Raw genomic sequence first — 56458 nt, 5'->3', positions numbered from 1 at the left:
AGGCACATGTACTGAACGCCGGGCTCCATGAGCTCCATGCGCATGTAAACGGTGAAGGCGACCGAGATGAAACCCGCCAGACCGCCGACAAGCAGGTACAGAATACCGATGTCTTTGTGGTTGGTGGACATGAACCAGCGGGTGAAAAAGCCCCTCTGATCCTCATGCTCGTGCCCGTGGACGGCTGCGTCGGCCATATAGGCTCTCCCTCGTTGCATTGCGGACGGCGCACGCGAGTCGCACTGCGCCTAAAACATTGCTGCCGTTCTAAGAAAGTGTACCGATGTGCGCAACGCGGCGATGCGCCCCACAGGTGGGACGTCTTGGCGCAGGTATTCACGTTTTTGAATGCGTGTGAGCTGGGTCAGCCCTCGGAACAGACAGTGCTGAGTAGGCTCGCCCGAGGCACCGTTTGCCGAACAATATCAAACCTGCTCGCGCACCGGATCAGACGAATGGCATGGGAAATTCGCTGGTAACAAAATCGAGCATACCGAGTTCGAAATCACCAATGTCGAAATCCTCAAGCGTGATCGTCAGGTCGAAATCCGCACGGTGGGTCTGGCTATAGCCGTTTAGTCCGGATGTGATGTGCAAGATGGTGTCGTCGCCCATCTCCGAGACCGCGACTTCGACCAGTTGACGCGCCGCTGTCATGCGGCCTTCGAACCCGAAAAACAGCGTGTCGGCCTTGCCGGTGTCTACTGTCATGCGACCAACAAAATCCTCGGTGACAAGACCGCGGATTTCGATGGTTTCAAGCGTGCTGAAGTCGGTTATTTTGGTCGATCCACTTTCGACGTTGAAGACAAAGGTATCGCCACCGCCCAAACCGCTCAGAGTGTTTGTGCCGGTCCCGCCGCTAAGTCGGTCGGCGGATTGTGAGCCGGTGATCGTGTCATCGCCTGCGTTCCCATCAACGTCGAAGCCAACATTGGAGAAGCTACCTGCAAAGCTGTCGTCGCCGTCGCCCAAAAAGATGGGGCCATCTACGATGATGCTCCCTGCGCCAAAGCCGGTGGTCCCGACAGAGTCGTTGCCATCGTTCAGATTGATCCCGCCGCCGATGTTGCTGCCATGGGTGAGTACGAGAATGTCCACATCGTCGCCGCCGGTGACGTCCCCCGTGATCTGCCCCCGGTTAGTCAACGCGTTACCGCCGCCACCGAGGGCAACGGACCCATTGACGACCGCGCCGCTTTCGTTGGTGACTGTATCGTTGCCGGCGGACAGAAAGACGAGGCCGGTGATCGTGCCGGAGTTGTTCACGACGACGGAGTCGGTGCCGATGCTATTCGCGTCGATGACGAAAAAGCTGATGTTGTCTACAGGGTCGGCCGTCAACTCTCCTCCGCTGTCCACGATGATGCGTGTCGTGCCGGATCCCGCATCCGTGGTGACGAGGCCGGTCATGTCGCCCTCGATCCGTACGGCGGCATTATTGCCTTTGAGTGCCACGTCGATATCGGCTGATTGGCCGATGATCATCGCACCAAAAAGATCAACGCGGCCCGAATTTTGGAAATTTCCAAGAACCTCAAGCGTCGACAGCGCCGAAACCGTAAAGCTGCCCGTGACACCAAAGCCGATATCCTGAGCAACCTCGAACGTTGTGCCGGAACCGGAAAGCCCAGTGAATGCACCGTCCATGTAAAAAAGGGTGCCGCTGAAATCGACGCGTGAGACGCTAGGACCGACGATGAAATCGTTCACGTTGGGCAAGAAAACGATCGGTGAGAAGTTAAAGACAAATTGGATATTTGTCGGAGCGCTCAGAAAGAAACTGTCCCCATTCGAGAACTGCTGACCCAGTAGGTTTTCGTCAAGCCAAAGCAGGGTGTCTGCGTCGTACAATTCGTAACTGGCTGCTTCGGCAACCGGGCTGAGAATGGCCATGAGCGTCTTTCGAAAAAATTGGCGGGTATCCGTAATACTGAGCGGGATATTAGCCTGCGTGAGCGAAAAAGACAGAAGTTTGATGCACCTCGAACTGCTGCAAGTGTCGCTGATCGGAGGGCTTTAGAGGGTGGGAGGGGGCGAGCCGGATCAAGTGTTCGAGCCGCTGGCATCCTTAGGCTTTGACCGGTCCCAGACACTACCCTGTTTGCAGAGTATTTCTCAGATTGGTGTGTCGGTCCGCCCGGCGTCTGCCAATGGAAGACGCAGGTTTGCATGTCCAGCCTTAGGGTTTCTGTGCCAAACCGCGCCTCGCCAAGGTGTTTTTGGATCGGGTGGATGCGCACGTAAGGCCAAAGGGCAATTGCAGCGATGGCCAGCAGGACAACGAGGTCAGCCATCGCTACCGCTTAGTCTGCAGGTGGAAAAAACTGATCAAATGTGGTGCGCAGTGCGACGTCCAGATCGTCCATGGAAACAGGAAGTCCCAGATCAACAAGGCTTGTCACCCCGTGTTCGGAAATCCCGCAGGGCACGATGCCGTCAAAATGCTCTAGGTCAGGTTCAACGTTGATGCTGATCCCGTGAAAGCTGATCCATTTGCGCAGACGGATGCCGATTGCTGCGATCTTGTCTTCTGCGAGTGATCCGTCCGGCATCAAAGGCTTATCGGGACGTTCAATCCAGACACCCACGCGGCCATCGCGGATGTGTCCGGTCAAGGAAAACTCTGCCAAGGTGGAGATCACCCACGCTTCGAGGTCTTGCACAAATTTGCGCACGTCATGGCCGCGCTTGCCGACATTGAGCAGCACATAGACCACACGTTGCCCGGGGCCGTGATAGGTGTACTGACCACCACGCCGGGCCTCATAAACCGGAAAACGCTCCGGATGGGTCAAGTCCTGTGGATTTGCAGAGGTTCCTGCCGTGTACACAGGCGGGTGTTCGAGCAACCAAACAAGCTCGGACGCTGTGCCGGCATGGATCGCTTCGACTCGCGCTTCCATCGCTGCGAGAGCGTCCTCATAGTCCGTCAGACCGGGGGATATCTTCCATTCGACCATGGGGTCTAGGTGATCGCAGCCGCCCGCGGATGCAAGGTCTTTGACCGCAGCATTGGGTCAGCCCAATGTCAGGCCTACAAAACTGAAGGCTTCCAGGTCTAGCGCGTCCATGTCGCCTTCAATTGTGAGGCGTGTTGTAGTGACGTCGGGGCCAAGGCTAAACCCACTCAAGCTGGTCCGAAATGTCACTTCAGCACTTTCCGAGTACAGCCTGACATCCATGTCAACGCTGGCGCGGTTGCCGTTCCCGGCGCGCGTGTCCCCGCCATAGACCGTGTCCACGAGGAAACCGTTCAGATAGACGTTTATCATGGCGCCACGTCCGAAGAGGTTGGCAACGACAATGCTTTCACCTTCCTCCCAATCGTTGATCGTCATGTCGCCGCCGGTGCCATCAAAGATGAACGTATCGACACCTGTACCGCCGGTCACATTGCCGCCGGATTGGTCACCGATCAGGGCAAAATCGTTACCGGCCCCGAGGTCGAAGGTTCCCGTAGAGTTGTTGATATCGGCGATGTCGTTTTGATCTCCAAAGTCGAAGACCGCCCCCGTGGAGTTCGCCATGAGCAGAAAGTCGTTACCATCCCCGAGATTGATGGTGCTGAATCCGTTCGAGTCGCGCACCGTGACCGTGTCGCTTCCGCCGCCGGTGTTGATGCCTCCGTTTAGGTAACTGTTGGTGACATTCACGATGTCGTTGCCACTGCCGAGCGTCATGGTGCCACCAGCGAACTGCGTTGAGTTCACCATGTTGACCGTCATACTTACGAAGCTTCCGATCAGGTTGCCGCTCAGATTGCCGGTGTAGGTCGCGTTGGTCAGGTTGAATTCGCCGTTCCCGTCGAAAGAGATATCCGCGTAGACATCGACATTGGTGGCACTGAACACATCCCTGGTCGTGCTGTGCGAGCCGAAGCTTACGATCGCCGTCGTTGTCGCGTTGCCAAGTGAACCTTCGACCGTGACGACATCGTCATCCGTTCCCATTCCAAGGAAGCCCAGAAACTCGGACCCCGCAGCAATAAGTGCGGTGTCGTCGCCCGAATCCATAAAGAGAGTGTGGCTGCTGTCCCAGGCCCCGGAGTAAATCTCGAACACGTCGTCGCCGCCTGCCATGGTGACGAAGTGGCCTGTGCCGAATATGGCAAGTCCAGAGGACAGAACCAGCTTGTCGTCGTTTGATCCCATCGTGAAACTGCCAATGATCGAGCCATTGACGGTCAGGTCGATGCCACCCGTGCCTCCAAACTGCACGGGCAACAGGCCGCCGCCCACGAGGCCCGTCGTGCCCACAAAGACGTTCAGAGCAGTTGAGCCATTGTTGTAGATGTTGCCGGTGAACTGACTGTTGAACTGGACGTAATCGGTCGCCAGGGTCGTGGAATAGGTGATGTCGGATGACATGAAGCCGTTAAAGATCAGACGACCGTCCGACGCCTGTATGCCAGTACCGCTTGTGAATATTGATCTATTGAATTGGTGAAATCCCGTCAGGACAACGCCAGTACCAAAATTCACGTCGGTGTCGTAAGTCGCGCTTGTTGCTGTCACGGTGGACCCGGCGAGGAATGTCAACGACCCGACAGCAGAGTAGGGCGACGGCTGAACGATGCCGGGGCTCTCAACGGGGTCGGTCAATTCAGGGGCTGTGAAAGTGACCGTGCTGGCCGACAGGTCACTGACTTCGACGTTATCCTGAAGCAGGACCTGCGACACGCTACCGCCAATGCTGATGTCCATGCCGTTGAAAAAAGCGACCGCTATGTTGGTGAACAGGTCGATGAAGTTCTCGCCCGCTTCGTCCAAGCGGTTCCCATCAAGGTCCCACCGCATGACGCCATTGGCATCAGCACTTCCGATATATCGCATGAAAATGTACCCCCGTCCCCCGGGCACTCTAGGGTAAGGTGCCGTTCATGTTCAAGGATTTGATATGGCGGTGTTTTTTGCGGCAGTCGATGCCCGCCAAGGTTGTGCGGCGATGGTCCTGTCGAGCGGTGAAAACTGCCGTTTCCAGCGATTTTGGCCTTTTCAAGTTTTGTTAGACCTTGTATCGCACAGCACCAGTCAGGATCGCGGTCGTGGCGGAATTGGTAGACGCGCAGCGTTGAGGTCGCTGTGAGGTAACACTCGTGGGGGTTCGAGTCCCCCCGACCGCACCATGAAACCCCAAACAATACGACGCAAAGGGTGGCTTAGACGCTGCTTGGTTCGGTACCTTACAGCCTAGCTCGCGCAGGGCGCTGGGCGCTTAAAGCGTGTGCTGTTCGGTGGCGGAAAGCGGATCAAGCGGCTTTGTGGCCAAGCGCGCTGCCGATAACGGCACCAATTTCGGCCTTGGTCGCGGGCTTCTGAATAAGCGGCGCGTCGACCATCTCAGGCTCATCAAAGGTCAGTCCAATATAGGCCGAGATGTAGACTACCGGTTTGTTCGGATCGATCGAGCGCAAAATGTTGGCCAAGTGAAAGCCGTCGATCGCTCCGGGCATCATGATGTCGGTCAAGAGCAGGTCGAAGTGTATGCCCTTCTTGATTATCTCAAAGGCTTCTTCGCCATCTTTTGCGGTGATGACTTTGTAACCGATTGACTCCAGACCCTGCTGCAGAAGCGATAGCAGCATTTCCTCGTCGTCGACGACAAGGATGGTCTCACCTTTTCCCATAGGCGCAGTGACCATCGGTCGTCACTCCTCTTGTTCTCGGCTGGCGGAGGACGCCTTAACAAACTCTCGTCTCGTTTCCAACCGCTTACGTACTACTTTCACCATGTCAGGATACACCATGTTTAAGAGTTTTGCTAAGTATTTCGGCAATTTCGGTCCTTGTGGCGGGTTTTTGTATCATCGGCGCCGTCACAGTCCCCATTTCGTCCTTTGTGAACCCCGAGTAGCCAGACATGTAGATCACCGGTTTGTCAGGCAACAATTCGCGAGTCCGTTTGGCCAATTCAAACCCATCAAGTGCGCCCGGCATGATCACATCCGTCAAGAGCAGGTCAAAGCTTTGGCCCGATTGTATGCGCTCGTATGCCTCGTCACCGCTTTTAGCGGTGACGACGTTGTAGGAGAGTTCCTCCAATGCCGTCTTGACCAACTCCAACAGTATTCCCTCGTCGTCCACAGCAAGGATGGTCTCGCCATTGCCCAGCGGCAAACGCCCAATCTCAACGGGTTGTTCCTTGCCGCCATTATCGGTGCCACGTGGGACAAGGATCTGAACCGTGGTGCCGACGCCTACTTCTGAGTAGATTCTCAGGCTGCCTCCGCTTTGCCGCGCGAAACCAAACACCATCGCCAGCCCCAAACCGGTCCCAGAGTTTGTGCTTTTGGTGGTAAAAAACGGATCTGTGCAACGGGCCAACGTTTCGGCATTCATGCCCGGCCCATCATCGGTGATTGCGAATTCGACACACCGAGCGGTTTTCCCGTTGCTTTGATCGTCCTGCCAAGAGCCTGTAGCGGCACAATCCACCGAGCGGGCAGATATCGTGATTTTTGACCCTTGGCCCCCGCGCAGAATCGCGTCTCTGCTGTTCAGAACGCAATTCATCAGCGCTGTTTCAAGCTGCGCGGGGTCGCAAAACTGAAAGAGGTCCTCGTCGATTTTGGTGAACGCGAGTGAGACCTTCTTCTCCAAAAGAGGGCGAACCAAGGTTTCAAAATCCTTTAGGATTTTTGCGGTGTTTTGTGACGATGCGGTGCCCGGTTGCTTGCGTGCAAAGGACAATAGCCGTGTCGTCAAAGTGCGTCCGCGGATGATCGAATCCATGGATAGTTTCAGCATCGCGGCTCGAGTTGCATCGTCTTTTGTTTCTGATGCGGCCTCGAGGGCCATGAGCTGTGACGCTAGCAGATTGTTGAAATCATGGGCGATGCCACCGGTAAGCTGGCCCAAAGCGTCTAGGCGGCCTTTTCTTTCAACAACCTGACGGTTGCGCTCTTCGTTGGACACATCATCCAAGACAATAACGGTTTTGATGCTGTCTATCGAACGGGTATCATTCGTTGTTTTCCCGCTTGAGACACGGACATAGCTCCGGTTGTCTGCACCTGTGCCATGATCAAGCAATACGATCTCTGACTCTAAGTCTTCGCCATCAATGGCACGGCCGATTGGATCACCGCTGGCATCTAAGAAAGACAGTTTTTCAACATCAAGGAATTTGAGGGGCCTTGGGTATTTGAATGGCACCGAAGCTGACAGGCCAAGCATTTTGCGCGCCTGAGCATTGATCCGTATGACCGAGCCTTTTTCATCCAGCCCAATGATGCCGCTGGTCGCAGCGTCAAAGATTGTTCTGATTTCATTTCGCGCGGACTTGAGCGCACGACCGCGCAACCAGAGACCTCCGATTGCCCCAAGCCCTAGCAGCAGCGAACCAAGACCGAGGTAAAGGAAACGGTTTATTCGTTCCTCCGTCCAGAAAACCGGCTCACCAAAATACTTATCGCGTATCCCATCAAATTCCTCTGAAAACAGAAAACCGGGAATGACGACGTCCAACTGATCGCGGATGACACCAAGGCCCGGGCGCAGCCCAACGGCGGCATCGAAGGTGAGGATAGGCTGGTCAGAAACCTGAAACTCTTCGTCTAATCCGCGCGCTTTCAGCTTTGTTTTGAGGGTCGCAGTGGGGGCAAACAAGCCGTCCACTTCACCTGCTTCCAAGGCATCAAAAATGTCCTTCAAACCATCATAGACAACTGGATCTTTGATGCCTGCAACTCTCGCAAATTCTCTCGTGATGCTGGTGTCAACCAGTCCGATCCTCAGATCTACCAAGTCTTCAGCGCTGATAGAGGTGCGATCATCATCAGCAGAAAAAGCGATGCTTATCGTCTCGCGGTGGATAAGCGTCGAGAAATCCATTGTGTCCACCGCGGTTTCGCTGGTCGGTGACGCTGGGATGATATCGACGCCCGCCGCATTTGGACCGCGCAGATAATCCTGCAGAGGGATCTCTTTATACTGGTAGGTTAGACCAGCGCGTTCTGCGATCCCTTCAAATACTTCGACAAAATAACCAGACACCTCATCGACATTCTTGGTCATTATATAAGGCGGCAAGTGTGCCACGCCGACTGTCAACACATCCGGCGGTGGCGGCGGAACTGTGATGCCGTACTGCTGTCGCAGAGCCTCTAGCCGACCGTCTGCCTCTATCCGCGCGATGGCATCATTGATGGCAGGCATCAAATCTGCTCGGCTTTCGTGAAGCGCGACCACACGTTCAAAACTGCGGATGGGATCGCCTACGAAACGGATGCGACCATCTGTACCGGACTTGCGCGCGATGTCGTAAACGGCTGCATTAGGCACCAACAGCCCATCGACCTGCCCAAGCAAAAGGCCCATTTCCGCCGCTGGCGTGGTAACGAACTCGACCGGTTCAACTTGTTCAAGATCGGTGACTTCCGCAGAACCTGACACGGCTCTGACAATCCCAATGCGCATGTTCGCGTAAGTGCCTTCGGAGAATTCGTCGGCGCGTTCCGCTAACACCGCCAAACGCATTTCTTCGCGCGCGACCGGCTCCGAGAATACCGTAGACCTGCGCAACACTCCGCGCCGCGTAGTGCCCGCCAGCATATGTGCTTCACCCGCAACCATGGCAGCCACGACATCGGCCGGTGACGGGTAATCCCGAAACTCGATATCAACGCCGATCTCTTTTGCAATCTCCTGCGAAAGCTCAATGAAAAAGCCGGATCTCTGTCCGTCCGGCCAATATTCCATCATCGGCGGTCCCGGAGTGAACGGGATAATGAGCGGGTCTTGGGTTGTCTCTTGTGCTGCAGCTGAAAAGCAAGACATCCATAAAAATAGGACAGATATCAGGTGCTTAGACGGTCTAATATTCAGTTTCTCAATCATATCTTTCCGAGGGTAAGAGATACGATTAGTAGTTCCAGTTGTTTTCCAAGCGACAATGCCCGCTTTGGTTTTTACCTGTTCAGATTGTCAAATAATTACAAGAGATTACGCCGTAGTTTGCACGATTGCGAACCCGTTTTTGCGCAAATGCAGTTCGACCGCTCTCTCTTAGCGCGCCTTTGCCGCTGCGAACGCATCGGTCAGGGTTGCACGGTCGCCAATGTGGTTGGCGAGGATCAGGATCAGCCGGGATTTCAAGGCCTCTGCGTCCTCATCCGACAAGCCTTCGAATTGTGCGAGCAGTTCATCATAGAACCCGTCCGGGTCAGGGATGTTCGGGGCGAGGTTCAGCGGCATTGTTTACCCTTGGAGGAAGCGAGGGCCGCAGTGATCGCAGCGCCATCCCACGTGGGCCAGCGTCCAATAATGTGTTGATCGGGGCGGAGCAGATAAACGGCTGTGGGTGCGTCGCCAAGAAATCGCGCGCGCAGGCTGGGTGAGACATCTGTGATACTCAAAACCGCGCAAGGCGCATCCGGACCGACAGACACGTCTCCGATTGTGATAATCTGGAACCCACCGGTGATCTGATCCAACAGGTATCGATTGCCCATTTGCGCATCAGGACAGGCCGCGCCGGGCCGGGTTGCTGCCGGACCATCTAGGGCATCGGGGCCAAAGCCGGGAAGGCCGTCATAGACGCAAGGGGCAGATAGGCGCCCGGAGTTTACCAGTGGTCTTGCAAAAGCATGGCGGCCCGCAAGCTCCAGAACGGCATCGCGGAACGATGTGCTTGCCTTGGACTTCGGGGTCATAAAGTCGGTGGCGCGCGACGAATTCAGGATGTTTTCATCCGCTGCGTACTCCCGTTCCCTGCAATAGGTGTCCAGCAGTGCGTCCGGGGCATCTCCCTTGAGCACGAGGTCGAGTTTCCACGCGAGGTTCTCGGCATCCTGCACACCAGAGTTTGCCCCGCGCGCCCCGAAGGGCGAAACCTGATGAGCGCTGTCGCCTGCAAAGAATGTCCGACCTTGGCGGAAGGATTTCATCCGGCGACATTGAAAAGTGTAGATCGACGTCCAGACCAGTTCGTAGTCTGGAACCGTGCCTGTCTGAGACGACAGCATCGCATCGACACGGGTGCGGATGCGGTCGGGGTCCAACTCGAGATCGCGGTCAATGTCCCAGCCCAGCTGAAAGTCGATCCGCCAGACGTCATCGGGCTGTTTGTGCAGCAGCGCTGATTGGCCGGCATGTTCGAATGGTGGCTGGAACCAGAACCAACGTTCGGTCGGAAAGTCAGCCGTCATGCGCACGTCTGCGATCAGGAAGTTATCCTCGAACACACGACCATCAAAGGACAGGCCAAGGTGGTTGCGGATCGGCGAGCGCGCGCCATCACAGGCAATCAGATAGTCGGCCTCGACAGTATACGCGCCGTCGGGGGTGTCCACGTCAAGCGAGACATGATTGTCATGGTCGGTCAGGCCCGTGACGCGGTTACGCCCTCGGATTTCGATGGGCGCGCCCGCCTTCTGAGCACAGGTGATCGCGGCGTGCAGGTATTCTTCAAAACAGGGTTGTTGCAGGTTGATGAAGGCCGGGTGGCGGTGACCGTCCTCTGGCAGCAGATCGAACTCAAAGACCTGACCGTCGCCATGGAACACGCGGCCCACGTTCCACACGACGCCTTTTTTGAGCATCGGTCCGGCGGCTCCAAGACGGTGTGCGATGTCGAGCGTGCGTTTGGCAAAACAGATGGCTTTGGACCCAAGTCCCGGCCCCTCGTGGTCGTCCAGCAGCAGAACAGGCGTGCCGCGCTGCCCGAGGTCAAGCGCAAGCGCGAGGCCTACCGGTCCGCCTCCGACAACGACCACCGGATGGCGTTGCGCAGGCGCGGTTTGCGCCGCGACCGCAGCGTAGGGATAAAGCGTTTTGACCGTCTCGTAACGCGGGGCGACCATGGGGCCTCCTTAACCTTGCAGCGCTTCCCACATCTCTAGATCGCGCTGTGCGGTCCAGATGCGGGGGTGCGCGATGCCGCGCGCCTCGTCATAGGCGCGGGCGACGTTAAAGGGTAGGCAGTGTTCGTAGATCGCGAAGTCGCTGAACTTAGGATCACATTCGGCGCGGACGGCGTCCCATGCTTCCTTCAGCGTGCCACCGCGTGCGGCTACACGGGCGGCCGGGCGATAGGTGCTTTCGACGAAATCACGGGTGCTTTCGATGGCGGCATCCACCATGTCACGCCCAACCAGCGCGTCTCCACGTCCGGGCGCGATGGCGTCGACCTCATGCGCCTTGATCGCATCCAGCGTGCCGCCCCAGTCGCCAAAGTATCCGTCGCCGCAATAGCAGGCGGAGTGGTATTCGACGATATCGCCTGTGAACATGACATTTTCGTCCGGCACATGCACGACCGCGTCGCCCGCTGTATGCGCGCGACCCACATGTTTGATGTCCACGCGGCGGGAGCCGAGATAGACGGTCATGCTGTCTGAGAAGGTTGTGGTCGGCCATGTCAGGCCGGGGATGCTTTCATGGCCTTCGAACAGGCGGGGGAAGCGTTGGAATTCGCTATCCCAATCCTCTTGCCCCCGTTCGGCAACCATCGCGCGGGCCGCGTCGGACATGATGATCTGCGACGCGCCATAGGCAGATGCGCCCAACACGCGGACCGCGTGGTAATGGGTCAGGACCAAATGGCTGATCGGCTTGTCGGTGACAGAGCGCACCTTTTCGATGACTTTTTCGGCCAGACGCGGGGTCGCCTGCGCCTCGACCACCATGACGCTGTCATCGCCGATGATGATGCCCGAGTTTGGGTCCCCTTCGGCCGTAAAGGCCCAGAGGTCGCGGCCCACCTCGTCAAAGGTGATGGTTTTTTCAGTCATGTCGCCCTGAGAGGCGAAGGCTTTGCTCATGTTGTTTCTACCTTTTGCGAAATTGTGCCGAAGGCATTGTTACCATCTGCGTCCTCGAACCAGATTTCGACATGGTCGCCTTGGGTCAGGAATGGAGTCTTGGGGCTACCGGTGGTCAAGGTTTCGACCATGCGTTGCTCCGCGATGCAGCTATAGCCGCGCCCACCTTCTGCCACAGGCGCGCCCGGTCCGTGCGATGCGTCCCGATTTGAAATCGTGCCAGAGCCAATGACAGTTCCGGCGGGCAAGGGGCGCGTCTTGGCCGCGTGCGCGATCAACTGGCCGAAGTCGAATGTCATATCCTCGCCGGTTTGGGTCCGGCCAAAGGGGCTTCCATTCAGATCGACACACATTGTTCCATTCAATTTCCGGCCGTCCCAGCCGGGCAAGTCATCGGGCGTCACGGCGATGGGAGCCAAGGCAGACGGCGGTTTGGATTGCACAAACCCAAACCCTTTGGACAGCTCATCCGGAATCAGCCCACGGAGCGAAACGTCATTCAGGATCGTGATCAGCCGGACGGCACTTGCCGCATCATCCGGTGAAGCACCTGCCGGCACGTCGCCTGTAATGACGGCAACCTCCGCCTCAAAATCTATGCCCCATGCGGCATCACCGGTGATCGGTGTCGTCGGTCCGTCGAAAACCGCACATCCCTGATACATCAAAGGGTCGGTCCAGAACCGTTTTGGCATTTCGGCCCCGCGTGCGCGCCTGACCAGATCGACATGGTTCACATATGCCGAGCCATCTAGGAAGGTGTGACTGCGCAGGAGCGGGGCGGCGCAAGCAGCCGGATCAAATTCATGTCTGCCGCTGCTCGTTGCGCGAAAATCATCGACGACCAACGCCGACTGCAGACAGGTCTGGCGGGCTGGAACGCAGGTTTCATGTCCCGCGTCGACGATCATCAGGCCGCCCAATTCTGGTACGGTTGCAACTCTCATTTCTTCCCCGGGGTGCCGTCGAATTTCTTCTCAAGACTGTCCCAGCAATCGATGTAGTCGTCCTGAAGCGGCGCGTCTTTGCCTGCAAATTCCGTCAGGTGTTGGGGAAACCGTGTCTCGAACATGAAGGACATCGTGTTGTCGAGCTTGTGCGGTTGCAGATCAGCGTTTGAGGCCCCTTCAAATGCGTTTTTGTCGGGGCCGTGTGGCAGCATCATGTTGTGCAGCGATAGGCCTCCGGGGATGAAGCCTTTCGGCTTGGCATCATACTGGCCGTAGATGTTGCCCATCAGTTCGGACATGACATTCTTGTGGTACCACGGTGGGCGGAAGGTATCTTCGGCCACCATCCAGCGTTCGCGGAACAGGACGAAATCGATGTTGGCCGTGCCTTCGACGCCTGAGGGGGCAGTCAGGACGGTAAAAATCGACGGGTCCGGGTGGTCGAACAGGACCGCACCGACCGGGCAATAGGTCTTCAGGTCATATTTGCAGGGCGCGTAGTTGCCGTGCCATGCCACCACATCCAACGGGCTGTGGCCAATGTGCGTTTCGTGAAATTGCCCGCACCATTTCACCGTGACGGTTGACGGCGTTTCGCGATCCTCGAACGCTGCGACGGGCGTCTTGAAGTCGCGCCGGTTGGCCATGCAGTTCGCGCCAATCGGGCCGCGCCCGGGCAGGGCGAATTTCTGACCATAGTTTTCGCAGACAAAGCCCCGGCAGGGGCCTTGAAGGACCTCGACCCGGTAAACCAATCCGCGCGGCAGGATGGCGATGTCCTGCGGCGCGACGTCGATGACACCAAGCTCGGTGCAAAACCGTAGCTGCCCTTCTTGGGGGACTACCAATAGTTCGGAGTCCGCTGAGTAGAAGTAGGCGTCCTCCATGCTTTGCGTCACTAGGTAGATATGGCTGGCCATCCCGACCTGGGTGTTCACGTCTCCGGCAGTCGTCATTGTGCGCATGCCCGTCAGCCACGTGAGCGGTTCCTGCGAATGGGGTACTGGATCCCAACGATATTGACCCAGAGATGTCACATCAGCCGGAATGTGCGGCGCAGATTTCCAGTAGGGCAGGTCGATCCGTTCAAAGCGTCCGGTGTGTTTGACCGACGGACGAATGCGATAACACCAAGTGCGTTCGTTCTGGTGGCTGGGCGCGGTAAACGCCGTGCCAGAAAGCTGTTCGCCATATAGACCGTAATTGCACTTTTGCGGGCTGTTCATGCCTTGGGGCAGGGCGCCGGGCAGCGCCTCGGTTTCAAAATCGTTCCCGAAGCCGGGCATGTAACCGGGATTCGTGCCTGCTGGTGTGGCGGCACTGATCAGTCCGTGCGGTTTTGAGGCGTCGTTCATGGGGCCATCCTTGCTCAACGCGCAAGGCGTATTAGTTGGTTTTGTAACTAACAACATTTAATCCGTTGATATGCCCGACACTGAGACCTTCGATCTTCAGGATTTTTTGCCCTACCTGCTGAACGAGGCGGCGGATGCAACGAGCCTTGAATTTCAACGCTATTACAAAGACCGCTACGGCATGCTGCGCACGGAATGGAGGGTTCTCTTCCATTTGGGTCACTACGGCATGATGACGGCCAAACAGATTTCGGACAGCGCGCGCATCCATAAAACCAAAATCAGCCGCGCTGTTGCGGCGCTAGAAGAGAAACGGTTTGTGCAACGCGAACGCGATGAAGTGGATCGCCGGATCGAAAACCTGTGGCTGAGCAAAACAGGGCAGGCGGCATTTCGGGACCTCAGCGCACAGGCGGCACAATACGATCAGATATTCATGGCCAAAGTGCCAGAAGCAGATCGCGAAGCCCTGCGCCGATGCCTTCGTGTGATCGCGGATATTCAGACGCCTGTTAGTCGTCCCACTCCACGTTGAATTTCGTGACCAGAGCCTGAACCTGATCATCCGTCAGCCCGCGCGCGTTCACCCCGCGCAGCATCATGGCAAGCCGCGCCGTGTCTTCCAGCTCTTCGATGGCGTTGCAGGCGGCTTCGACATCTTTGCTTGCCACCACCGGGCCATGGTTCGCGAGCATGACTGCCGAGCGTTTACCTGCCAATCCGCGCACAGCATCGCCCATGGCCGGATCGCCCGGTAAGAAGAATGGCAGCAGCTTGACCTTGCCCAGCTTCATGACCGCATAAGGCGTCAAAGCAGGTAGAAAGTTGTCAGGATCAACGTCTGGCATCATTGACAACGCAACAGAGTGGCAGGAATGCAGGTGGACTACGGCGCCTGCCGATGACCGTGTGTCGTAAAATGCTGTGTGCAGCGGCATCTCTTTGGTCGGTGGATCACCGTCGATGAGCGTCCCTGATGCATCAAACCGAGACAGACGCCCTGGATCAAGTCGTCCAAAGCTTGTCCCCGTTGGCGACACGAGCAACCCGCCATCATCGGTTCTGGCCGATATATTGCCCGTCGAGCCGCCCGTCAGCCCCCGGTCGAACATGGACTTGGCAAGTACGCAAATCTGTTCGCGAAGGCGGCTTTCTGCGCTCATGCGGTGTCCAGTCTTTCAAAGGCGTCGGTGAAAAAGGTCTCGGTGCCAAAATTGCCGGATTTGAGCGTCAAGGCAACGCGCTTGCCGTCCGTCGTGCAATAGGTCCACGGGACACCGGGGGCGATCTCGGGACCGATGTCCAACTGGCTGACGCCAAGGGCCTGCGTGACGGCGCCGGATGTTTCGCCACCAGCGACAACGATGCGGCCGGCGCCCGCGTCGCGAGCCGCAGTGGCGCAGGCGGCCAACGCCTGTTCTACAATTTCACCGGCGCGGGTCGTTCCAAGCTTCTCTTGGGCGGCGCGGACCTGATCGGGTTCTGCCGTTGCATAGATTAGTGGGCGACGGCTCAAATCCTGTTCCCCAAGCCACGTCAGTGCCGCATCTGCGCCTTGATCGGCGAGCGTGAGAGGTTCAAGTCTGAACGCCGGCGCGCCGGTCGCGACATAATCCTGTACCTGTGCTCGGGTCATTGCAGAGCAACTGCCGGACAGGACGATCCCGCTTTCCGCGAGATTATCCGGTTTCGCGGCTTTCGGTGCATCTGCTGGCAAAGTGCCGTCGCGCAGATAAAGTTGGGGCAGGGGCATGGCGACGGCGCTACCGCCTGTCATCAACGGCATGTCACGACAGGCCTCGGCAATGATCGGCAGGTCCGCATCTGACACAGCGTCGACGATCACATGCGCGACCCCGTTGTCCTTCAGGTCCTGCAAACGATCGCGCAGAGCCAAGACGCCACGATCAACGACCAGTCTATTGGCAAGTCCCACAGGGCGTGTCACCTGCGGTTCAAGCAGGCGCATCAAATTGCTGTCGCGCATCGGCGTCAGCGGATGATCCTTCATCGGGCTTTCGTGCAGCGGCTGTTCCCCGACAAAGAGGTTACCCATTAAGATCGCGCGCCCGTTCTCTGGGAAAGCCGGACAGTAGATTGTTTGATCCGTGTCCAGCGCGTTCATCAATGCCTCGGCCACCGGACCAATATTGCCGTCGGGCGTGCTGTCGAAGGTTGAGCAGTATTTCCAGAAAAACCGTTGGGCTCCAGCGGCTTGCAGCCAATTCAGAGCGCGCAGCACATCTGACTTGGCGGCTTCGACAGGGGCTGTGCGGGATTTCAGCGCGATTACCTCAAACGGGGCGGTATCGGCGGGGGGCGCATCCGGCACTCCGATCCTCAGGCTGACCTGAACACCGCTACGCGCCAGCAATCCGGCAAGGTCGGTGGCCCCGGTAAAATCGTCGGCGATGCAGCCCAGTAGCGTCGTCATTCTGTGTCCTTGGATGGAAGTGTCAGGTTCGCAGCCTTTGCATAGACCTTGGCCACGGCGGCGTCATCTTCGGCACCCAGGCCCATGGCAACGGCTGCGTTGAATTGGGCAAGCGCGGCTTGGGTGATCGGTGTCTGCAATCCCTTCTCATTGGCGATTTCAGTCACGATACCAAGGTCCTTGGGCCAGATGGTGACCGCGCTATGCGGTGTATAATCGCCGTCCACGATGTGCGGCGCGCGGTTTTCAAGCATCCAACTCGTACCGGCACATTGCGAGATGACATCCAGAAATGTTTCGGGCGCGACACCTTGGGCAAGCCCGAATGTCAAAGCCTCGGCCATTGTCGCGATGTGGACGCCGGCCAGCAATTGATTGACCGCTTTCATCGCCGAGCCTGCGCCAGCGCTCTCGCCAAGGTCAAAGACGGTCGACGCTACCCCATCAAGCAGGGGCTTTGCGGCGTCTTTCGCAGCCTGTGAGCCTGAGGCCATGACAGAAAGGTCGCCCTTGGCGGCGCGGACGGCCCCGCCAGAGATCGGCGCATCAAGGTATTGGACACTGTGATCGCTGCAGCGGCGCTCCATCTCGCGGGCAAAATCGGGCGCTACGGTCGCACAGGCCACGATCACACTGCCTTGCTTCATGCGTGGCACGAGCGCGTCATCGCCGAACAAGACCGCCTCTGTTTGTGCGGCGTTCACGACGACAATGGCGGCGGCGTCTATCGTTGAAGCAACGCAGGCAAGTGATGCGGCGCGGCCTGTTTCGCTCTGAAACCGGGACTCGCGTTCTGCGTCGCGGTCAAACCCATAGGTTTCCAGCCCTGCACGGTGAAGCGATTGGGCCATGCCAAAGCCCATAGAGCCCAGACCGATGACAGCACACGAATAGGACAAGGTCGCTCCTGTGTTCAGATTTCTCGCCGCCACATTGGACAGCGACAACAGCAAAGCGCAAGGGGCTGCTGGGTCAGGCGAGTTCGCTGAGACCTTCAGTCGACAAAGTGTCGAGGCGCGGCATGAGGCTGAGCAACTCCCGGGCATAGTCCGTCTGCGGGTTGGCAAAGAGTTGGTCGGTTGCTTGAAGCTCCATCAACTTGCCGTCTTTGACGACCGCCACGCGATCACACATCTGACGCACAACGGGCAGGTCATGGCTGATGAACAGCATCGTCAGGCCCAGATGCTCCTGTAGATCCTTCAGAATGTTAAGGATTTGCGCCTGAATGGACACATCAAGCGCGCTGGTCGGTTCGTCACAAATCAGGAACTCAGGCTGCGTGGCCAAGGCGCGGGCAATGGAAATCCGCTGCCGCTGACCGCCGGAGAATTCATTTGGATAGCGTTGACCTGCCTCCGCGCCAAGCCCCACTCGCTCCAGCAATTCGTCCACCCGCTCCTGCACAGCCCGGCCCGACAGAAGTTTGTGATGTAGGATCGGTTCCGCGATGATGGCGTCCACCCGCATGCGTGGGTTCAGGGATGAGTAGGGGTCCTGAAAGATCATCTGAATGCGGCGGCGGTAATCGGCTTGCGCCTCTTTGTCTTTGGGGTTGCTGACAATCGTGCCGTCAAAGCTGACCTCACCGCCATCAAGTCCATAAAGGCCGCAGATCATCCGCGCGATGGTGGATTTGCCAGAGCCGGACTCGCCCACAACGCCAAAGACTTCGCCCGGCATGATGCTGATGCTGACATCATCAACGGCGGTGAACAGGTCGCGATCCCATGGCAGGATGCCTTGCCGTTTGATGAACGTCTTGGTCAGGTTGCGCGCTACGACGAGCGGTTTGGATGGATCGTGATCCGGTTTGGGCCACGACCGCGCGAGGTCTTCGATCGCAAACTTCGTCTCGCGGCCATCATAGCTCATTTGCGGGAAACGGCGCAGTTTGAGGTTCGGACGCGGGACGGCGGCGATGAGTGTCTTGGTGTAGGGATGCTGTGGCGCGCCCATGATTTGGTCGGTTGGGCCGCTTTCTACGACCTTGCCCAGATACATGACGGTGACCTTGTCGGTGGTGTCTGCGATGACCCCGATGTCGTGGGTGATCAGGATCACGCCAACCTGACGTTCACGGGCCAGCTCTTTGATCAGATCAAGAATTTGCGCCTGTACCGACACGTCCAACGCAGTGGTCGGTTCGTCGGCAATGATGACATCCGGTTCTGAGCAGAGCGCCAGCGCAATCACCACGCGCTGCCGCATCCCGCCCGAAAACTGATGCGGGTACTGGTCGAGCCGGGTGTCGGGATCAGGGATGCCCACGCGATCAATCAGGTCGCGCGCGCGCTGAATTGCTTCCGAGCGGCTGACATCCAAGTGTTCGAGAATGGTTTCGACCAGTTGCTGGCGCACGGTGTAAAGCGGGTTCAAAGAGGTCAGCGGATCCTGAAAGATCATGCTGATTTTCTTGCCGCGCAGGCTGCGCATGGCGTTGGTGTCCAAGCCGCTGATCTGATCGCCCTGAAAGTCGATTTCGCCGCCTGTGATGTGACCCGGCCGCTCAAGCAGGCCCATCACCGCCGCGCCAATAGTGGATTTCCCGGCGCCTGATTCCCCGACCAGACCGTGAATTTGACCCGGTTCGACGGTTAGGTCCGCGTGATCGACGGCGACGAATGTCTTTCGGCGCGTCGGGAATTCGACGGTCAGGTTCTGGATGTCGAGAAGGCTCATAAAAGGTCCCGCATGAGTGTCCTTTAGGGGTGCCAGCCAGAGGCCAGCGTGGCAAGAGGCGCTGTCGCGGTAACTGCTCTTTTCGGCGTCAATTGCCCGGTTCGCAGGCAGACGACCTCGGGTCAAGAGGGCCTCAAACCATCAAAGTGACTTGCAACCCGAAAATTATCGGCCACTCTGTCGGCACAGGGCGGGGACAAAATCACCCGCCTCCCAAAACCAACTCGGAGGAGATCCATGAGATCCACGACGACACTTTTGTCGGCGGCTCTGCTGCTTTCGACCACTGCTTTGGCCAATGCCGAGACGCTGCGCTGGGCGCGTGCCGGTGATGCGCTGACGCTCGACCCACACGCTCAGAACGAAGGTCCAACTTCGGCGCTGGCCCACCAGATCATGGAACCGCTTGTGATGCGCGACATGACAGGTGCAATTGTGCCTGCACTGGCCACGGAATGGGGCCCGTCCGCCGATGACCCGAATGTCTGGGTATTCAAACTGCGCGAAGGCGTGACGTTCCATGACGGCGCGGCCTTCACGTCCGAGGATGTGAAGTTCAGCCTTGATCGCGCGATGACAGAGGATTCTGACTATAAAGAGCTCTTGGCTTCCGTGGTCGAAGTCCGCGCGCCGGACGACATGACGGTGGAAATTGTCACCGACGGTCCAAACCCGATCATGCCCAACAACCTGACAAACATGTTCATCATGGACAAGGATTGGGCCGAGGCGAACAACGCCACCAAGGTGCAGGACTATGAAGGTGGGGAAGACACATTTGCCGCCAAGAACGCGAACGGCACCGGGCCATATAGCCTTGTCAGCCGCGAACCTGACGTCCGCACCGTCCTGACGATCAACGAGAACTATTGGGGCATAGAAGAATTCCCAATGGACGTGACCGAGATCATCTATACCCCGATCCAGAACGCCGCGACCCGTGTTGCCGCGCTGCTGTCGGGCGAGGTTGATTTCATCCAAGACGTGCCTGTGCAGGATCTTGCCCGTGTGGGTGACGCAGACGGTCTTGATGTGCGCACCGCGCCTCAGAACCGCGTCATCTTCTTCGGCATGAACATGGGTGCCGATGATCTGGCCAATGACAGCGTCGAAGGTGCGAACCCTCTGGCCGACGTTCGCGTGCGCAAGGCAATGTCAATGGCGATCAACCGTGATGCGATCCAACAGGTCGTTATGCGCGGTCAGTCTGCCCCGGCTGGCATGATCTCGCCTCCGTTCGTGAACGGCTGGAACGCCGAAATGGACGGCAGCTCGACCACGGACATCGAAGGTGCCAAGGCGCTGATGGCCGAGGCTGGCTATGGTGACGGGTTCTCGATCCAACTGGATTGCCCGAATGACCGCTACATCAACGATGAAGCGATCTGTCAGGCGGCTGTTGGTATGCTGGGCCAGATTGGCGTGACGGTGAACCTGAACGCACAGCCAAAGGCACAGCACTTCCCGTTGATCGCGAACCTCGAAACCGACTTCTACATGCTGGGCTGGGGTGTTCCGACTTATGACTCGGAATACATCTTCAACTTCCTCGTGCATGGTCGTTCGGACAAATACGGGTCGTGGAACGGCACGGGTTTCGACAATGCTGAGCTGAACGACAAGATCGTGTCGCTTGCGTCGAATACCGACCTTGAGGCGCGGAACGCGGATATCAACGCGATCTGGCAAGTTGTTCAGGACGAACAACTTTACATCCCTATCCACCACCAGGTGCTGAACTGGGGCATGAAGTCCGGCGTTCAGACGGTCGTGGCACCGGATGACACCGCCAAGTTCAAGTATTTTGAAATGAACTAAGCGCTCTTGATCCAAACCGACGAAGGGCTGCCCAATTGGGTGGCCCTTTTTCGTGTGACACGCGGATGTGATCGGTGCCGTGCAGGCAAAGGTGGCGATGCGCGTAGAATTGATGTGAGTGTTGTGGGCGCTACCATTTGGTAATCAAGACCTTGGGGAGAACTAAGACCATGCGTACCCTGACTGCGGCTCTGGCTGTGTCCACCGCGCTTTCATCACCTGTTATTGCCGAAGATTTTTCATGGGCGGTCACAACCGACCCGCAGACGATGGACCCGCACGCGGTCAGCTCGGCACCTGTGCTGGGCTTTCTGAACAACGTCTACGAAGGGCTGGTGCGCCGCGGCAAGGATATGTCGATCGAACCTGCGCTGGCCACGTCGTGGGAGCCGATTGGCGATGGCGAAGGCTGGCGGTTTTTCCTGCGCGAAGGTGTGACGTTCCAGAACGGCAACGCCTTTGACGCGCAGGACGTGCTGTTTTCCTACGAACGTGCCTCTTCCGAGGCGTCCGACGTGCGCAGTTGGTTTGCGCCAGTATCCGAGGTGCGCGTCGTCGATGATTTCACTGTTGAGATCATGACTTCTGCCCCCAATCCGATTTTCCCGGACAGCATCGCAAACTGGATGATCATGGACAGCGACTGGGCGCGTCAGCATCTGGTTGAATTTCCGGATAAGGAACAAGGCAACTTTGCCACGTTGAACACGAATGGCACAGGCGCCTTCCGCATTGTGTCGCGTCAACCCGACCTTGAAACCGTGCTTGAGCCTTTTGATGGCTGGTGGGGTGAGGTCGAACACAACATCACCCGCGCGACTCTGACCCCGGTCCAGAACCCCGCGACTGCGCTGGCGGCGCTGCTGTCCGGCGATGTCGACTTCATCAACCCGGTGCCCATTCAGGATGTGGCGCGTCTGCAGGGCAACGATGATGTCAGCGTCATTCAGGGCATTGAGGCCCGCGTGATCATGTTCGGGTTCCCGCATGAGGCGGAGACGCTCAAGTTCTCGTCAGACGTCACCGACGCCAACCCATTTGCTGACGTGCGTGTCCGTCAAGCGGTGGCGCATGCAATCAATGTTCCTGCGATCCTGCAGACCATCATGCGCGGCAATGCCGAAGAGGTCGCTCAACTCGTCAGCCCGGCGATGCGCGGATTCTCGGACGGTCTGGCAGAACGCCCAGAATACAACCCGGACCGCGCGCGGGAGTTGCTGGCAGAGGCGGGGTATCCCGACGGGTTTTCCTTTGGCCTGAAATGCCCAAACAACCGCTATCTGAATGACGAGGCTGTCTGTCAGGCGGCGACGGGGATGCTGGCGCAGGTGGGATTGAATGCCGAATTGGATGCGATGCCGGTATCCAACTATTGGCCGGAACTGCGGGCCGATAATTACGACATGTACCTGCTGGGCTGGAGCCCGGGTACGTTTGATGCCGAACACCCGATCCGGTTCCTCGCATCGACCCCGAACGAGGAAAAGCGGTTGGGAAGCTGGAACTTTGGCGGCTATTCGAACGAACGCATCGATGCCTTGCTGCCGATGATCCAGTCCGAGATCGACGATAGCAAACGTCAGATGATGTTGGACGAGGTCGCAGGCATCCTTCAGGACGAGGCCGCCTATGTGCCGATGTACGTTCAGCCGCTGATCTGGGGAACGGCATCGAATATCGAGATGGTCCAGCGTCCAGACAACTTCTTTATCCTGCGCTGGGTGACGGTGAACTGATCCCTGATTGGGGGCGTACGCTGTGGTCGTCCGCAGGTTTGACAAAATTGATGCGGGCGCGCGGTTGACCCTAGGCTGCGCCTTGACCCCGGCGCGTCGCCCGTATCACATCATCCCATGATTTCTTTCATCATCCGCCGTGTCCTCCAATCGGTCCTCGTCCTTCTGGTCGTGGGTCTTGTTGCGTTTTCGATGTTCCGCTTTGTGGGCGATCCGATCGACAACATGCTTGGGCAGGAAAGGACCATTGAGGATATCGAACGCCTACGGACGCAGCTTGGCCTCGATCAGCCTTTTGTCGTTCAGTACTACAAATTCCTCGAAGGGGCTGTGCAGGGCAACTTTGGCGTGAGCTATCGTCAGGGACGACCGGTCGCCGAAATCATCATTGAACGTGCACCAGCAACATTGGAACTGGCGGCTGTGTCTGGTGTTCTGGCTATCCTGCTTGGCATTGCCCTCGGCGTGTTTACGGCTATCCGACGAAACGGGTTTGCAGCCAATTTCATCATGTCAGCGTCCCTGATCGGGGTGTCTTTGCCGACCTTCCTGATTGGTATCTTACTGATTTATCTGTTTTCTGTGGAGCTTGGCTGGTTGCCCAGTTTTGGACGCGGGGAGGTCGTCGATCTCGGGTGGTGGAGCACCGGGTTCCTGACCGAGAGCGGGTTAAAGGCGTTGATCCTTCCGTCTATCACGCTGGGGCTTTATCAGATGACGCTGATCATGCGGCTTGTACGCTCCGAGATGCTAGAGGTACTGCGACAGGATTATATTCGCTTTGCCCGGGCGCGGGGATTGAAGGACCGCGCACTGTACTTCCGCCACGCATTGAAGAACACGATGGTGCCGGTCATCACGGTCATTGGTCTGCAACTTGGCGCGATCATCGCCTTTGCGATCATCACCGAGACGGTGTTCCAATGGCCCGGTGTCGGGCTTTTATTCATCAATGCAATCCAGTTCGTGGATATCCCAGTGATGGCGGCGTATCTGATGCTGATCTCGGTGATGTTCGTTGCGATCAACCTGATTGTGGACCTTTTGTATCTGGCGATCGATCCGCGTCTGCGGATCGGACGGTAGGAGCGCGCTATGACCGATACACCGATTGAGACGCCCGCTGCTAAGGCGCCGCCAAAGACGGCATTTGGCCGGTTTCTGGACAGCGATTTCTTTTACTCGTTCCGCAAGTCACCGGTGGCTGTCACGTCTTTTGGGGTGACTGTTCTGTTGATCCTCTCGGCGATCTTTGCACCGCTGATTGCGCCGACCAATCCGTTTGATCCCGCATCGCTCAACCTGATGAACGGCTTCACCGCGCCGATGACGCCGAACGCGTTTACAGGCGAAACCTTTTTGCTGGGCACCGACGATCAGGGACGGGATGTGTTTTCGACCATTCTTTATGGCATGCGTATCTCGCTTTTTGTGGGGGCCGCTGCGGTGGCCTTTGCCATGGTGCTTGGTATCGCGCTGGGCCTTTTGGCTGGCTATGTCGGGGGCTGGACAGAAACGATCATCATGCGCGTCGCGGATGTGCAGCTGACCTTTCCGTCGATCCTTGTGGCGATGTTGATCTTCGGGATCGCCAAAGGTGTCACGCCGATCGAATACCGCGATCAAATGGCGATCTGGGTGCTGATCGTCGCCATCGGTCTGAGCGATTGGGTGCAGTTCGCACGGGTTGTGCGTGGGGCCACACTTGTTGAAAAGGGCAAGGATTACGTTCAGGCTGCGCGCCTGATCGGACGACGCCCCGTGCCGATCATGGTGCGTCACATCCTTCCAAATGTGCTGTCTCCTGTGCTTGTGATCGCAACGATTTCGCTTGCGCTTGCGATCATCGCCGAAGCAACGCTGAGTTTCCTAGGCGTCGGTGCGCCACCGACACAACCCTCGCTTGGAACTTTGATCCGGATCGGCCAAGGATTCCTGTTCTCGGGCGAATGGTGGATCTTGTTTTTTCCCGCTTTGACGCTGCTTGCACTGGCCTTGAGTGTGAACTTGCTTGGCGATTGGCTGCGCGACGCCCTGAACCCAAAACTGCGCTGACCCGCTGGACTAATTGGCAAGGCTGCGGAAGTAATCAGTCAATGGTTGATAGTCGTCGCCACTGGCCGACCCTGAACGGCTGCTCTCCAGCTGCGCCGCGTGTTGCACTGCCATATCGGAAGGCAGCGGAAGCGCGGGCGTTAGCCCTGAGAGCAGGTCAACTGCTGTCGGCGGATCGCTCGTCTCAATCAGGCTTTCATCCGAAGCCCGCAATTGCAGGATCATCAGCGCGGTCTTGGCATCAAGGCCCATGCTCACGGTCAGGTAATGCAGATGCCGCGCCTCTTCACCGAAATCCTCGGGCATGGCTGGCGGCGCGTCGGCTGGCATTGGGTCTTGCGGGTCGGTCATCGCGCCCAACTCCTGTTCGAGGGATAACAGATCAGACTGCAGCGACGGATCGCGCGTCCAGTGGGTCCTTGGCGCGCTGTTGAGGGGGGATGCCGTCCCAAAGGCCGCCGGCATTTGTGTGCCTCCGGCACCCGTTTGGGCGATCAACATGTCTCGAAGGACAGCAACTTCGGCCTGAAGGGCCGCCAGAGTTGCGTCGCTAGGTGCCGCTGGGTTTGTACCTGCCAGTGGCATGTTGGCGGCGCTGTTTACATCTTGGATCGCTTGTTCGGCGGGTAAGGCCGCATCAGAGTCTGCCGGAATTTGTGCAGGATCGACGGCAACCGGCACCGCGACTGCGCGCCCGGCACCATTCCAGTTCACCGGTTGCGTCAGCGCGTCAGGGTTCGGGCCACCCGTTCGTGGTACAGGCCAATTCGTAGGCAGCACCGCATAATCCTGACGCGCCACCAACCAGCGCAGGTAGGCGGTCACGACCGGGAAACCCGTCAATGGAACTTCTTCCAAAACATTACCATTGCGGCGCGTCACCAGCGTTCCGCCTGATCCCAATAGCGTTTCAAGCTGTTGATCCAGCGTGCCGATGATCCGCGCGGGGATCTGCAACTCGGCAAAGCCGTCATTCAGAAAGAACTGATCCTGCGTCGTCGACTGCTCAAGCTTGAGCTGCACCTGTCCGGTTGAACTGAGCGTAAGCGTCATGGGCCCTTTGCGGGCCATGCAAACATAGGTGCGCGGGCGGCAAATGACTTCGAAGACATCCGTATCCAGCCGTGGAGAAGGCGAAAATCGGGCATAGCCATCCGGGTCGAACCGGAAATAGCTGCCTTGGACCAATCCTTCCTGAAAGGTGGCCCAACCGAACGAGCCGCGCAGCGCCTGTTGGGCCTCGCGCGCGCCAACGCTAAACGGGATTGCCGTGTTTAAGATGGCGTTTTCCGGGGAAAAGGCCTGTGCGCCCGCAGGTTCAGTGGTCACGGTCTGGGCCGATAGTGGCCCCGAAGACGCAAGCGCAGTCACACCGCAGGCAAGAACCCCCGCGCCAAGTGTTTTGATCAGAGTTGGTGTCATCAGTAGTCTGCCTCCGTCTGGATCGAATGCCGAAGGGCGGGCAGCCAATCCTTTTCAAGTGGGGGGTCTGGAAGGTTGCGAATTTCGCGGATGTCCTGATCGCGGAAGGCCGTATACCAAACCTCTGTTTCGCCGGTATAGGCGGTCAGGATCGGACCCTGCACCTTGTGCAACAGGGATGTCAGGATGATACCGTTATTATTCGCGGTAAAGATTTCGACGCGTCCCTGGCCCCGTTCATAAAGGCCCTCATACATGCCGTTTTCCGGGTCATAGAGTTCGATGATCGCGTCAAAGAGTGCGTCTGTATAAGGCGTGTCCCACAGTGCCCAAAGCCCGATGGCCGCCTTGGCCGCGACGGCGGCGTGATCGGGAACGTAATCCCCCCGCGGGGTCACCGTGTTCCAAGGATAGCCGTCGCTGAAAATCGTGTCATAGGTAAAGTAGGGCGGGCCTTTGACGTTGTGCTCTGACCGCGCGGTCATGAACCCGGTGCGGCGCCAGCGATTTTCCTGCACCTGATAGATACGGTCCGCAAACTCGGCGCGCCAACCGTCGGAATGAAGCCATTCCGGGCTGCTATCGTCATAGGGCATGTCAAAGCCCAGCTCTAATCCATCCTGAAGGTAGGATTCGGTGACGACGTAGTTTTGCGAGTGGAATATGCGCGGGTCACGTCCGTCATAAGGGATCTGCACGCCAAAGATGCTTGCCGTCAAAAACGGTTCTGCGCGATGGGCCAGGACCGGGCGAAACCCCCACAGCGCAAAGCCCTTGGCGGCGTATTCTTCATATCCCAGTCGGCCTTCCTGCGCATAGACGGTTTCGCCTGTGTCGCTATCGACGAATGCACCGTGCATGACGCCTTCGCTATCGACCACGTTGGAATAATCCCACTTCAGCAACGTGGAATCGATGGTGTTGCCCAGATAAGGGTAGCGGTTCTTGAGGATGCGCATCCACACAAGGAAACGTCCGATATCCAACGCCGAGAAACCGATTTCACCGGGTTTGTTGGTGTAATCGACCTTTTCGCCGGTTTTGGTGTGATACACCTTGTTCGGCATTTCCTTGCGGAATAGCTCCAGCCCCTTGATCGTGGTCAGAAGCTGAAGCACCCGGCGGTCGAACTCAGTCTTCTCGATCAGGCAAAGTTCGTAGGCCGCCACTGTCGCCGCGATGTAAGAGGCCGTGTCCCAAAGTGTGGTCGACGGATAGTTGCCCACCGAATTGGCCAGTCCGGTTTCGGGCTGAGTGAACTTGTCAAAGTAATGCCAAGCCACCTGAGCAGCGCGCATTTCACGCTCGTCCAGAAATCCACGGCGTGTCTTAAACGGGCGGACATAGCCGTTGCGCCGAGTGTATCCTGCGACCTGATCGTCGCCGCGATCCAGGGATTCATAGTAATCGGCTTTCATTTCACACATGCGTGGCGGTTTCAGGCGTGGCTCTTGCCCGCGGACGCGGCTTGTTGTGTCGGCCAATCGATTGCCGCGCATCAGCGCGGGCAGGCGGTCAAGGTCGCTACCCGCGATCACGGGAATGATTTCTTCCTCCTGTGCAAGGAAAAGTGCCCGCGCAGCAGACCCCACGGTCCACGCCGTCAAGGCGACGGTCGTCGCCGCCCCAAGGAACAATGCAGTCGCAAAGCCAACGGTTGTCCGTCTTTCCTCGTGTCCTTGTTTTCCCATCACGCCTTCCAAATCAGGTGGATCGCGGACGGTGGTAGCGCGCGAGTGGTTAACATTCCGACAAGCGCAAATGCCTGAATTTGGAAATCAGTTATTAAGCATCCGTGCGTTACCCATGGCCGGACTTTGTCCAAGGGGGCGCGCATGAAGCCGGATGATGACCTTAAAACCCACATACGGGATGGATCGGCCACGCCAGTGTCCGGTAGCGGACAGATGACAGCGGGTCAGATTGCCGATCGCGGTACGCCGAATTGGGCGCGATATGTCTCTTTTCTGTTCTCCATCGGCACGGCTTTGTGTTTGCTGGCAGTCGCCGTCTTGACCATTTTCATGCAGTCTCTTGTCGCTCTGGAGGGTGAGGTTTTTGCCACCCCGATGCTCTTGGCGCTTGCGCTGGTTGCGGTCTTGGGGGGCTTCATCCTTGATTACGCGCATGCGCGGGCGCTTGCGGGCTACCGACAGGCGCGGATGCGCACCGAGGCATTGGCGCAAGCCGGCGTTGCCGTCCTGCTGACCATTGCGCTTGCGGTCCTGCATCCTTTGCTCGCAGTCCCCAGCGTCTCAGGAGCAATCTTTCTTTGGGTGACGCATTACGCTTTGTCCGGCTGGGGGCAGATTGAACGTCTTTGGGATTTCAGGTCTGCCGAGGCGGCGGCGTTTCTGACGGGACGTGATGAAGTTGGGTATGACCTCGCCCGACGCAGCGTGACGGATCACGCGCTCGCGCCACAGGTCACGCGCGTGATTGCATGGATGGCCATGGCAATTGCTTTTGGTCTGGCGTCTTGGCTGACGGCTGAAGGCGTGCTCAGCATGCCTGCCATTGCAGCGGTCGGGTTGATCACGTTCTGGGCGGTCGGTGCCATGGGGCAGTTCGCTCAGGTGCGTCTTGTACCGGATCCGAACCACGGGGGCGGTACAGCCCGCGTCGAAACCTTCGGCGCCGACGCAGAAGAGCTGCAGGATGCCGCAAAGGTGGCGGGTCTGCATGTTCGACAGCTTACGGTCGAGGACGCGGCAGGTCCGGCCCTGTTGCAGGATGTCAGTTTCGACGTGGCACCTGGCGAAGTGATCGGCGTGATCGGCGATGCTGCCGCAGGTAAAAGCCTGCTTTTGCGGAGCCTGCTGAACCCGTTCGACCTAGAGGACGCATATGTCAGGGGCCGGGTCACCTATAATGGCGTGGATGTTTGGACGCGGAGCAATGAACAGCGTGGCGTGGCTATGGTCCATGTCCCAAGCCAGCCGCGCATGTTGCCCACGACGGGCGACGATAACCTGACCTGTTTCCGGGGTGAAGACGCAACTGATCGTGCGGGCCGATGCCTTGAAAGCCTTGTATTCTCAAGCGACGCTGTGGATCGGATCAGGTCCGCGCCAAATGCAACGCTTTTGTCGGCCAGCGACCAAAAGGCATTAAGCCTTGCGCGCGCCTTTTTGATGAACCCTGCTTGCTATCTGATCGACCGCCCTGAGGATGCGTTGTCGGAGAAGTCTTTGGCCTCACTGCTAGACCGCATCCAGATGGAGCGCCGTGCCGGGCGCAGCTTTGTCATTGTGAGCGAACATCGTGCCTTGCTTGAGGCGTGTGACAAACTGCTGATGCTACAGGACGGTCGTGTTCTTGACTTCGCGCCAGCTACCGAAATCCGTCGCAGGCTGTCGTCCGGATGGGTTCGGTTTGTCACGCCCCGCCACCTGGAGAGCGAAGACACGCTTACGGCTTGGATTCGTTCGCATTTCAAGCGCAATGGCGATGAAGGCAACCGGCGCAGCTTATGTACCGTGGCTGCAGAACTGCTGGCTCTGTCCTGTCAGGATGCGACCACAGATGGCAGTGAACGCGTATATTTTGATTTTAAGCATTTCGAAGGCCATGCGCTGCTCAAACTGACGGACAATTCCCCTTTGTTGACCTCTGGGCGGATCGAGCTTGCCGAACGTGAAGCCGTCGGAGAAACGGGGCCGAAGAAATCGCCATTGGCCAAGCTGATCCATTTGAGCGAGGCGGTTGAACAATCCTTGAATGACGGGCGGCGCGTCCTGACCGTGCGTGTGGCCACCTATGATCCGCGCAAGAACCAGGCCGGACCATCCTCTAGTGCGTAGGTCGCTCCATAAACTGCGTGCTTCGCCATTGGGGCCAAAACGCCTTGTCTGGGTGATGCTCGGGCCGCTCTTCGTCTTTGGGTTGCTCACGGCATGCCTGCTTTGGCTCTCTGTTCACCAGATCCCATCGCGACAGACTTTGCAGGCTGTATTGCGTCCGCAGGCCACGCCGATTGGGATAATCCTGCCTCGTGGCGCGCATTTAGAGAACATCATCGTCAGCGAAGGCGAACTGGTGCGCCCAGGGCAAACCCTTGCGCGGCTTGATGGCGTGGCCGCGCGCGCGACATTGCAGTCGCTGGAACATGATTTGATCGCGGCGCGGTATGAACGCCACTGTCTTTTGCATCCGGCCTCAGAGCCGTTTTTGACAAGTGTAGAAGACTGGTTGAGCACCAAAGATCCTGACCCAGAACTGGGTGCGCGGGTTCAATCGGCGCAAGAGTCCTGTCTTGCCATTTTGGCCGCTCAGTCTTCCGAACGTGACGCGCTTGAAACGGCGTTGGACATCTTGGGACGGCGGCGGTCTTTGCTAGACGCGGCATTGCCCGCGCCGGCGTTTGGCGGAACAGACAATCAGCGTTTGGCAACCACGCAGACGGGTGTTCAAGTTCTTTTGGCACAAAATGATCTCGAGGCGCGGATCGGTGCGACAATGGCTCAATTGGCCCAAGTTGACGTCGCGGCGAAGGCTCAGAAGGCGTCAGCGTTGCGCGCTGTGAACGCGCGCATTTCCGATCTGCTTGAACGTCGTGAATACAGTACAAAAGCTCTGGAAAAAACGCTGATCACATCAGAAGTCGGTGGGATTGTGACCCGCGTGCGAAACCCCGGCGCAGGCCATGTGGCCCGACAGCCGATCACGATTATCGAGGTCTCGCGGTCTGAAAACCCCACCTTCGCGCTTGAGGTCCTCGGTGATCAAAGCGCGCGGACAAGCTTGAAGGTTGGTTTACCGGTGCAGGTGCGATTGGAGTGGCCGGGTTTCGCGGACAGGGTGTTTCCCGGCACGCTTGTCCGACAAAGCGATCAAGGTCTGGTCCAGCCGGGGCAGCGATTTGATGTGGAATTGACTGAGGGCGGCCAAGCCCAGCTTCGCGCAGCTACGGGTGCATTTGTCGGGGCAGGAACAACGGCGCGTGCCTCAGCCATCGTCGAGCTTGGCACTTCTGCGGCGCTGGAGGTGACACGGAATTCTACGCGACGGCTTTGGCAAACGACATATCTGGCGCGCGCAATGCGTCCGTACCTTTTCCCTGATACAACCGCACAGGCTGCTGATGCGCACGTAACTGACCCTCGGAACTTGCTGACCGATCATTGGTAATCCAACTGGCCTGCGTGCTTTGCAATCGCAGAGGGCGGACACTTCGCTCAAAACCCGGCGTTCACCCGGCCACGTTCAAGGCCCAGCCTATGGCAACCACCTGTGGCACTGTCAAAAGCGGAAGAAGCAACGCGGCGCGCAATCTGCCGGTGACCTCTTTGAGGACAAGTATTTCGGTGTAGTCGGTGGCAGCACCAGCCATCAGAAACGTGAAGGCATTGCCCGGTGCCTGAGCACGCGTCATCAGGTCAGCCGCGATGGGAACAGAGCCCTCTGAACACACTTCGATGATCGTGGCAGCCACCAGCGTCGTGAACAATCCAAAGACCGTGGCACCGAACCATGTTGCAAAGACATCGGTCGGGACAGTTGCCTGTATCAAGGCCGCCAACACCACGCCGAGAAACAGCCAACGCAAAACCATGCGGCTGGCAGTGAGGGACCGACGCGCCACATCGCGAAAAAAGGCGGTGTCGAACTGTGTTGCGCGAAGCCCGGCACGCGCCTCGCGCCAGACGTGGAAATCGTCTGGCAGGTCAATTCTGTTTGGGTTCGGTCGCACCCGGCCAGCCCGCTCTAACCGTTCGACGATGAGCCCGGTCAAGAGCGCGATAACCAGCGACGCAATGAGGAAGACAAGCATCCACCCCCAGCCCATCAACACGCCGATGATGATCGTCAGAGACAGTGAATTCCACGGGGAGGCGATCAGGAATGCGAAGACTTGGCCGAGACTTACACCGCGTTCATAGAGCTTTGCACCGACCATCAGCACGCCGTGGTTGCATAAATCAAGCAAGACGCCAGCGGCCACCGCGCGCAGAAGCCCCTGACTGTTCTGTTTGCGTCCGATGATGCCGATTACGAATTCACGCGGGACGCGGTCGATCAGCCCAACAGCCACCATCCCGATCAGGATGCCCCACCACATCAGGTGCATCATGTCCTGTATGCCGTGGGCAAAGATACCAAGCCCAAAGCGCGCATCGTGCGGCAAAAAAAACCCTGCGAGGTAGCCTATTACGATGACCGTGCCAGAACCCCAAAGGAGCCAATCTATGCGCCGTGGGGACGGTGCGGTACCTGCTGCGTCCGACTTGCAGCAGCTTGGAACCGTGACCTCCGGCGCGCCACCACCGCAGCACGATGCAGCTTTTGCCATTGCTGGGCTGGTTGAAGCTGGTTCAGCTTGGAGTGTTGCATCTGTTTGGGTTGGCACGCCGTTGGCTCCTCTCGCGGCGTCTGTACCGCGCCTCTGGGCAGGATAACTTGGCAGGATTGGGCATGAAAAGGCCGCATCCCGTCACAGGCTGTGCATTGGGCTGGCCTCGCCGCCCTTGCATTGTGTGGTTTCCGAGCCAGAGTAAATACCATGCTGAGCGTTTTGCAGGACAAGACCTATCGCCGGTTGTTCCTTGCGCAGATCGTTGCGCTGATGGGGACCGGGCTTGCGACCGTGGCGCTTGGGCTTTTGGCCTATGAACTGGCGGGTGGAAACGCTGCGCTGCTTTTGGGAACGATATTTGCGATCAAGATGGTGGCCTATGTGACGGTTGCGCCGATCGCGGCGGCGCTTGCCGAACGATTGCCCCGTCGCAAGGTTCTGATTGCTCTGGATCTTGTACGCGGGGCGGTCGCCTTGGCGTTGCCGTTCGTAACCGAAACTTGGCAAGTCTACGTGCTGATCCTGATCCTTCAATCTGCATCTGCCGGGTTTACGCCCATCTTTCAGGCCACGATCCCGGATATCCTGCCGGAAGAAGACCGCTACACGCGGGCGCTTTCCCTGTCACGGCTGGCCTATGATCTGGAGTCTCTGCTCAGCCCTGCCATGGCGGCTCTGCTTCTCCTGATCGTTTCGCATGATGCACTGTTCGTCGGGACATCCGTGGGGTTCCTTGCCTCGGCTTTGCTTGTTCTGTCAGTCGCACTGCCAGCGCCGAAACCGGCCCAACCCCGACCGTTTTATGATCGCACGACGCGGGGCGTTCGAATTTATCTGGCGACGCCTCGCCTGCGTGGGCTCCTTGGATTTTCCATGGCGGTCTCGGCGGCCGGAGCCATGGTTTTGGTGAATACGGTTGTGCTTGTTAAGGACAGCTTGGGCATGACTGACACCGCAGTGGCCGTGACGATGGCCGCGTTCGGCGGTGGCTCGATGGTCGCTGCGCTTGCGTTGCCTCGGCTGCTAGATCGTTGGGCTGACCGCCCGGTGATGACGGCCGGTGCCTGCGCGATGGTTGCGGGGCTGCTTGGCCTTCTGGGCGGGCAGGCGGCGTTCGGCCTGTCTTTGCTCCTGATCCTCGGGTGTTGGGGCCTGATCGGTTTGGGATATTCCGCAGTTCTGACGCCGTCAGGCCGCCTTTTGCGTCGGTCCGCGCAGCCAGAGGACCGCCCGGCTATCTTTGCCGCGCAATTTGCGCTGTCGCATGCCTGCTGGCTGATCACCTATCCGTTGGCGGGGCTGTTGATGACGGTTGGTGGTGCGGCGCTGGCGGTCGCGGTGCTTGCGGCCTTGGCGACCGGGGGGATCCTCGTCGCGCTGCGCCAATGGCCCAAGGATGACCCGCTTGAGGTTGAACATGAGCATCCGGATCTGCCGCGTGATCACCCGCATTTGCGCGGTGGGCGCCGGCATCGCCACCCGTTCACAATTGATGATTTGCATCCATCCTGGCCAACAAGCGGCTAGAACGGCGTTCCTGTCGCCCCTGACAGGTGCAGGGCGCAAAGAGCGTCAGCACTGCGAAAGGCGAGGTCACGTCAGGTCGACACAACAGCTTGCGGCGGCGCGTTCCCTCTTGCTTTGAACCCATGACTGCTTGAAGCCGATGATAAGGTGTCGTCCAATACCGCGCACCCTTGGGCTGTTCCAGTTTGAAGAAAACAACCCTGCTCCGTGCGGTTACGACTGTCTCTCTTGCCGATCGACGTCTTGAGGAGCAGCGCCATGGGCGGAATCGGGAAATGGACTCACTCCGACGGCCATAGTGCCTGCACGATGGCATCCAAACCATCGGTCAATGCAGCCGGTCCCGGCTGCAGTATCAGCGGCGACTTGATTTCGTAGATGCGCCCGTTTTGAACAGCAGGGACGGAGTGCCATCCGGGCCGTTCCGCAATGCGCTCAGGGCGAACCTTCTTTCCGCACCATGAACCGATGATCACGTCCGGCGCAGCGGCGATCACCTGTCCAGAAGTGACGAACCGGTCCCGCGCCTTTCCCTCGGCGGCCAGATGGTCAAAAACATCTTGGCCACCTGCAATCCCGATCAACTCCGACACCCAGCCGATGCCCGAGATCATGGGATCGTCCCACTCTTCGAAATAGACACGAGGCCGGGCGTTTTCAGCATATCGCGCGGCAATGCTGGACAGGCGGGTTTCGTATCGATCAGCCAACGCCTCGGCGCGGTCGCCACAGCCAACGGTGTGACCCAAATGACGGATCATGGCGAGGATACCGGCCACATCGCGCTGATTGTGTCCCATGACAGGGATACCTTCGCGCAGCAGGTCGGCGGCAATGTCGGCCTGGAGGTCCGAAAATGTCAGAACAAGATCAGGCTTCAACGCGAGGATTTTGGGGATGTCAGCCGAAGTAAAGGCCGACACCCGAGGCTTTTCGCGCCGTACCTGTTTGGGACGGACGGCATAGCCTGAGACCCCGACGATGCGATTCTGTTCGCCCAAAAGATACAGCGTCTCGACTGTCTCTTCGGTTAGGCAAACAATCCGTTGGGGTGGGAAGACGCGCATCGCGTTCTCGGTGCCGGTGTCAAAGTGGGAGACGACCGGCGCGGCGGCCCTGCGCCCCTCCGCGCCGCTGCCGCGGCGGCATGGACAGAGGTAGCGGCTTCAAGGGCGCATCCAACGAGGCCTTCAACAGCGCGCAAAAAGCCGCAACGGCGGGCGATTGCACCATGAACGGCACAGCTTTGTCATAGGCGACGTTGGCGGCCTTCGCGTAATCCGCATCCGGCTCCAGACCCGCGATCCACTGCATATAGCCCAGTTGGCCCATCTGCCGGGCCTCGTCTTCAGACATATCGCCGGTATCAAGTTGGAAAATCGTGCGTTCCAATATCATCGCGCCCTCCGCGCAAAAGGCAGGGCAATGCAGGAAACGGTGATCTGTCAGGGATCAAATGATCCATACGGCGTCTCTCCGTTCCCGGAGCGCCCCGCCCGGGTTAAGGTGGCTGCGGTACGTCACATGACGCGCCGTAGATGGCAGGTCTCCTGACTTGCGGGTCGTCGCTCTCCCGAACCTTCCCGGGCCGTTGGCCCAGTGGTTTGTCTCGGGATGGCTCTCCGCTCACAGTTGCGGGGGCAGTCGCGGAATTGGGCAGAAGCCCGCACCGCGTTCCCTTTTCAGCCGACTCAAATGAGTCAAACACCATCGCATCAATGGTCGCACAGCAACGCCAACGCGTCTATCTGCTTTGACATGAAAAGCGGATGGCACGTAGGTCGTAACCGATGAACGGACGAGGGATGAAAAAGTTCACCCTTGCGCGTCAGTTGGGAAGGGCGCTGATCCATCAAGGGATGAGACGTCGTGCCTGACGATGATGAAACCTTCATCGGCGTGGGGTGGTCGAAAAGCATTGGTGACCTTCGTAAAGAGCTCTGGAGACACCTGAAACGGATGCGATCCCGATGCGTTGCGTGCTGCGAGCCTGTCACGACACACTTCAACCGGCACATCGAGCCAATGCAATTCGTGGGCCGCGCCCGTTTGGTCGATCAACTCCCGAAACCACGCTCTTTGCGTCGGCGTGTTTGCTGAAAAATCCAAAACCACCGAGACACCCAAATTCAGCAATTGCACGATATGGCCGGTCAAAGCCGCGCGCAGCAGGTTGGTGCACCGGACGTAATCATCCAACCCGTGAAGTTCGTTGGCGTATAGGCCATGCAGCCACTCATCTTCGACGATCCGCACCCCGCCTGACGCCTCGGCCAGTTTGGCCGCAAGCGTGGATTTACCAGATGCGATCTTGCCACATAGAATGAACAATTTGGGCGGAGACTGGGTCATGAGGGTCTTTCCCATAGGAGCCATCAAGAAGTGATAAGTGATGCAAGCCACGCCCCAAGGCCATCCGACACCCCACCAACTTCTGCGAGGACGACCATTGCAGGGACAGGCGCGACTGCAACGGCAACGCAGCCAATGAACGCAGGCCAACGTAAAGCGAGTGAGTAGCCGGACGCCATTGCAACTCCGCCACCGCCCCCGATCAACGTATTGCCCGGAAAATTGATCAAGAGCGCAATCGCAACCCAGCGAAACCGGAGCAATGGCCCCAGCCACGTCGCGTGTCCGAGGCCCGACAAGCCGCCGTTCGGCTGCAGGGCTGCTTCAAGTCCTGCCGTCGGCTTTAGGCGGCGCAGGGTCCGTCCGACACCGTAGGCCAGTGTCAGGCCCGTGATTGTGGCCACATAAACAGGCAGAGCAAACGACGCGCCAAACAGCATCAAAAGCGCGAGGCCGATCTCAACACCGGGCACAAATGGCAAGGCCAAGAGCACCGCATAGATCACCAGAAAGGTCCAACGCATTGTGTGCGAGGTCACAGCCTGTTCATGCAAGGCCGTGAGCAGTGGGGCAACGTCCAGCCGAACGGCAAGGGCAATCGCTGCTACCCCGACAAGCATGACAGCGGTGATAATGCGGCGGCGGGGCCGTGGGTGCTGCGCGGATAGCGGGGCAGCAAGGGGACGTGGCATCGGCTGTATCATGACTGCACGGTCCGGGCCGAAGGAGATGGCCATTTCCAAGTGATCCAACTGATCACGGTCAATGCGCAAAACGCGACCAAAAAATGCAAAACGTCATCCATGTCGGTGGGTGGGGCGATCAACGCCGGTCCTGCGGTAAAGAGCACGCCGATGGCTGTCACAGGCCGTAGCCAATCCCGTTCGAGAATGTGCGACATGAGGACCATCGAGATCGGCACCAGCGCCAAAAACCCTCCCATGAGCATCAGCTGATCCGTGATCAGTGTACCGTTGTAATATCCGGTCAAAAGCATCTCGAGATGAGACTTCAAGACAAACTGATGAATGTCGCGAAAGATGATGTTCAGCAGGATGAACAGCCAAAGCGTGGATAACAGGGTGTGGGGATCAAGCTTGCGCATGGTGAGATTCCATAGGGTGGGGAAGATGATGTTTTATTCTGCCGGTGGGGTGGCTATTGCAGGCCGCGTACCGCGCGGACTGCGTCTGATCAGCAGCTCGGCAAAGATCAGGTTCAGCACCCAAGCCGATACCATCAGTACATCCCGGGAAAACCCGAGCGTTTCGGTCCCCGTTGCGGCCATAGCAACGATGAACAGAACGGTTTGCGTCGAAGCACCCTGCGCGATGGCATAGGCGCGCAGCATCTGGGCGCGGTGTAGCGGAAACTGCCGATTGCGGGCTGCGCAAACCGCATGGACGATGCATCCCGCCATTGCGACACTGATCAATGCCCGCACCCAGAACAGCAAAGGTCCCTGAAGTGTTTCCGGAAACGGGTAAACGACCGTCATCCAAAGCCCGGTCAGAGCGCTGATCAAACCAGCAATGGCCAACACCCGCCCCATGCGTCGGTGCAGGATCGGTCGTCCGTATCGCAGGCGCGGCAGGAATTGGAACGCACCTAACAGGCAGAAGATGGAACTCGATGCGACGTGCAGGATGATCGGCGCCGGATCGATCACGGCGCGCGGGTTTGCAGGGATGATGGATAGCCCCAGCAAAAGCCCGGGAATCCGGAACAATCCGAATACCGCTGGAATGAAGGAAAAGATCAAAATGCCAGCGAGGAACAGCCAATCGGCACGGGAGAGAAGACGCATGATGAGTTATCTGCCATTCGGCCATGACACGCGACGGTCATGGGGTGGAGGTGATGGACAGACTTTTAGCTGTACGCATGTATATGGACGATTGCCGAATATCCTACATTTGCTATACGTTTTTGCATGAACTGGGCGGCAATTTCTTTTGACTGGAATCAGGTCCGCGCCTTCTTGGCGACGGCCGAGCAGGGATCGTTCAGCGGCGCAGCGCGGGTGCTCAAAAGCACGCAGCCAACGATTGGGCGTCAGATCGCAGCCCTCGAAGAGGCGCTGGGCGTCACCCTTGTTGAGCGCAGCGTGCGTGGCCTGACGCTGACCGAGGCGGGACGCGATTTGCTGGATCATGTGCGTGTCATGGGCGAGGCTGCAACGCTGATCTCGATGGTCGCGGACGGCAAATCTCAGGATGTGGTCGGGGAGGTTACCGTTACGGGAACCGATCTTTTGTCAGCCACGATCCTGCCACAGGTCCTGAAGCCGCTGCGCACGGCTGCACCCGGTGTGCGCGTCAAGATTTTGGCAAGCAGCGATGTGCAAAACCTCACGCGGCGCGAGGCAGACATAGCCATTCGACATGTCCGCCCTGAACAGCCGGACCTGATCGCGCGGCACTTGGGTGATTTCCGCGCCAACCTCTTTGCATCGCGGGAATACCTTGATCGGGCCGGTCGCCCCACGACGATGCGCGCGATTGCAGATCATGATTTCGTCGGCAATGCGGACCCAGAGCGGTTGATGGCACCGTTTCACAATATGGGCATTCCCTTGCGACCAGAGAGCTTTGTGATGTCGAGCGAGAATGGCGTCGTGGCTTGGCAGTTGGTCAAGGCAGGATTCGGCATGGCGATGCTTCCTGAGGCTCTGGCCGAAAGCGAGCCGGGCGTTGAACGCGTGCTAGAGGATTTTCCGTCTTTTGAGTTTCCAATCTGGTTGGTCACCCATCGCGAATTGCAAACAAGCCCGCGTATACGCGTGGTTTTCGATCAGTTGGCGCGCGGTTTGTCGGATCGGATCAAACGGCGGTCTCTGAAGGTCTGACATCGCCCGCAGTTGACAGGGATCACCCCATTGCCTAGGTGCCGCTCAGGTTCCAGACACCTGCCGCCCGCCGACATACCGTCACGGTGAAGTTCTGTTAATGTGATCTTCCTCATCCTCGGCATCAGTCGCGCGGATGGTAATGCGGGCCCCGTCCAGTCTTTGCGCGACGATAGCAAAGAGGTCACGGGGTCATGTCATCCCAACAAAATCAGTTCTTCTCCGGCCCTTTAGGGCCAATCTATCTGCGCACGGCACTGCCGATCATCTTTGTGATGGGCATGAACGGGCTCCTCGCCGTCGTCGATGCGCTATTTCTGGGGCATTTCGCGGGGTCTGAGGCCCTAGCTGCGGTGACCCTGATGTTTCCGCTCTACATGTTGGTCGTGTCGCTGGCCACGCTGGTGTCATCTGGCATGTCGAGCAAACTGGCGCGCCAACTCGGAGCAGGTGACATAGCTGCGGCGCGCGCGGTCTTTGCAGCGGCGCATGGGCTGGCGGTTTGTCTTGGCTTGGTGCTCATCCTCTTGTTTTTGGTAGGCGGAGAGAGTTTTGCCCGGTTGGCAGCCGGCGGCTCAGACACCTTGGCCGATCTTGGGTTGGTTTACCTGCGCATCACGATCTTTGCCGCGCCGCTCATGTTCGTTCTGGCCGTCAATTCCGATGCACTGCGAAACGAAGGACACGTGATGTTCATGGCCGCGATGAGCCTTTTGGCATCTGTGGCGAATATGGCATTCAACTATGTGTTCATCGGCGTTCTGAACCTGGGGGTGGCCGGATCTGCCTATGGCACCGCGCTGGCGCAGGCACTCACCCTGTGTGTCATTCTTGGTTTTCGACTCACTGACCAGACACCGCTTGGTATCGCGGCGCTGCGCGATCACGCGCCTTGGATTGGGTGGGGGCGAATGCTGGCCCTCGGCGCCCCGCAAAGCCTCAATTTCCTTGGGCTGGCTCTGGGTTCCACCGCCATCATCGTAGCACTCCAATGGGTCGACTCGGCAAACTATGACGCGGCAGTGTCCGCTTACGGCGTCATCACCCGGCTGATCACCTTTGCGTTTCTGCCCCTTTTGGGTTTGGCACATGCGATGCAGACAATCACTGGCAACAATTTTGGTGCCGGACACCTGACGCGCAGCGATGCCAGCCTGCGTTTGGCTGTGGTGACGTCACTGGTCTATTGCTTGGCCATGCAAGCGATCATGACCTTCTTGGTTGCTCCGATTGGGGCCGCGTTTGTCGATAGTGTCCCGGTTGTGGACGAAGTGGAACGTATCCTGCCGATCCTGTCTGCGGGGTTCGTTCTCGCAGGGCCGTTGATGATGATTGCCATGCATTTTCAGGCCCTTGGTGACGCGGGGCGCGCGGCGCTATTGGGGCTTTCCAAACCCTATCTGTTCGCGATCCCCCTGACCTTTGTTCTTGCCGGGGCTATCGGCGAACCGGGCATCTGGTGGGCCGCACCAACGGCTGAGGTGCTCTTGCTGATCCTCACAGGCGCGGTCCTGTTGCATCTGTCCAAACATCAATCCCTGCGTTGGGGATTGTTTACACGGAAGGAGGCCGTGGCATGACCACAGATTTACCATCACTTGCTGCAGCCAAGCAGCAGGCCAAGCGCCTTCGGGCAAAGGCTGACACCACTTCTGGTCCCATGAGCCATGCGCAAGCGCTTGAAGCGGTTGCGCAACAGCACGGGTTTCGCGACTGGAATGCGCTCTATGCGGCAATCCGGGACGTGGCGCCAAAGGGCTGGGCAGGCGGAGATCGCGTGTCAGGCAGCTATCTATCGCAGCCTTTCACGGCGTCGGTCCGGCAATGCGAGGCGCTCAAGCCCGGTTGGTATCGGCTGGTTCTTGATCTCGACGAGGCGATTGATGTTGTACGGTTTGAAAGCTTTTCGAACCTGCGTAAACAGATCAGGGTCGACATCGGACCAGACGGATATTCACGCGACCGGACCTCGGACGGCGCACCGCACGCCGAAATTGACCTTTAGACCTGAGCGTCATCCAACAAGACGTTTGCCTCTGGCGCCGCGGCTGGGTGGTCCCTGCCGCGGCGTCTCAGGCGCTTTTCGGTTGTCCATGTCACATCGGACCGTCCCGGATCGCCATGGTCACGTCGATCCGTAGTGGGTCGCTACCTAAACTGACACAGGCGCAAACCTCGGTGAGCGCTACCTATTTCTGCGGCCCGAAGTTCTCTGCAAAGAACCGATACCAGTTACCGCCCATGATCGCGCCGGTTTCCTCTTCGGAAAGACCGACAGAGCGCAGGCCGTTGGCGATATTGCCAAAATCGCGATTGTCTCGGAACCAATCCGGCATCGGCGGGAAACCGGGCGCGGCCTTGGACCCTTCGCCATAGTCGATTTCCTTGCTCCAACGGCCGACGCGCATCCATTCCACCACGCTGTCTGGCTGGTCCTGACACAGGTCTGTGCCGATCCCGAGATGTTCCACGCCGAACTTGTCCGCCGTGCGGGCGACCATTTCGCAAAAGCTTTCAAGGGTGCAGTCTGACTTGCCTTTGAGGTGGTGTGGATAGACCGAAAACCCGAGCATACCCCCGTTTTCCGTCACCGCGCGGATCACATCGTCACGCTTGTTTCGCAGGGCAGGGGCCCATTCATGCGGGTTGGCGTGGGTGATGGCGATGGGTCGCTCGGACATCTCGGCGGCTTCGATGGTCGAACGGTCAGCTGAGTGGCTCATGTCCACCACGAGCCCAACACGGTTCATTTCCTTGATGACCTGCTTGCCCATGCGGGTGATGCCGGTGTCTTCGGCTTCGTAGCATCCAGTCGCGAGCAAGGATTGGTTGTTATAGGTCAACTGCATGAAACGCGCGCCAAGCGTGTGGACGATTTCAACGAGACCGATGTCATCCTCGATCGGGGACGGGTTTTGAAACCCAAAGAACACCGCCGTGCGTCCCGTGTCACGCGCCGTGTCGATATCGCTGGCCCACTGACCTTTCATGATCAGGTCCGGGTATTGTTCGAACCAGCGGTTCCACTTCTCAAAGTTCAGAACCGTTTCCCGGAACGTCTCGTGATAGGCGATGGTCACATGGATCGCATCAACATCGCCTTCGCGGAGCTGGCGAAATGCCTTTTCGGACCAATTCACATATTGCAGCCCGTCGATCAGCGGAACGGGGCGCATCATACGGCACCTGCGCTGATATAGGCGGTCTTGACCGTGGTATAGAACTCAGCCGCGGCTTTGCCTTGTTCGCGCGGGCCATAAGAGCTGTCGCCGCGCCCGCCGAAAGGCACGTGGTAATCGGTGCCCGCCGTGGGCAGGTTCACGGTGACGACGCCGGTCCGCGCGTTGCGCCGGAAATGCGTGGCCCGCGCCAACGATTGCGTCACAATACCGGACGTCAGGCCAAAGTTTGTGTCATTCACGGTGGCAAGCGCTTCGTCATAGCTGCCGACTTTGATGACGCTCGTCAGAGGCGCGAACATCTCTTCTCGGTTGATACGCATGTCATTCGACGTGTTCAGGAACACGCCTGGGCTCATGTAGAATCCGTCATGCGGCATATCGAGCCGCACACCGCCACAGGCCAGTTCTGCACCTTCGGATTTGCCCAAATCTACATAAGCAAGGTTTTCATCCAGTTGCTGCTGGCTGACGACAGGTCCCATCTGAGTGCCTGCCTCAAGCGCGTGGCCAACTTTCATGGCCTGCGTCCCGGCGACCAGCTTTTCGACAAAGGCGTCATGGATGGCTTCATGCACAACCAAACGCGACGAGGCCGTGCATTTCTGACCTGTTCCGCCAAACGCGCCGCCAAGCGCCAGTGTGACCGCCAGATCGAGGTCAGCATCATCCATTACCGCCAATGCGTTTTTCGACCCCATCTCCATCTGGACCTTGGTCAAATTCTGAATCGCCGCCGCAGCGATGCCTTTGCCAACAGGGACAGACCCGGTGAAGGAAATCGCGTCGACCTTGCGGCTTTCAACAAGTCTCTGGCCGATCTCTCGCCCCGAGCCCATGACAAGACTGAACAGACCCTTTGGGATGTCTTGCCGCGCGATGATCTCGGTGAGCGCCACCGCAGAGGCGGGCGTGATATTGGCCGGTTTCCAGACCACAGCATTACCGTAACACAGGGCAGGGGCAATTTTCCAAGACGCGGTGGCGGTCGGGAAATTCCAAGGAGAGATAATCGCCACAACGCCCACAGGTTCACGTCGCACATCGATCTCGACCCCCGGTCGTACCGAGTCCGCATTTTCGCCCAGCTGGCGCAGGCATTCAGCGGCGTAGTAGGTAAAGAACTGTCCCGCGCGGTAAACCTCACCCTTGCCTTCGGCGAGCGGCTTTCCCTCTTCGCGGCTGAGCAGGGTTCCGAGTTCCTCGGCACGAGTCATCAATTCGGTGCCAATGGCCATAAGGACAGCTTGCTTGCGCTCCATTTCGTAGGCGGCCCACTCTGCCTGAGCTTGACGCGCCGCCAAGAGCGTGGCGTCCAGTTCGTCGCCGCTGGCCTGCGCGAAAACACCGACAAGATCACTCAGGTCCGAAGGATTGCGGTTCTCAACCGTCGAAATGCCGTCGCTCCACGCACCGGCGATTAGATTACGTCCCAAGTCCTGCATTCTGGTCCCTTGCCCTCTTGGTGTGCCGCAGAACGATAAAGCGCGAAGTGCGTGAGCGCACTGTTTTCTTGCCGCTGTCCTGATCGAAACTCTGGAACTGGACTCCGGGTTGCCGTGGCATGTGCCGCGCGTCGCGCTGCGGCCTTGCTGCAACTCGATGGTTTCCTTATTTGCGGTGTACTAATCGTTGGTCGGTCGACGCAGACGAGTATTCAAGCATCTTCCGTGTCGAGGCTCCGAGAAAACCTAAGTGACGCACATGAGCACACATAACAGCGCACGACTATCGGTCGCCCCGATGATGGCTTGGACGGATCGTCACTGCCGGTTTTTCCACCGGCAGATGTCCCGACATGCGCTGCTCTACACCGAAATGGTCACTTCGGCTGCGCTCGTGCGTGGGGATGCGCGGCATCTGCTGCAGTTTTCTGATGCCGAGCATCCTGTTGCCCTTCAGTTGGGGGGATCGGATGCCGACGAATTGGCACAGGCAACCCGCATGGCCTGCGATGAAGGCTATGACGAGGTGAACCTCAATGTTGGCTGCCCGTCTGACCGTGTGCAAAGCGGCACGTTCGGTGCCGTGCTCATGAAGACACCGGAAACTGTTGGGGATTGTGTGTCCAAGATGGCCGCTGTCAGCACTGTTCCGGTCACGGTCAAATGCCGTATCGGCGTGGATGATCAAATCCCGGAAGAGGTGTTGCCGCGGGTCCTGGAGACGATGCAGGCGGCAGGGGTGAAACACGTCATCGTGCACGCGCGAAAGGCGTGGCTGAAAGGCTTGAGCCCGAAAGAAAACCGTGAAGTGCCTCCGTTGGATTATCCGTTGGTCCATCGGATGCGGGCCGATTTTCCGGAACTGGATATCGCCATCAATGGCGGTATTGACCGGTTGCACGATGCCAAATCGCACCTGATGCAAGGAATGTACGGCGTCATGATCGGGCGCGCGGCCTATCATACGCCCTATGATATTCTCGGGGCGGCGGATGCCGAGATCTGGTCAGATGATCGTGTCCCGACCTCTCGTGCTGAAGTCATCGCACGGATGGAGCCTTATATCGCCGACCATTTGCAAGCGGGCGGGTCGCTTCACCAGATCACGCGACATATGCTTGGTCTCTTTGCCGGGCAGCCCGGAGCGCGCGCATGGCGGCGGATCCTGTCAGAAGGTGCAACTCGACCCGGGGCCGGGCTAGATGTGTTGCAAGCCGCCTGTGCTGCGGTGCCATCCATGCACCAGCCCGACGTAGCGCAGTGACGTGACCAAGGGGATGCAGCAGCGCAATCAACTTTCCGACTTTGACCGCGATGGCATTGTCGTTCTCGACCATAGCGAGACCGTGCTGCGTTGGGCTAAAGTTGCCGCTCAAAAGGCTGAGCAGATAGCGTGCGATCCAGATATGCGGCGGCAGTGGTTGCGGCATGGAGACACTTGGTTTGTTGGCGTCGATGCCTTGCCAAACGCGCCCGACGGCAGTGTGGATGGCGTTCCGTTGACGGGCGCGTGGGAGGGGATTGTTGACGCGCCCTCTATCTGGCACCCGGCGCAGCTATCGATTGTGTATCCCGGCTATCCGTTGCAGGACGCGGATGAAAGCGATGCCGCCCACAGGTTCAGGCTCAACCGTAATGCGGCCCATGTCGACGGTCTGTTGCCCGAAGGCCCAGATCGCCGACGTTATCTGCGAGAGCCACACGCCTTTATTCTGGGCCTTCCACTTGACGAATGCCAGGCATCCCCGCTTGTTGTCTGGCCCGGAAGTCATCACGTTATGAGGGCTGCCCTTGCCGAGGCCTGTCACGGACATGATATTTCCAAATTCGACTTGACCGATGTTTATCAGGCAACCCGCCGTCATGTTTTCGAGACAATCGAACCGGTCGATGTGCGCGCCGTTCCGGGCCAGGCCATGTTGCTACATCGCCATATGCTGCACGGCGTTCGTCCTTGGAATGGGCCGGGGCAGGAGCGCAAGGTCGCCTATTTCCGGCCGCAATTCAGCGATGTGTTCCGCTGGCTAGACACAAAGGGCTAGGCTGTCCGCGCCGTGCGCCCACCGCGCCGCTTGCGAAGGCGTGGTGCACGCTGCGGCAGTTCGGCCATGATGCGCATGCGTTCTTCGGGGGTCATTTTGCTCCAGCTGCCGATTTCGTCCATGCTGCGGAGGCAGCCGATGCAAATCCGTTCTTCCGGATGAATGGAACACAGCTTGATGCAGGGGCTCTCAATCTCGGCCCGGACCCACACCTCTTCTGATTTACTGCTCACTGCTGCGCCGCCTCTTGTTGTCGGATATGCCGGATTCGATCCAGCGCTCCTTGCAGGATAAACCCGGCAGCGACGTGGTCGATGACCTCTGCGCGACGTTTACGTGTCGTATCCGCCTCAAGCAATGCACGTTCTGCGGCCACGGTCGACAGTCGTTCATCCCAAAACGTGATGGGCAGGTCGGTCAGGTTGGACAGGTTTCTGGCAAAAGCGCGTGTTGCCTGACAACGCGGCCCTTCAGAGCCGTCCATATTGCGCGGCAGGCCAAGGATCAGTCCGCCAACCTCGCGCTGCTTGGTAAATGCCAAGAGCTGCTCTGCGTCTTGGGTGAATTTCTTGCGCTTGATGGTCAGCATCGGGGTGGCTGTCGCCAACAGCCGATCCGACAGCGCCACACCAATCGTATGTGTGCCCAGATCAAGACCCGCAATCGGCGCGGCACGCGGCAATTCCGGCAGGAATGCCTCGACCGTCTCGCATATCATTCCGTGATCCCCGCACGGGCAGCGGCATCGTCCAACAAAGCCTGTGCGCCATCATTGCCCTGAAACACCAGTCGAGCTTCGATCAGCACCGCCTCGGCTTGCTCCCTGGCGCCCAGAACGCCGTAGGCCGCAATCAGCCGCGCCCAATCAGATGGCGGACCGCCTTCTTCCGCGAGGCGCTGAGACAGACCTGCGACCATATTCTGGATCATCTGCGTGCGGTCTTCTGGGCTCATGTCATCGGCGGCGGCAATGTCAGCCGCAGAGGGACCGCGCCGTGTCTGGCTCGGCGGCTGTTCATAACGTGTCACACCTGCACGCAGAGCAACGGCATCGATCTGGTCGCGAATGGGCTGACTCCACGGTGCGTTATCGGGCTCTTCCAACAGAAGGCGCTGCCAAATGCGAAACGCTTCGTCGGGCCGCCCCGTCTGGTCATACATCGACCCAAGGTAATAGCGCGCGGCCCCGAGCGTCGGATCAACGGCCAAGGCCTGACGCAGCCGCTCTTCTGCTTGGGGCGAAACGTAGCCGCCCGTCGCCACGATCATAAGTTCGGCCAGATCGGCGATATCACGGGCCGTTGTCGCATCCCCTTTGACTGCGATCAGACGCTCCTGCGCGGCGATGGCATCATCGTAATTGCCCAAGATCGCCTCGTTGCGCGCCAATAGCTCAAGCCCCCGCACATCATCCGGCCGGTCCTGCATCGCAACGCGCAATTGCTCGACCAAGGCCAACAACTCTGGCGAGGCGGGCGGCGCAAACTGCGTTTCTGCAAATGATCTCTGCGCGACGTCCTGTGACGGGCGCGCGGCAGCGGCCTCTGCCGTCAGTTCCTTCCGCAGATCAAGAGGCAGGTCGCCATAACCCGGTGCACCAATTGTCCAATACGTACCGACCGCAATCGCCGCCACCCCGGCAAGCCCGACATATCCCAAGAGCGACGGTCCCCCGCCGTGAAACTCTGCGCCCGACGTGGACTTGTCTGCATTCAAAAGCCGGCGTTTGACTTCGGTCCTCAGTTGATCGGCTTCGCTTTCCGACAACACGCCACGCGCGACGTCTCGTTCGACCTCTGCCAACTGTGCCTTGTAGATTTCAATGTCCGGAATGGCCTGTCCCGACAGATCGGAACGGTTCATCGCCCGCCAAAGCATGGCCCCGATTCCAAGGGTCAGTACCCCACAGATCATCCAGAAATACGTCATAGGCCCCGCCGATTGATCACGCGCTTAGTTAAGCGGCTTTGCGACTGAGGGGAAGGTGGTGCGGCCATGTCGCATATGTGCGTTCTTTGCCGCATGTGGCTCGCTCAGAAAAAGCGAGACCGCCTACACAGCATCAAGGTGTCATGGGCCGCCGGACAAGGAGTCGCCAGTCAATGAAACGCTATTCAGCATTCGCCATCGCAAGAGAGGCGTTCCGGTATCACACCGGCTGGGAACGCGCGTGGCGTAGCCCGGAACCAAAGAAGAAATACGACGCGATCATCGTCGGCGCGGGCGGGCATGGCTTGGCCACTGCCTACTATCTGGGCAAGAACCACGGGATCAAAAACGTCGCGATCCTCGAAAAGGGTTGGCTGGGCGGTGGCAATACAGGCCGCAACACGACGATCATCCGCTCGAACTATCTGCAGGACCCGTCGGCGGCGATCTATGAAAAGGCGCGCAGCCTTTACGAAGATCTGAGCCAGGACCTGAACTACAACGTGATGTTCAGCCCGCGTGGTGTGATCATGCTGGCGCAGACCGAGCATGAGGTGCGTGGGTATAAGCGCACCGCGCATGCGAACGCGTTGCAGGGTGTGGCGACGGAATACATCGACGCGCGCCGGGTCAAGGAACTCTGCCCGATCATGCATATTGAAGGGCCACGCTATCCGGTGCTTGGCGGCCTTTGGCAGCCGCGCGGTGGAACGGCACGCCATGATGCGGTGGCGTGGGGTTACGCGCGGGCCTGTTCGGACATGGGCATGGACATCATCCAGAAATGCGAAGTCACGGGCGTGCGCCGTGAGAATGGCAAGGTTGTTGGCGTCGATACCACCAAGGGCGCGATTGATTGCGATAGGCTGGGCATTGTCGTCGCGGGCCATTCGGGCGTCGTGGCCGACATGGCGGGTTTCCGGCTGCCGATTGAATCGGTTCCGCTACAGGCGCTGGTGTCAGAGCCGATCAAGCCCTGCATGGACGTGGTCGTCATGGCCAACACTGTCCACGGTTACATGAGCCAATCTGATAAGGGCGAAATGGTCATCGGTGGCGGCACAGATGGCCACAACGCTTATACCCAACGCGGATCATTCCACCACATCGAGGAAACCGTACGCGCCCTGATCGAAACCTTCCCCATGATCAGCCGCCTGAAAATGCTACGCCAATGGGGCGGGATCGTGGACGTCACAGGCGACCGCTCGCCCATCCTGTCGAAAACGCCGGTCGAGGGTGTGTTCATCAACTGCGGCTGGGGCACCGGTGGGTTCAAAGCGATCCCGGGCTCCGGCTGGGGCTTTGCAGAGTTGATGGCGACAGGTCATTCACCGCTGACCGCCGAGTTTGGCCTCGACCGGTTCCGCGAAGGCCGCTTCATCGACGAAAGCGTGGCTGCGGGGGTGGCGCATTGATGTTGACCGCACCTCAATCATACCTATCTGCCTCTCAACGAAAGGCAGGTGAACCATGGCTTGGATCAAACGCAACACGGCAGCAATTGCAGGGCTCGGCGCAGGCGCGTTCGTCGGCATTGTGGCCATCATTCTGGGCGGCGTCATGTTCTCGGGCGAAGGCTTTGGCAGCGCGTCTGAACCGCCCGAGCAGGTTTACTTCTTCTAAGGCGCAGCAGCGCCCCGTTTCGGAGGGCGCATCATGCTGATCCTGACTTGCCCCAATTGTGGCGAGACCAAAGACGAATCCGAACTTCACGCCCATGGCGAGGCGCACATCACACGCGCGGGGCCAGAGGCCACCGACGAAGAGATGGAGACCTATCTCTTTGAACGCGTGAACCCGAAAGGTGTGCATTTCGAACGCTGGCATTGCAGCTATGGCTGCGGGAAATGGTTCCACGCCGCGCGCTGCACCAACACGCTTGAAGTGTTCGGCACCTATTCGGCCCAAACCACTGAGCCGCCCAAAGAGATCATCGACATTCTGGACAAAAAGCGCCCCGGTTGGTCGTGGCGCAAGTTTGGAGGCACAGCGCAATGAGCACGCGTTTGTCCCAAGGCGGGCGGCTGATTGACCGTTCCGCGCAACAAGGTTTTTCGTTCAATGGCAAGCGGCTCAAGGGCTATGCGGGTGACACGCTGGCCTCGGCGCTCTTGGCCAATGATCAGATGCTTATGGGCCGGTCGTTCAAGTACCACCGCCCGCGTGGTGTGATAGCGTCAGGAGCCGAAGAACCTAACGCGCTGATGAACCTCGGGGCCGAGGGCAAATTTGAACCCAATGCGCGGGCCACGACGACGCCTCTGTTTGATGGGCTGGAAGCTGCGTCGCAGAACCACTTCCCCTCGCTGGAATTCGACGTCGGCGCACTGAACACCCACCTGTCGCGCTTCTTGCCTGCGGGCTTCTACTACAAGATGTTCATTCACCCGCGGCCGTTTTGGAAACACATCTACGAACCATTCATTCGTCAGTCGGCTGGTCTGGGCAAAGCGCCCAAGGCGCGCGACGTGGATACGTACGAGCATTTCTATGCCTTCTGCGATGTGTTGATCATCGGTGGCGGCATCGCGGGTCTGCAAGCGGCCAAGGTTGCCGCTGATGCCGGTCTGGAAGTCATGCTCGTTGAGCAAGATCCCCATTGGGGCGGACGTGCGCCCGTCGATGGGACCGGGATTGATGGCAAACCTGCTCAGGACTGGATCGATACGACAGTCGCTGCGCTGGGCGATATGCCAAACGTGACCCTGCGCGCACGCTGCATGGGTGCGGGCGTCTACGACCATGGCTATGTGCTGTGCTATGAGCGTTTGACTGATCATGCGCCCAAGGCTGCAGGTCCGCGACACCGGTTATGGCGCGTGCGGGCAAAGCAAGTCGTCACGGCGACCGGCGCAATTGAGCGGCCTTTGTCCTTTGCCGGAAACGATATTCCGGGCGTCATGCTTGCGGGCGCCGTCCGTGATTATGTGGTCAATTACGGGGTCTCCATCGGAGACCGGACCGTTGTCGTCACCAACAACGACGACGCCTACCGCACTGCGATTGCGTTGAAGGAGGCGGGGCTTGAGGTTCCGGCGATCATCGACGCGCGGACCGGCGGGGCCGGGGCGCTGGGCGATCAGGCCAAGGCGCTTGGCATCCGTGTCGAGACCGGCAAAGCCATCGCCAAGGTCAAAGGCGGCAAACGCGTCACCGGCGTCGGCATCTGCGCGCAGGCGGGCGAAGGCTCGATTCTCGAAGAGATCGCCTGCGATTGCGTCACGATGTCGGGCGGCTGGTCACCTGTGGTCCACTTGTGGAGCCATTGCGGCGGCAAGCTGATCTGGGATGACGCTTTGGCGATGTTCCGGCCCGATGGTGACCGCGCACCGACAAGCCATGATGGCAATCCTTTTGTCATCACCGCCGGGGCCGCCAATGGCGCGCTCAGTGATGTGCTGGCCGATGCAACGGCGCAGGCGGCGGAGGTTGTCTCCCGCTGCGGGGGCAAGACCGATGCTGCTGCACCAACAGAGGCGAACACGGCTGAAAACGCAATCGAACCAATCTGGCTGATGCCGCAAGGCGCGGCACACAAGCTGCGGTCCAAATCATGGTTGGATTTCCAAAACGACGTGAAAGTCAGCGACGTGCAACTGGCCGCGCAAGAGGGCTTTGAGAGCGTCGAACATGCCAAGCGCTACACGACGCTTGGGATGGCGACCGATCAAGGGAAGACCAGCAATATCAACGGTCTGGCGATCCTATCCAAGGAATTGGGAGTAGATATCCCTCAGGTCGGCACCACAACCTTCCGCCCGCCTTACACGCCGATCTCCATGGGCGCGATTGCGGGTGAGGCACGGCACGAGATTTTTCAACCGCTGCGTAAGACGCCGATGCACGACTGGCACGACGCCAACGGTGCGCATTGGGAACCAGTCGGCCATTGGCGGCGTCCCTATTGCTTCCTCCGGGGCGATGAAACGCCCGAGAAAGCCGTGCATCGCGAGGTGCTGAACACGCGCGAAAAGCTGGGGCTGCTGGACGCCTCGACCCTTGGCAAGATCATCGTCAAAGGCCCGGACGCAGGCAAATTCTTGGACATGATGTACACCAACATGATGTCCAACCTGAAACCGGGGCGCTGCCGTTATGGACTGATGTGTTCCGAAAATGGGTTCCTCAGCGATGATGGCGTCGTTGCGCGGATTAGCGACGACACGTGGCTCTGCCACACGACCTCGGGCGGGGCTGATCGCATTCACGCCCACATGGAAGAGTGGCTGCAGACGGAATGGTGGGACTGGAAGGTCTATACCGCCAATGTGACCGAGCAATATGCTCAGGTCGCCGTCGTCGGGCCGAACGCTCGCAAGGTGCTCGAGAAACTTGGCGGCATGGATGTCAGTGCCGATGCGCTGAGCTTCATGGGCTGGGCAGACGGTACTATCGGCGGGTTTGATGTGCGGGTCTATCGGATCAGCTTCTCGGGGGAGCTCTCCTACGAGATCGCCGTGCCCGCAAACCAAGGGCGCGCGTTCTGGGATGCGCTGTTGGAGGCCGGTGAAGAGTTCGGCGTGATGCCTTACGGGACCGAGGCGTTGCACATCATGCGCGCCGAAAAGGGGTTCATAATGATCGGGGATGAAACTGACGGCACGGTTATCCCTCAGGATTTGAACCTGCATTGGGCGATCTCGAAGAAGAAAGACGACTTCCTTGGAAAACGCGCCCAGATGCGCAGCCATATGGCCGATCCGAACCGTTGGAAGCTGGTGGGGCTGGAAACCACAGATGGCTCAGTCCTGCCAGACGGAGCCTACGCAGTTGGAGAAGGCACCAACGCCAACGGTCAGCGCAACATGATCGGGCGCGTGACCTCGACCTACCATTCGCCAACCCTGGGCAAAGGTATCGCCATGGGGTTGGTCCACCACGGACCCGACCGCATGGGCGAGGTGCTGGATTTCCCACGTGTCGATGGCACGGTCGTTAAGGCCAAGATCGTCGATCCGGTGTTCTATGACAAAGAAGGGGCCAAGCAGAATGTCTGAACGTGATTTTGACGGATTGGCCCGGATCGAACAGGTCACGGGCCTTGGCATGATCAGCGTGCGCGGGACCTTGACCGATGCCGGATTTCAAGCGGCTGTGGTGGCTGCTACGGGTGTGAGCGTGCCCGATCGCGGCACTGTATCCACAGGTGCCGGACGGACGGTTGCGTGGATGTCCTCGGATGAAATCCTGGTGGTCTGCGCCGAAGCCGATGCCAAAGGCATCGTGGATGCGCTGAATGCAGGGCTGGCTGGCACCCACCACATGGTGACCGATGTGTCAGACGCGCGTGCGGTGTTCCGCATCTCTGGCGGAGCAGCGCGGGATGTTCTGGCCAAGGTCTGCCCCGTGGATCTGCGACCAAACATGTTCAAGGCGGGCCAATTCCGCCGCACACGGATGGCGCAGGTCGCCTGCGCTTTCTGGGCCGAAGATGAGACCGCGTTCTCCCTGATCGGATTTCGATCGGTGCAGGATTACATCTGGGACGTTCTGACGACGGTGGCCAGCCGCGACGCGCCGGTTGATCATTTCGCAAGCTGATCTGGAAAAAGGCAGGTCCCGGTTGCTCCGGGACCGTTTTGCCCAGGATGGCGGGACTTAACCCGCCATTTTGATGTCATCGGCCGGGATGCAGGCGTCGACCCATTTCAGCGACGTCTCATATTTCAACGCCTTCAGGTCGTTGCCGTACTTGGCCACATAGTCCTCTGCGACTTCGCGCGGCATCTCGTTCACCCAGCGCGACGGCTTACCAGAGGCCACATGAACCGGCGGAACACCACCTCGATCCTCTTTCTTGGCAAACCCTCCGAACAAGGAATGATCCCAGTAGGTTTGAACCGCACGGTCAATGTCCAAACCCTCTGGCGCGATACGGGTCAAAGCCTTGCGGAAGATATCGCAGTCATCATCGTCGATCAGGTCTTCGTAGTTCAGTTCCACGGAATGCGGATGCTTATAGTCCCAGGCCAGCATTTCCTTGATCGTGGCATCATGCTTTTCGCCCATCTCAAACCGCAGCCGCGCCAAATCGTCCGGTAGGCTGTTGAGGTAGTCCTGGTAATTCGCACCGCCCAGATCGTCACGTTTTTCGCGCAGGAATTTCTCGTTCCCCAGGCCAGCGACGCGGTGATAATTCATCCCTGACAAAAGCACATCGCGTGGATCACGGATGATGTGCATGAACCGCGCGTCCGGATGATCCATAAGCTCTTGAGGAAAGCCCGAATGCCAATTCACAAGAATGGCTGGTCCGGTTTCCGGCAACAGCGCCATCTTGCGCGGGCGATAGACTGGAAAGAACGGTATATCCTGATCTGCCGCGATCTTTTTCCACACCTTGCGCATCCAGACCGTGCCGGTTTTGTGGTGGGTGCCGATGCAAATGAACCGACCCGGTGTCATCTTTTTCGCTGCGTGGCGAGGACGGGTTGTTCCCGGAGCTTTAGTCGCGGTCATGCGGCGACCTCCTTTTTCTGGGGTTTGGCGGCAGCAAGAAATTCAACAACGTCTTCGGACGATTTTTCCCGATCAATGGTGCGCCGCGCGCTGTCAATCGAGGCACGGTAAAGGGCTGCAAGGTCGGCATCCTCTAGCAATGCATCGATGCGACTGCGCAGGCCATCGGTCGGTATCGTTGTGTCGACATTGGTGTTGATGTCGTATTTTTCCCAATACTCCATCGATATGCGCGATTTGTTCTTGGAGTTAGCAGTGCCACGCAGCCGCTTGAGCAAGAAATCCTCACGACTCTTGATGGCATAGTGGTTGATCTGCGCATGAGCATAGCCAACCGTCGCCGGACCAGAGCGCCAGCCCTTGGCGTAGTAGCGATCGCCCGTATCTTGGCCTGATCCGTTGACCCATTTCACGCTTCCTGCTTCTGGCATCGGCTGATGCTTGAAGAAGCGCGGACGATGGACGCCAAGGTAATCGAACAGCTTCTGCTTAAAGAGCGTCTTGAAGCCCCAGAACAGGCCGCGTTCCGGTTTGTATTCGGTCGAACCCTTGGTGAAGCGCTGGGTGACAAGCGTTTCCGGAGAAAACTCGGCTTCGCCGTCCGAGCCAAAGGTTTTCCAGTTGATCGAAATCGCATCTGCACCGTCGCAGGCCGACAAGAGTGCATCGAGCGATTGATCCCCGGTTTTCACACACAGGAATTCGTCCGCGTCGATCACGAGCGCCCATTCTGCATTGGCATATTCGGGGTGATGGCGGATCTTGATATAGGCGGACCGCTGCGGGTCCATGTTTGGACCTTGCGGGTTGTCGATGTGAATGATGTGGCCCATCGCGTCCAACCTGTTCAGCATCAGGTTGGTCCCGTCGGTGCAGTCGTTGGAGCAGATGATAAAACCGTCAAACCCGATGGCCTGATGGTACGCGATCCATTCCAGAAGGTAGGGACCCTCATTTTTCATCGTGCAGCAAATGATGCGACGCCAGGGTTTGGGGGTAGGGGAGGTCATCGTCCTAACCCGCCTTCAACTTGTCGACATCGACGTCATGCTTGTTGGCCTCGGCCTTCTTGGCCTCTGTCTCAGAACGCGTGTTGGACACATCCACAGTTTGATCCGATCCGCTGGCCTCAAGCGCCTTGGCCATGGCCTCGCGCCGGTCGGCTTTGCGGGCCAGTTTTGAGGACGCGACAACCTTGGCAATTTCCTTATTTGGAATGCCAGCGGCCTGCATTTCCTTGATCTTTTCCTGCCATGCCTTGGGCAGGTGGTGGGTAAAGAGAACCTCGTTGAGGTTATCAACGGTGTGCTTACCTGCTTCGCGCAGTTCAGCGACCCATTCGTCATATTCACCGGTTTCGCGCAGGACCTTCACGCGGCCCGCCTGATACTCAAGCGCCTTTTCTTCAAGCGCGCGCAGCTTGTCGTCTTTGCGCAACTCGGCCATCGCAGCCTTCGTGCGTTCGGCCATGTTGTGGACGTTCAACTCGGGCTGTTCGTTGCGGTCAAAGATCGCGAAATACTCACCGTTATACTTTCCGACTTTGTTGTTCACGTTGCCGCGGATACGGCGGAGCAGATAGGCCTCGTAGGATTTCACGGCGTAGTGGTTCAGTTCGACCAAGTCGCGGCCAATCGTGGGGCGTGTTGAGCGCCAGCCGGACAGGTTGAACTCCTTGGGCATTTCCTTGCCCGAGCCGTTCACCCATTTGCGGTCCAGCATGGTTGCGATGGCCTCTGGGTTGCTGTCGCCACCTTTGACCTTGGGTCGGTGGATGCCGAATTTAATGTCTTTTGCCGGGCGGAACATCGTCTTGACGCCCCAACCTTTGCGGAACGCCGGCGGCGCGGACATCGTGTAGCTTTCGGTTACCAGTCCCGGGTTCCAATCCAGCACATCGTTTGAACCAAAGAATAGCCACGTCATCGCGATGGCCCATGTATCCTCGGGGATTTCTTTCATGAGCGCGTGCATAGTGTTGTCGCCGCACTTGATGGACACGAATTCATCCGCGTCCATGATCATGATCCATTCGCTGTCCTGAATCTCGGGGTTCTTGAACCCCAGTTTCAGCGCGTTTGGCTGCGGCTTGCCGCCCTCTGGCACGTTGTTCTCAAAATGCTGGCAGTACCCCATTTCCTGCAAACGGATCAGCATCTCATC

General features: G+C 58.6%; 51 protein-coding genes, 1 tRNA gene and 1 riboswitch (2 of these 53 running past the window's edge). Of the genes, 20 read left to right on the top strand and 32 right to left on the bottom strand.

What is annotated here, in order from left to right:
* From ctaD to FE702_RS06660, 4 genes are all read right to left on the bottom strand, one after another.
* Positions 1 to 197, bottom strand: the 5' portion of a protein-coding gene (ctaD, locus tag FE702_RS06675; RefSeq protein ID WP_147125476.1) for a cytochrome c oxidase subunit I. The gene continues 1477 nt to the left of window position 1, outside the view; 197 of the gene's 1674 nt are visible here — the first part of the coding sequence; the start codon lies at positions 195 to 197; the stop codon falls past the left edge of the window.
* Positions 198 to 447: 250 nt separating this feature from the next.
* Complete coding sequence (locus FE702_RS06670; RefSeq protein ID WP_147125475.1) at positions 448 to 1896, bottom strand: calcium-binding protein; 1449 nt, start codon at positions 1894 to 1896, stop codon at positions 448 to 450.
* Positions 1897 to 2306: 410 nt separating this feature from the next.
* Positions 2307 to 2963: a lipoyl(octanoyl) transferase LipB gene (lipB, locus tag FE702_RS06665; RefSeq protein ID WP_147125474.1), complete on the bottom strand. Its 657-nt coding sequence runs from the start codon at positions 2961 to 2963 to the stop codon at positions 2307 to 2309.
* Between the two features lie 57 nt (positions 2964 to 3020).
* Positions 3021 to 4835, bottom strand: coding sequence for an autotransporter outer membrane beta-barrel domain-containing protein (locus FE702_RS06660; protein ID WP_147125473.1), 1815 nt, complete (start codon positions 4833 to 4835; stop codon positions 3021 to 3023).
* A gap of 206 nt (positions 4836 to 5041) precedes the next feature.
* Here FE702_RS06660 and FE702_RS06655 point away from each other — a divergent pair.
* Positions 5042 to 5128 (top strand) — tRNA-Leu (locus FE702_RS06655).
* Between the two features lie 123 nt (positions 5129 to 5251).
* On the opposite strand, the gene FE702_RS06650 is transcribed toward FE702_RS06655, so the two are convergent.
* The 7 genes from FE702_RS06650 to hmgA all read right to left on the bottom strand — a co-directional run bounded on the left by FE702_RS06650 (position 5252) and on the right by hmgA (position 14069).
* Entirely contained in the window at positions 5252 to 5644 is a 393-nt protein-coding gene (locus FE702_RS06650; RefSeq protein ID WP_147125472.1) for a response regulator, read from the bottom strand.
* Between the two features lie 91 nt (positions 5645 to 5735).
* A complete protein-coding gene (locus FE702_RS06645) occupies positions 5736 to 8780 on the bottom strand; it encodes a transporter substrate-binding domain-containing protein (protein ID WP_186827006.1) in 3045 nt (1014 codons plus the stop codon).
* A 228-nt stretch (positions 8781 to 9008) separates the two neighbouring features.
* Positions 9009 to 9197: a DUF2783 domain-containing protein gene (locus FE702_RS06640; RefSeq protein ID WP_147125470.1), complete on the bottom strand. Its 189-nt coding sequence runs from the start codon at positions 9195 to 9197 to the stop codon at positions 9009 to 9011.
* On the bottom strand, positions 9188 to 10804 hold the full coding sequence (locus FE702_RS06635; RefSeq protein WP_147125469.1) for an FAD-dependent oxidoreductase: 1617 nt from the start codon (positions 10802 to 10804) through the stop codon (positions 9188 to 9190). Before FE702_RS06635 ends, FE702_RS06640 begins: the two co-directional genes overlap by 10 nt.
* A gap of 9 nt (positions 10805 to 10813) precedes the next feature.
* On the bottom strand, positions 10814 to 11764 hold the full coding sequence (locus tag FE702_RS06630; protein ID WP_147125468.1) for an MBL fold metallo-hydrolase: 951 nt from the start codon (positions 11762 to 11764) through the stop codon (positions 10814 to 10816).
* Positions 11761 to 12711 (bottom strand): fumarylacetoacetate hydrolase family protein, encoded by a 951-nt coding sequence (locus FE702_RS06625; RefSeq protein WP_147125467.1) that lies wholly within the window; start codon positions 12709 to 12711, stop codon positions 11761 to 11763. The genes FE702_RS06630 and FE702_RS06625 overlap by 4 nt, the downstream gene beginning before the upstream one ends.
* A complete protein-coding gene (hmgA, locus tag FE702_RS06620) occupies positions 12708 to 14069 on the bottom strand; it encodes a homogentisate 1,2-dioxygenase (protein ID WP_147125466.1) in 1362 nt (453 codons plus the stop codon). Before hmgA ends, FE702_RS06625 begins: the two co-directional genes overlap by 4 nt.
* A gap of 70 nt (positions 14070 to 14139) precedes the next feature.
* On the opposite strand from hmgA, the gene FE702_RS06615 reads away from it, so the two are divergent.
* Positions 14140 to 14604, top strand: a complete 465-nt coding sequence (locus tag FE702_RS06615; protein WP_147125465.1) for a MarR family winged helix-turn-helix transcriptional regulator — start codon at positions 14140 to 14142, stop codon at positions 14602 to 14604.
* On the opposite strand, the gene otnC is transcribed toward FE702_RS06615, so the two are convergent.
* The 4 genes from otnC to FE702_RS06595 are packed head-to-tail and all read right to left on the bottom strand — an operon-like array spanning position 14582 to position 19185.
* Positions 14582 to 15232 carry a 3-oxo-tetronate 4-phosphate decarboxylase gene (otnC, locus tag FE702_RS06610; protein WP_147125464.1) on the bottom strand — a complete coding sequence of 217 codons (651 nt, stop codon included), beginning with the start codon at positions 15230 to 15232 and terminating at the stop codon, positions 14582 to 14584. The genes FE702_RS06615 and otnC overlap by 23 nt on opposite strands.
* Entirely contained in the window at positions 15229 to 16503 is a 1275-nt protein-coding gene (gene otnK, locus FE702_RS06605; RefSeq protein WP_147125463.1) for a 3-oxo-tetronate kinase, read from the bottom strand. Before otnK ends, otnC begins: the two co-directional genes overlap by 4 nt.
* Positions 16500 to 17444 (bottom strand): L-threonate dehydrogenase, encoded by a 945-nt coding sequence (gene ltnD / locus FE702_RS06600; protein WP_255449654.1) that lies wholly within the window; start codon positions 17442 to 17444, stop codon positions 16500 to 16502. The genes otnK and ltnD overlap by 4 nt, the downstream gene beginning before the upstream one ends.
* Before the next feature lie 31 nt (positions 17445 to 17475).
* Positions 17476 to 19185, bottom strand: a complete 1710-nt coding sequence (locus FE702_RS06595) for an ABC transporter ATP-binding protein (RefSeq protein ID WP_147125462.1) — start codon at positions 19183 to 19185, stop codon at positions 17476 to 17478.
* A 237-nt stretch (positions 19186 to 19422) separates the two neighbouring features.
* On the opposite strand from FE702_RS06595, the gene FE702_RS06590 reads away from it, so the two are divergent.
* The 4 genes from FE702_RS06590 (at position 19423) to FE702_RS06575 (ending at position 24794) form a co-directional block, all read left to right on the top strand.
* Entirely contained in the window at positions 19423 to 21003 is a 1581-nt protein-coding gene (locus FE702_RS06590; RefSeq protein ID WP_147125461.1) for an ABC transporter substrate-binding protein, read from the top strand.
* 170 nt (positions 21004 to 21173) lie between these two features.
* A complete protein-coding gene (locus FE702_RS06585) occupies positions 21174 to 22739 on the top strand; it encodes an ABC transporter substrate-binding protein (RefSeq protein ID WP_147125460.1) in 1566 nt (521 codons plus the stop codon).
* A gap of 117 nt (positions 22740 to 22856) precedes the next feature.
* Complete coding sequence (locus tag FE702_RS06580) at positions 22857 to 23825, top strand: ABC transporter permease (RefSeq protein WP_147125459.1); 969 nt, start codon at positions 22857 to 22859, stop codon at positions 23823 to 23825.
* A 9-nt stretch (positions 23826 to 23834) separates the two neighbouring features.
* On the top strand, positions 23835 to 24794 hold the full coding sequence (locus FE702_RS06575; RefSeq protein WP_147125458.1) for an ABC transporter permease: 960 nt from the start codon (positions 23835 to 23837) through the stop codon (positions 24792 to 24794).
* Positions 24795 to 24803: 9 nt separating this feature from the next.
* Here the strand turns inward: FE702_RS06575 and FE702_RS06570 are convergent, their stop codons facing one another.
* Positions 24804 to 26216, bottom strand: a complete 1413-nt coding sequence (locus FE702_RS06570; protein ID WP_147125457.1) for a hypothetical protein — start codon at positions 26214 to 26216, stop codon at positions 24804 to 24806.
* Positions 26216 to 27907 carry a DUF3131 domain-containing protein gene (locus FE702_RS06565; RefSeq protein ID WP_147125456.1) on the bottom strand — a complete coding sequence of 564 codons (1692 nt, stop codon included), beginning with the start codon at positions 27905 to 27907 and terminating at the stop codon, positions 26216 to 26218. Before FE702_RS06565 ends, FE702_RS06570 begins: the two co-directional genes overlap by 1 nt.
* Before the next feature lie 144 nt (positions 27908 to 28051).
* Here FE702_RS06565 and FE702_RS06560 point away from each other — a divergent pair, with 144 nt between their 5' ends.
* The gene (locus FE702_RS06560) at positions 28052 to 30019 is read left to right on the top strand and encodes an ATP-binding cassette domain-containing protein (protein ID WP_147125455.1); all 1968 of its coding nucleotides are present in this window, start codon (positions 28052 to 28054) and stop codon (positions 30017 to 30019) included.
* 55 nt (positions 30020 to 30074) lie between these two features.
* The gene (locus tag FE702_RS06555) at positions 30075 to 31346 is read left to right on the top strand and encodes an HlyD family secretion protein (RefSeq protein WP_186827004.1); all 1272 of its coding nucleotides are present in this window, start codon (positions 30075 to 30077) and stop codon (positions 31344 to 31346) included.
* Between the two features lie 61 nt (positions 31347 to 31407).
* Here FE702_RS06555 and FE702_RS06550 read toward each other — a convergent pair whose 3' ends face one another.
* Entirely contained in the window at positions 31408 to 32343 is a 936-nt protein-coding gene (locus FE702_RS06550; RefSeq protein WP_222611791.1) for a permease, read from the bottom strand.
* 61 nt (positions 32344 to 32404) lie between these two features.
* Between FE702_RS06550 and FE702_RS18575 the strand changes: the two genes are divergently transcribed.
* Together FE702_RS18575 and FE702_RS06545 are read left to right on the top strand one after the other, a co-directional pair.
* Entirely contained in the window at positions 32405 to 32614 is a 210-nt protein-coding gene (locus FE702_RS18575) for a hypothetical protein (protein ID WP_186827055.1), read from the top strand.
* A 104-nt stretch (positions 32615 to 32718) separates the two neighbouring features.
* Entirely contained in the window at positions 32719 to 34038 is a 1320-nt protein-coding gene (locus tag FE702_RS06545; protein WP_147125452.1) for an MFS transporter, read from the top strand.
* 281 nt (positions 34039 to 34319) lie between these two features.
* On the opposite strand, the gene FE702_RS06540 is transcribed toward FE702_RS06545, so the two are convergent.
* The 6 genes from FE702_RS06540 to FE702_RS06515 form a co-directional block, all read right to left on the bottom strand.
* Positions 34320 to 35105: a cobalamin-binding protein gene (locus FE702_RS06540; protein ID WP_147125451.1), complete on the bottom strand. Its 786-nt coding sequence runs from the start codon at positions 35103 to 35105 to the stop codon at positions 34320 to 34322.
* A gap of 19 nt (positions 35106 to 35124) precedes the next feature.
* Positions 35125 to 35436 (bottom strand): hypothetical protein, encoded by a 312-nt coding sequence (locus FE702_RS06535; RefSeq protein WP_147125450.1) that lies wholly within the window; start codon positions 35434 to 35436, stop codon positions 35125 to 35127.
* A 125-nt stretch (positions 35437 to 35561) separates the two neighbouring features.
* Positions 35562 to 35765: riboswitch (cobalamin riboswitch) on the bottom strand.
* Positions 35766 to 35853: 88 nt separating this feature from the next.
* Positions 35854 to 36390: a P-loop nucleotide/nucleoside kinase family protein gene (locus FE702_RS06530; protein ID WP_147125449.1), complete on the bottom strand. Its 537-nt coding sequence runs from the start codon at positions 36388 to 36390 to the stop codon at positions 35854 to 35856.
* A 23-nt stretch (positions 36391 to 36413) separates the two neighbouring features.
* Positions 36414 to 37082, bottom strand: a complete 669-nt coding sequence (locus tag FE702_RS06525) for a hypothetical protein (protein ID WP_186827002.1) — start codon at positions 37080 to 37082, stop codon at positions 36414 to 36416.
* An 8-nt stretch (positions 37083 to 37090) separates the two neighbouring features.
* Positions 37091 to 37495 (bottom strand): DUF6326 family protein, encoded by a 405-nt coding sequence (locus FE702_RS06520; protein ID WP_147125447.1) that lies wholly within the window; start codon positions 37493 to 37495, stop codon positions 37091 to 37093.
* Between the two features lie 33 nt (positions 37496 to 37528).
* Positions 37529 to 38197, bottom strand: coding sequence for a DUF2306 domain-containing protein (locus tag FE702_RS06515; protein ID WP_147125446.1), 669 nt, complete (start codon positions 38195 to 38197; stop codon positions 37529 to 37531).
* A gap of 126 nt (positions 38198 to 38323) precedes the next feature.
* On the opposite strand from FE702_RS06515, the gene FE702_RS06510 reads away from it, so the two are divergent.
* From FE702_RS06510 to FE702_RS06500, 3 genes are all read left to right on the top strand, one after another.
* On the top strand, positions 38324 to 39238 hold the full coding sequence (locus tag FE702_RS06510; RefSeq protein WP_147125445.1) for a LysR family transcriptional regulator: 915 nt from the start codon (positions 38324 to 38326) through the stop codon (positions 39236 to 39238).
* A gap of 194 nt (positions 39239 to 39432) precedes the next feature.
* On the top strand, positions 39433 to 40818 hold the full coding sequence (locus FE702_RS06505; RefSeq protein ID WP_147125444.1) for an MATE family efflux transporter: 1386 nt from the start codon (positions 39433 to 39435) through the stop codon (positions 40816 to 40818).
* Complete coding sequence (locus FE702_RS06500; protein ID WP_147125443.1) at positions 40815 to 41243, top strand: glyoxalase superfamily protein; 429 nt, start codon at positions 40815 to 40817, stop codon at positions 41241 to 41243. Before FE702_RS06505 ends, FE702_RS06500 begins: the two co-directional genes overlap by 4 nt.
* Positions 41244 to 41427: 184 nt before the next feature.
* Here FE702_RS06500 and FE702_RS06495 read toward each other — a convergent pair whose 3' ends face one another.
* Both FE702_RS06495 and FE702_RS06490 read right to left on the bottom strand, forming a co-directional pair.
* A complete protein-coding gene (locus tag FE702_RS06495) occupies positions 41428 to 42414 on the bottom strand; it encodes a membrane dipeptidase (RefSeq protein ID WP_147125442.1) in 987 nt (328 codons plus the stop codon).
* Complete coding sequence (locus FE702_RS06490) at positions 42414 to 43862, bottom strand: aldehyde dehydrogenase family protein (RefSeq protein ID WP_147125441.1); 1449 nt, start codon at positions 43860 to 43862, stop codon at positions 42414 to 42416. The genes FE702_RS06495 and FE702_RS06490 overlap by 1 nt, the downstream gene beginning before the upstream one ends.
* Before the next feature lie 259 nt (positions 43863 to 44121).
* On the opposite strand from FE702_RS06490, the gene dusA reads away from it, so the two are divergent.
* Both dusA and FE702_RS06480 read left to right on the top strand, forming a co-directional pair.
* Positions 44122 to 45126, top strand: coding sequence for a tRNA dihydrouridine(20/20a) synthase DusA (gene dusA / locus FE702_RS06485; protein ID WP_147125440.1), 1005 nt, complete (start codon positions 44122 to 44124; stop codon positions 45124 to 45126).
* 13 nt (positions 45127 to 45139) lie between these two features.
* Complete coding sequence (locus tag FE702_RS06480; RefSeq protein WP_255449605.1) at positions 45140 to 45904, top strand: hypothetical protein; 765 nt, start codon at positions 45140 to 45142, stop codon at positions 45902 to 45904.
* Here FE702_RS06480 and FE702_RS06475 read toward each other — a convergent pair.
* From FE702_RS06475 to ccmI, 3 genes are read right to left on the bottom strand one after another with little or no spacing between them, the layout of a single operon-like run.
* Positions 45901 to 46137 (bottom strand): DUF1289 domain-containing protein, encoded by a 237-nt coding sequence (locus FE702_RS06475; protein ID WP_147125439.1) that lies wholly within the window; start codon positions 46135 to 46137, stop codon positions 45901 to 45903. The genes FE702_RS06480 and FE702_RS06475 overlap by 4 nt on opposite strands.
* A complete protein-coding gene (ruvX, locus tag FE702_RS06470) occupies positions 46134 to 46622 on the bottom strand; it encodes a Holliday junction resolvase RuvX (protein ID WP_147125438.1) in 489 nt (162 codons plus the stop codon). The genes FE702_RS06475 and ruvX overlap by 4 nt, the downstream gene beginning before the upstream one ends.
* Positions 46619 to 47833 carry a c-type cytochrome biogenesis protein CcmI gene (gene ccmI / locus FE702_RS06465; RefSeq protein WP_147125437.1) on the bottom strand — a complete coding sequence of 405 codons (1215 nt, stop codon included), beginning with the start codon at positions 47831 to 47833 and terminating at the stop codon, positions 46619 to 46621. The genes ruvX and ccmI overlap by 4 nt, the downstream gene beginning before the upstream one ends.
* A gap of 173 nt (positions 47834 to 48006) precedes the next feature.
* Between ccmI and FE702_RS06460 the strand changes: the two genes are divergently transcribed.
* Genes FE702_RS06460 through FE702_RS06445 form a run of 5 tightly spaced genes read left to right on the top strand, consistent with a single transcriptional unit; the run spans position 48007 to position 53377 of the window.
* Positions 48007 to 49251 carry a sarcosine oxidase subunit beta family protein gene (locus FE702_RS06460; RefSeq protein ID WP_147125436.1) on the top strand — a complete coding sequence of 415 codons (1245 nt, stop codon included), beginning with the start codon at positions 48007 to 48009 and terminating at the stop codon, positions 49249 to 49251.
* A gap of 55 nt (positions 49252 to 49306) precedes the next feature.
* Positions 49307 to 49459 carry a hypothetical protein gene (locus FE702_RS18570; protein WP_186827001.1) on the top strand — a complete coding sequence of 51 codons (153 nt, stop codon included), beginning with the start codon at positions 49307 to 49309 and terminating at the stop codon, positions 49457 to 49459.
* 33 nt (positions 49460 to 49492) lie between these two features.
* Complete coding sequence (locus tag FE702_RS06455) at positions 49493 to 49834, top strand: sarcosine oxidase subunit delta (RefSeq protein ID WP_147125435.1); 342 nt, start codon at positions 49493 to 49495, stop codon at positions 49832 to 49834.
* A complete protein-coding gene (locus FE702_RS06450) occupies positions 49831 to 52833 on the top strand; it encodes a sarcosine oxidase subunit alpha family protein (protein WP_147125434.1) in 3003 nt (1000 codons plus the stop codon). Before FE702_RS06455 ends, FE702_RS06450 begins: the two co-directional genes overlap by 4 nt.
* Positions 52826 to 53377 carry a sarcosine oxidase subunit gamma gene (locus FE702_RS06445; protein WP_147125433.1) on the top strand — a complete coding sequence of 184 codons (552 nt, stop codon included), beginning with the start codon at positions 52826 to 52828 and terminating at the stop codon, positions 53375 to 53377. Before FE702_RS06450 ends, FE702_RS06445 begins: the two co-directional genes overlap by 8 nt.
* 57 nt (positions 53378 to 53434) lie before the next feature.
* Here the strand turns inward: FE702_RS06445 and FE702_RS06440 are convergent, their stop codons facing one another.
* The 3 genes in view from FE702_RS06440 to FE702_RS06430 are tightly spaced (at most 52 nt apart) and all read right to left on the bottom strand, a layout consistent with a single transcriptional unit that may run on beyond the window.
* A complete protein-coding gene (locus FE702_RS06440; RefSeq protein WP_147125432.1) occupies positions 53435 to 54295 on the bottom strand; it encodes a sulfotransferase domain-containing protein in 861 nt (286 codons plus the stop codon).
* Complete coding sequence (locus FE702_RS06435) at positions 54292 to 55257, bottom strand: glycosyltransferase family 2 protein (protein ID WP_255449604.1); 966 nt, start codon at positions 55255 to 55257, stop codon at positions 54292 to 54294. Before FE702_RS06435 ends, FE702_RS06440 begins: the two co-directional genes overlap by 4 nt.
* 52 nt (positions 55258 to 55309) lie before the next feature.
* Positions 55310 to 56458, bottom strand: partial view of a glycosyltransferase family 2 protein gene (locus FE702_RS06430; protein WP_147125430.1) — the 3' portion only. Its footprint extends 138 nt past the window's final position; only the last 1149 of its 1287 coding nucleotides appear in the window; the start codon falls outside the window, past its right edge; it ends in the stop codon at positions 55310 to 55312.

It is taken from the genome of Shimia ponticola, assembly GCF_007995215.1.
Lineage (GTDB): Bacteria > Pseudomonadota > Alphaproteobacteria > Rhodobacterales > Rhodobacteraceae > Shimia_B > Shimia_B ponticola.
The sequence above is the reverse complement of the archived record's forward strand: the minus strand, read 5'-3'. Positions and strand labels throughout refer to the sequence as shown.

What these genes read in the sequence shown, in the direction of transcription:
- FE702_RS06670 (WP_147125475.1), bottom strand. Translation starts at nt 1,896, where the DNA reads ATGGCCATTCTCAGCCCGGTTGCCGAAGCAGCCAGTTACGAATTGTAC.
- lipB (WP_147125474.1), bottom strand. Translation starts at nt 2,963, where the DNA reads ATGGTCGAATGGAAGATATCCCCCGGTCTGACGGACTATGAGGACGCT.
- FE702_RS06660 (WP_147125473.1), bottom strand. Translation starts at nt 4,835, where the DNA reads ATGCGATATATCGGAAGTGCTGATGCCAATGGCGTCATGCGGTGGGAC.
- FE702_RS06650 (WP_147125472.1), bottom strand. Translation starts at nt 5,644, where the DNA reads ATGGTCACTGCGCCTATGGGAAAAGGTGAGACCATCCTTGTCGTCGAC.
- FE702_RS06645 (WP_186827006.1), bottom strand. Translation starts at nt 8,780, where the DNA reads ATGTCTTGCTTTTCAGCTGCAGCACAAGAGACAACCCAAGACCCGCTC.
- FE702_RS06640 (WP_147125470.1), bottom strand. Translation starts at nt 9,197, where the DNA reads ATGCCGCTGAACCTCGCCCCGAACATCCCTGACCCGGACGGGTTCTAT.
- FE702_RS06635 (WP_147125469.1), bottom strand. Translation starts at nt 10,804, where the DNA reads ATGGTCGCCCCGCGTTACGAGACGGTCAAAACGCTTTATCCCTACGCT.
- FE702_RS06630 (WP_147125468.1), bottom strand. Translation starts at nt 11,764, where the DNA reads ATGAGCAAAGCCTTCGCCTCTCAGGGCGACATGACTGAAAAAACCATC.
- FE702_RS06625 (WP_147125467.1), bottom strand. Translation starts at nt 12,711, where the DNA reads ATGAGAGTTGCAACCGTACCAGAATTGGGCGGCCTGATGATCGTCGAC.
- hmgA (WP_147125466.1), bottom strand. Translation starts at nt 14,069, where the DNA reads ATGAACGACGCCTCAAAACCGCACGGACTGATCAGTGCCGCCACACCA.
- FE702_RS06615 (WP_147125465.1), top strand. Translation starts at nt 14,140, where the DNA reads ATGCCCGACACTGAGACCTTCGATCTTCAGGATTTTTTGCCCTACCTG.
- otnC (WP_147125464.1), bottom strand. Translation starts at nt 15,232, where the DNA reads ATGAGCGCAGAAAGCCGCCTTCGCGAACAGATTTGCGTACTTGCCAAG.
- otnK (WP_147125463.1), bottom strand. Translation starts at nt 16,503, where the DNA reads ATGACGACGCTACTGGGCTGCATCGCCGACGATTTTACCGGGGCCACC.
- FE702_RS06595 (WP_147125462.1), bottom strand. Translation starts at nt 19,185, where the DNA reads ATGAGCCTTCTCGACATCCAGAACCTGACCGTCGAATTCCCGACGCGC.
- FE702_RS06590 (WP_147125461.1), top strand. Translation starts at nt 19,423, where the DNA reads ATGAGATCCACGACGACACTTTTGTCGGCGGCTCTGCTGCTTTCGACC.
- FE702_RS06585 (WP_147125460.1), top strand. Translation starts at nt 21,174, where the DNA reads ATGCGTACCCTGACTGCGGCTCTGGCTGTGTCCACCGCGCTTTCATCA.
- FE702_RS06580 (WP_147125459.1), top strand. Translation starts at nt 22,857, where the DNA reads ATGATTTCTTTCATCATCCGCCGTGTCCTCCAATCGGTCCTCGTCCTT.
- FE702_RS06575 (WP_147125458.1), top strand. Translation starts at nt 23,835, where the DNA reads ATGACCGATACACCGATTGAGACGCCCGCTGCTAAGGCGCCGCCAAAG.
- FE702_RS06570 (WP_147125457.1), bottom strand. Translation starts at nt 26,216, where the DNA reads ATGACACCAACTCTGATCAAAACACTTGGCGCGGGGGTTCTTGCCTGC.
- FE702_RS06565 (WP_147125456.1), bottom strand. Translation starts at nt 27,907, where the DNA reads ATGGGAAAACAAGGACACGAGGAAAGACGGACAACCGTTGGCTTTGCG.
- FE702_RS06560 (WP_147125455.1), top strand. Translation starts at nt 28,052, where the DNA reads ATGAAGCCGGATGATGACCTTAAAACCCACATACGGGATGGATCGGCC.
- FE702_RS06555 (WP_186827004.1), top strand. Translation starts at nt 30,075, where the DNA reads ATGCTCGGGCCGCTCTTCGTCTTTGGGTTGCTCACGGCATGCCTGCTT.
- FE702_RS18575 (WP_186827055.1), top strand. Translation starts at nt 32,405, where the DNA reads ATGCGCCGTGGGGACGGTGCGGTACCTGCTGCGTCCGACTTGCAGCAG.
- FE702_RS06545 (WP_147125452.1), top strand. Translation starts at nt 32,719, where the DNA reads ATGCTGAGCGTTTTGCAGGACAAGACCTATCGCCGGTTGTTCCTTGCG.
- FE702_RS06540 (WP_147125451.1), bottom strand. Translation starts at nt 35,105, where the DNA reads ATGCGCGTCTTCCCACCCCAACGGATTGTTTGCCTAACCGAAGAGACA.
- FE702_RS06535 (WP_147125450.1), bottom strand. Translation starts at nt 35,436, where the DNA reads ATGATATTGGAACGCACGATTTTCCAACTTGATACCGGCGATATGTCT.
- FE702_RS06530 (WP_147125449.1), bottom strand. Translation starts at nt 36,390, where the DNA reads ATGACCCAGTCTCCGCCCAAATTGTTCATTCTATGTGGCAAGATCGCA.
- FE702_RS06525 (WP_186827002.1), bottom strand. Translation starts at nt 37,082, where the DNA reads ATGCCACGTCCCCTTGCTGCCCCGCTATCCGCGCAGCACCCACGGCCC.
- FE702_RS06520 (WP_147125447.1), bottom strand. Translation starts at nt 37,495, where the DNA reads ATGCGCAAGCTTGATCCCCACACCCTGTTATCCACGCTTTGGCTGTTC.
- FE702_RS06515 (WP_147125446.1), bottom strand. Translation starts at nt 38,197, where the DNA reads ATGCGTCTTCTCTCCCGTGCCGATTGGCTGTTCCTCGCTGGCATTTTG.
- FE702_RS06510 (WP_147125445.1), top strand. Translation starts at nt 38,324, where the DNA reads ATGAACTGGGCGGCAATTTCTTTTGACTGGAATCAGGTCCGCGCCTTC.
- FE702_RS06505 (WP_147125444.1), top strand. Translation starts at nt 39,433, where the DNA reads ATGTCATCCCAACAAAATCAGTTCTTCTCCGGCCCTTTAGGGCCAATC.
- FE702_RS06500 (WP_147125443.1), top strand. Translation starts at nt 40,815, where the DNA reads ATGACCACAGATTTACCATCACTTGCTGCAGCCAAGCAGCAGGCCAAG.
- FE702_RS06495 (WP_147125442.1), bottom strand. Translation starts at nt 42,414, where the DNA reads ATGCGCCCCGTTCCGCTGATCGACGGGCTGCAATATGTGAATTGGTCC.
- FE702_RS06490 (WP_147125441.1), bottom strand. Translation starts at nt 43,862, where the DNA reads ATGCAGGACTTGGGACGTAATCTAATCGCCGGTGCGTGGAGCGACGGC.
- dusA (WP_147125440.1), top strand. Translation starts at nt 44,122, where the DNA reads ATGAGCACACATAACAGCGCACGACTATCGGTCGCCCCGATGATGGCT.
- FE702_RS06480 (WP_255449605.1), top strand. Translation starts at nt 45,140, where the DNA reads ATGCAGCAGCGCAATCAACTTTCCGACTTTGACCGCGATGGCATTGTC.
- ruvX (WP_147125438.1), bottom strand. Translation starts at nt 46,622, where the DNA reads ATGATATGCGAGACGGTCGAGGCATTCCTGCCGGAATTGCCGCGTGCC.
- ccmI (WP_147125437.1), bottom strand. Translation starts at nt 47,833, where the DNA reads ATGACGTATTTCTGGATGATCTGTGGGGTACTGACCCTTGGAATCGGG.
- FE702_RS06460 (WP_147125436.1), top strand. Translation starts at nt 48,007, where the DNA reads ATGAAACGCTATTCAGCATTCGCCATCGCAAGAGAGGCGTTCCGGTAT.
- FE702_RS18570 (WP_186827001.1), top strand. Translation starts at nt 49,307, where the DNA reads ATGGCTTGGATCAAACGCAACACGGCAGCAATTGCAGGGCTCGGCGCA.
- FE702_RS06455 (WP_147125435.1), top strand. Translation starts at nt 49,493, where the DNA reads ATGCTGATCCTGACTTGCCCCAATTGTGGCGAGACCAAAGACGAATCC.
- FE702_RS06450 (WP_147125434.1), top strand. Translation starts at nt 49,831, where the DNA reads ATGAGCACGCGTTTGTCCCAAGGCGGGCGGCTGATTGACCGTTCCGCG.
- FE702_RS06445 (WP_147125433.1), top strand. Translation starts at nt 52,826, where the DNA reads ATGTCTGAACGTGATTTTGACGGATTGGCCCGGATCGAACAGGTCACG.
- FE702_RS06440 (WP_147125432.1), bottom strand. Translation starts at nt 54,295, where the DNA reads ATGACCGCGACTAAAGCTCCGGGAACAACCCGTCCTCGCCACGCAGCG.
- FE702_RS06435 (WP_255449604.1), bottom strand. Translation starts at nt 55,257, where the DNA reads ATGAAAAATGAGGGTCCCTACCTTCTGGAATGGATCGCGTACCATCAG.